Raw genomic sequence first — 57671 nt, forward strand, 5'->3', positions numbered from 1 at the left:
ACGCATGCCTCAGCCTCTTCACCTTCCCAGCAATCCTGGAGTGGTCCCTGAAGATTCTTAACGTCTGTTGTAAGCTGATCAAGATCAGTTGCGCCAGCTGAAAGTGTTGAAAGGTATCCCTCAACTTCGCTGACATTCATACCCTTTTGTGCCATTTTTCTTTTCCTCCGTTTTGTTTTTATTTGGTGATATGCTAATAAGCCCTATTGCTCAGTCACATATCGAATTTATGATAAAGACGTTTCGTCCTGTATCAACTACCACAAGTTACCGTGACGAACGATCACGGCTCTACTTTAATAACAGATAAGGTAAAATAAATGTTGCAAAAAAATATTCAAATAATTGATAAAACTATAAATTGGAAAACTTTTAGGAAATCCGATAGCTTAAAGGCTATCTTAAGAAAAAGATACTCCCCAGTCTTTTTCTCCCCACGAAAAATATTTTAACATATTTGAAATAAAAGTAAATGAAATATTCTGAAATTTCAGCAAAATCTTGCACACAAACAAATAACGTCATTTCAAATATTACATTATGCAATATATCAAATGACGTTATTTCGTATTCGTGTTTAATTCAGTCAATTTAGTGATATACATGAATAGCCACTAAATCTGCATTCGACCATATTTATCACTAATTCGCTCTTCAAACATCTCAATAAAACAATATAACCGGCGTTCCGATTTCCACGATTTCCCACAGCTCAGACACCTGATCCATAGGACAGTTAATACAACCATGGGATCCATCAGACTTATAGATCTCATCACCAAACTTACTACGCCAGGTAGCATCGTGTATTCCCACACCCTTATGAACACCAAGCCAATAATTAACATAAGAGACGTAGTCTACGCCTCTTAAGTAAGTGTGATATCTTTTGTTGTAAACAGAATAAAGACCAGCAGGAGTTCCCCTGGATCTGTTGACGTTACCAGTTACCACAGGCATGTTCATACGAAGCTCGCCGTTCTCGTAATAATAAAGCATCTGCTCTCCCATATCTACAGCGATATAGGTATTTCCTAGTTCAGTGCCTGCATCTACCACAAGACAATCCTCAGAAAAAGTAATCTCTCTCGTATCTACCCGAGCATAGGATTCCTCAATAAAAGCAGTCTTAAGATTCTCAAACTCTGTATTTATGTCGATGATAGAGCCATTGCCCTTACCATTTTCATTTATCACAATTTCTGAAGCCACACCATCCTGATATCTCTTAAGAGTCCAGGCTGTATCATAGGTTTCAGAAAGTTCCAACAGGAAGTCATACATCTTGCTCTCGCTGATAATGAGATTACCATAGGAGTCTGTCACAAAGCCCTGATAGGAGGAAAGTTCCTCTTCCTTAGGAAGATAAGATTCCTGGTGCCTTATAATAAACAGACCGTTCCCAGGATTTCCCTTGCTGGATTTGGATTTTTTTTCAGAAAGAGCTTCCTCAAGATCCTCTTCCTTTACAAACCACTTACTTACAACAGCTGCATCAACCGGAATCTCCTCATCTGCAATAACATAGACAATCTGACAGTTCTGAAGCTTATCAATCTTGTCATAAAAGGACACTAGCTCTTTTTCCGAATCTGTAAGCTCTATACTCTGATAGCAAGTGGTGATCTCAGAGATATCGCAGACTTCAGAAAGCTCTGAAACCTGATCGCACACTACAGATACGATATTGTCCTTGTTAGGAACCTTATCCTTGGGATTAACCAGCACGTAGCCATTCTCAGTGGAATCAATATAAACCTTAAGATCTGAACTGACCTTAAAGATATCCCATCCAGAGACAGCCTCCACCAGCTTATCTCTGTCATATTTGATTGTAGGCTTACATTCATATCTGAGATTCCTAATAAGATTGTATCCCCAGGCAAAAGAATTAGTGTTACCAAGGTACTCTGTAAGAGAGTCGGTATAGTCTGCCTGAAGATCAATTTCAGATGCGTCTATAAAAAGCTCAGCCCCAGTGGCATCCTTAACGGTAATGCCACTGTAACTAAAGTCTTTAGAAAGTTCGGTATTAACCTCTGAAACGCTTTTACCTGTGGCATATACGCCGTTAATCCAGGTAAAGCATGGAAATCCTTCCGTGTAATAGAGTCCCAGAAGGACATAGATAAAAGCCAGAATCACTACTACTGCCATCAGAAAGGTGATGACATTTTTGCGTCCACTTTTCATAAATTATTAACCCCAAACAATGCTCACAAATTACTTCTTTTTCATATCACTTGCATCAAAGGCTTCGCTAATTGATGCTCCAGCTGGAACCATTGGGAATACCTTGTCGTCTTCCTCAATGATGCAATCCAAAAGAACTGGCTTATTAGCCTTGATAGCCTTCTTAAGAGCAGGTGCAACCTCTGATTTCTTAGTAACTCTGATAGCCTCACAGCCAAGAGCCTCAGCCACCTTGCAATAATCTACATTGTCGCCAAATACTGTCTGTGAATAATGCTTATCATAGAAAAGAGTTTGCCACTGTCTTACCATTCCAAGAACGTTATTATTGATAACTATCTCAATAACAGGAATGTTGTATCTGGATGCTGTAGCAAGTTCGTTCATGTTCATTCTAAAGCAACCATCTCCTGCTATATTAACACATATTTTGTCCGGATTGCCAACTTTAGCTCCGATGCAGGCTCCAAGACCGTATCCCATGGTGCCAAGACCGCCTGATGTAAGGAAAGTTCTAGGCTTTCTGAATTTGTAATACTGAGCAGTCCACATCTGATGCTGACCAACATCTGTAGAGATGATAGCATCGCCCTTTGTAAGCTTATCAAGTTCCTCAATGATATATGGGCATGTGAGCTTGTCTGACTCATAGCTAAGAGGATATTTCTTTTTATAATCAGCGATCTTATCAAGCCACTCCTTATGCTCAAGCTTATCCATCTGGTCAAGTCTTGAATTAAGGATAGAAAGAACTTCCTTAAGATCACCAACAATTGCGTGATTAACTCTGATATTCTTATTGATCTCTGCAGCATCAACGTCGATCTGAAGAATCTTAGCCTTGCTTGCAAAGGTCTTGGCATTTCCTGTAACACGATCAGAGAATCTGGCACCAAGCGCAATAAGAAGATCGCACTCACTGACGCCAAAGTTAGAAGCCTTTGTTCCGTGCATACCGATCATGCCTGTATAGAGCTTATTAGTACCATCGAAGGCACCCTTACCCATAAGAGTATCGCAAACAGGCGCATCAATCTTCTTAGCAAACTCAAGAAGCTCCTTGTCTGCTCCAGAAATTACAGCACCTCCGCCAACATATATAAATGGTCTCTTGGCATTCTTAATAAGCTTAAGCGCAGTACTGATCTCCTCGTCCTTGAAATGACCTGAAGGCTCCTCCATACTGATAACTGCAGCTCTGTAATCACAGGTCTTAGCTGTAACGTCCTTGGTAATATCAACAAGAACAGGTCCTGGTCTTCCGGTTCTGGCAATCTTGAAAGCCTTACGAATAGTATCAGCCAGGTCCTTAACATCCTTAACGATGTAACCATGCTTAGTGATAGGCATAGTAATACCAGCGATATCAACCTCCTGGAAGGTATCCTTACCAAGAAGAGGCAGATTAACGTTACAGGTAATTGCTACCATAGGAACTGAATCCATGTAGGCTGTAGCGATTCCAGTTACAAGATTAGTAGAACCAGGACCACTTGTAGCAAAGCAAACGCCTACCTTACCTGTACTTCTTGCATATCCGTCAGCCGCATGGGCAGCGCCCTGCTCATGGCTTGTAAGAATGTGAAGGAAGTTATCTCCCTGTTTGTATAGTTCATCATAGATATTCAGGATTGTTCCGCCCGGATATCCAAATATAGTATCTACTCCCTGTTCTTTAAGACACTCAAGAACGATCTGTGCACCAGTTAACTGCATTTCATATACTCCTCTTATACCAATATATTCCCGACCCAAACATTACATGTTTATCTGTTAAAAGAGCTATCTCTTATCTGCGTGGAATCTCAAGAACAGCGCCTCTGTTACCACTTGTAACAAGCTCTCTGTATCTTGCAAGGTAGCCATCAGTGATCTTAGGCTCTCTTGGCTGCCATTTCTCTCTTCTCTTGGCAAGCTCTTCATCAGAAACCTTAACATTAAGAGAATTGTTAGGAATATCGATGCTGATGATATCGCCCTCTTCAATAAGAGCGATAGGTCCGCCAACAGCTGCCTCTGGAGAAACATGACCGATAGAAGCTCCTCTACTTGCTCCTGAGAATCTACCATCAGTGATAAGAGCAACGCTTGATCCAAGTCCTCTACCAGCAATAGCTGATGTAGGATTAAGCATCTCTCTCATTCCAGGGCCGCCCTTAGGTCCCTCATATCTGATAACTACAACATCACCTGCAACGATCTTTCCACCAAGAATAGCTGCAATAGCATCCTCTTCGCAGTCAAATACTCTTGCTGGTCCCTCATGAGTCATCATCTCAGGAACTACAGCTGACTTCTTAACGATACCTGTATCTGGAGCGATATTGCCCTTAAGAACAGCAATTCCGCCAGACTGCATATATGGATTCTCGATAGGTCTGATAACCTCTGGATTAAGGTTAGTTACGCCTTCGAGATTCTCTTTAATTGTCTTACCTGTAACAGTAATAAGATCTGTATTGAGTAAGTTCTTTTTAACAAGCTCAGACATAACAGCCAGAACACCGCCTGCCTCATTAAGATCCTCCATGTAGGTAGGGCCTGCTGGTGCAAGGTGGCAAAGGTTAGGAGTTCTAGCAGATACTTCATTGGCAATCTCCATGCTAAGCTCAACGCCTGCCTCGTGGGCAATTGCAGGAAGGTGAAGCATTGTATTAGTTGAGCATCCAAGAGCCATGTCCATGGCAAGAGCATTCATAAATGCCTCCTTAGTCATGATATCTCTTGGTCTGATATTCTTCTTAATAAGGTCCATAACTGCATATCCAGCCTTCTTAGCAAGACGGATTCTAGCAGAATAAACAGCTGGGATTGTACCATTTCCAGGAAGTCCCATACCGATAGACTCTGTAAGACAGTTCATGGAGTTAGCTGTGTACATACCTGAACATGATCCACAGGTAGGACAAGCCTTCTCTTCGTACTCGCAGAGTTTTTCATTGGTCATAGTGCCTGCAGAAACTGATCCAACAGCCTCGAACATAGAAGAAAGAGACGTTTTATGACCATCTACTCTACCAGCCATCATAGGACCGCCAGAAACAAATACTGTAGGAATATTAACTCTTGCAGCTGCCATAAGAAGTCCAGGAACGTTCTTATCACAGTTAGGAATGCAGACCATACCATCAAAGGCATGAGCCTTAGCAAGACACTCAGTACTGTCAGCAATAAGATCTCTTGTAACAAGAGAATACTTCATTCCAACGTGTCCCATGGCAATACCGTCACATACAGCAATTGCTGGAACAACAACTGGCATACCACCAGCCTCTGCCACAGCAAGCTTTACAGCCTCAGTGATCTTATCAAGGTTCATATGACCAGGTACAATCTCATTGTATGAACTAACAATACCAATAAGTGGTTTTCTTCTCTCTTCTTCTGTAAAACCAAGAGCATTAAACAGACTCCTGTGTGGTGCCTGCTGAAGTCCTTCCATAACTCTGTCGCTAATCATCGCCATAATATCTCCTCCTAATTCTTAATAATCTTATTATCAATCAAATTCTTATTTAGTATAAAGAATCAATCTGTCTGTCTCGTATTGAGCATGCATAGAATCTATATATTCCCAGTCAATGGTTTCGTAGGTCTGATAGAACTTCCAGAAGTCCCCACCAGAATAGCCTGGTTCAAACAGATTCTTATCAATAATAACGCAGTCTGCGTCTGTGACATCGGTCTTGGTGCAATCTATTCCCCATCCAAACTTAAGAAGGTACTGCTGATCACAGTCGATAACTGCAATATTCTTCCTGTTAGGAATATCCGCCACAAGCATGGTGTTGAAGATGTCATTTTCTCTTTCTCCAAGCTGGCAGCTAAAGGATGGGTCAAAAAATCTTACGAAGAACAAAATACCAATAATGATAACCGGTATAAAAAGACCTATCCATGAAATAGACTTCTCTTTATGAACAATGGTCTCATGCTCCCTGTGAGAAGCCACGGCCTTTAGGTTAACTCCATCAGTTTCCTTGCTGTTATAAATTCTTATAAGAACATTGATGGACTTCTCCAGAATTCCGCAAATAGCAAGGGATATGGTAACGCAGCCATAACCAAATACTCTAAGATATGGAAGCTTGTGCTGGTAAATAAGCATCAGCTGTGTAAGAACCACATTACTTACAATCAAAAGGTTAATAACCGTAATACTGTATTCAAAGTGTCTGAAGAACCCTGTAATAAGCACCACCAGTGAAACACATATAAAGAATGCAAGTACATATGGCACACCTGGTAACATATAGTTCAAAAGGTTAATACACCAGTTGAAGTAATTAGCCTTAAACTCAGCAGGATCAAGACTCTGAATATATGGCTGATTAAGCATATAGTCGATTCCAGTCTGTACACACTGTACAGGGCCTCTTACAAGGGCTGTTCCATGGGAAAGACCATAGAAAGCAGATGTTTCATCCTTAATAAGAAGGTTGGATCCAATAGCCAGCCATATAATAGTATACAAAAATGTTGTTGCAAGAGCTGCCAGAACACCAGTAATAATAAGTGTCTTCAGGGTTCTGAAGTACATATTATCGCTAATCTTCTTGTAGACCTTCCTGATTCTGAGGCCATTTATAAAAAGATATAACGCAGCTGCAAAAGATGTGGGAACAACCCAGTAAACACTACTTGGAACTGTATATAAGCCAAGAACCAGTGAAATACCAAACATTACAAAGTATCTGGTCTTGGTCTCGCCTGCATTACACATGATACCTATGATGTAGATTGCTATAAGATAACATGTTGTAGCCAGGGTATATCCTCTTCCCTGAACGCTGTACTCGTTAACCACCTGCATACTAGCATAAAGAGCTGTCGCAGCCAGTGGAACGTAATGAGAAAAGTAACGTCTGCTTATTCTATAGATAAGAATCAGATTACTTACAGCACAGACAAAGGATACTCCTCTAAGTCCGATATATGAATTGCCAAAGTAATTAAGGACTCCTGATAAAACCGAGTATCCTACATGGTTATTAGGAAGTGGCCAATGAATTGCTGAATAGAAAGGTCCCTTACTAATAAATGTATAGTAGGTGTAAAGCTCATCATACTGAGGAGTAATAGCAAACATTCTCCATAGATAATAGGCTGCCATACCAATGATAAACAGCGTAATACCCATGGTCTCAGGTTCATGAGGTAAAAAGTCATATATTTTTTTCTCAGTTTTTACAATTGATGATTCGCTCAGCAAGTAAATCTCCCATTCTACTACAGCCTACAAGGGTGAAATCCTTCTCCTGTCCCTTGAGAACAAGGTCTGTAGTGCGATATCCTTCTTCTAATACTTTGCGGACAGCTTCCTCGATGGAGTCTGCCTCTTTATCAAGATCAAATGTGTATCTAAGCATCATAGCCGCTGAAAGAACTGTAGCTATAGGATTAGCAATGTCCTGACCTGCAATATCTGGTGCACTTCCGTGGCTTGGCTCATAGAGGCCAAACTTAGTATCGTTAAGGGAAGCACTTGGAAGCATTCCGATGGATCCTGTGATCATGCTGGCTTCATCAGATAAGATATCACCAAACATGTTCTCTGTAAGAACTACGTCAAACTGAGAAGGATCCTTTACAAGCTGCATAGCGCAGTTATCAACCAGCATATGCTCTAAAGAAACTTCCGGATAATCCTTTTTAACCTCCTCAACAACCTTTCTCCAAAGTCTTGAGGAATCAAGAACGTTAGCCTTATCTACGCTTATAACGCTCTTACGTCTCTTCATGGCTACATCGAAGGCTTTAATAGCAATTCTGCGGATCTCACTCTCCTTGTACTCAAGAGTATCTACCGCAACCATCTCGCCATTTCTCTCTTCAGTGCTACGCTTTCCAAAATAAAGGCCACCAGTAAGCTCTCTCATGATGAGCATATCAAAGCCTTTCTCACTGGTAGATTCCTTTAAAGGACATGCATCCTTAAGTTCTGGATAAAGGTAAGCTGGACGCAGATTAGCAAATAAATTAAGAGACTTACGAAGTTTAAGTAGTCCTGCCTCTGGTCTTAAAGATGGCTCAAGCTTGTACCAGGGAGAAGTTGATGTATTGCCGCCAATAGAACCCATAAGCACAGCATCAGCGCTCTTACAATCTTCAATAGCTTCATCAGTAAGTGGAACTCCAGTGGCGTCAATAGAACAGCCACCCATTAAGACATCCTTGTACTCAATCTCATGTCCAAATTCGCTACATACCTTATCAAGGACCTTCCTTGCCTCGGCAACGATCTCTGGACCAATTCCATCCCCAGGAATACAGGTTACTTTCATTTTCATAACGTCTCTCCTCTGTCCTCATTTTTGGAAAAAAGCCCGATTGGGCGCACCCCAACCAGGCTTCAAAGATCATAATAAATTATTTCTTATCCTTTTTGCTCTTCTTGTCATCAGAAGAATTAGTAGCTATCGCGTCCTCAGGCTTCTCAACCTCAGCGATGGCGTCCTTATACATGGCGATACGACAGTTCTTGCTACCAAACTCAACAATTACCATCTCGTCACTTATATCGATAACCACACCAACAAAACCGCTTGTAGTTCTTACGCTGTCACCAACTGCAAGAGCGGAAATTGTTCTAGCCTTACGCTGCTGTTCCTTACGCTGTGGATGGAAAATCAAAAAATAAAATAATGCAATGATTACAGCATATAACGCGAAAGGCGCAATCATGCTAAGTGGTGAAGATGCAACTTCTTCAGTTAAAATTACTCCCATAACTTCCTCCAAAAATAAAAATATAATACATCAATAAATGATACTAAAGAAGCGGATATAATGCAAGTATACAAAATTAACCTTTTCGCCAATTTCTGGCAATGTTATATCCGTCACTAACTGCGTTTCCGTCATATTCCTGCATACCGGAAAGCTTAGCCTTCTTGTATTCCTGGAATCTTCCCTGTTCAATGGCCTCTCTGATCTCTTCCATCATATGATTATAGAAATAGAGATTATGAAGAACGCAAAGTCTCATACCAAGCATCTCTCCTGCCTTAAGAAGGTGTCTGATGTAAGACTTGGTGTATCTGCGGCAGGCTGGGCACTGGCATCCTTCTTCAATAGGTGTATCATCCAGTTCATATCTGGCATTAAGAAGATTGATATGTCCCTTATTAGTATAGAGATGACCGTGACGACCATTTCTACTTGGATATACGCAGTCAAAGAAGTCAACGCCTCTTTCAACAGCTTCAAGGATATTGGCCGGTGTTCCAACACCCATAAGATAAGTAGGCTTATCCTCTGGAAGGTAAGGAACTACAGTTTCAAGAACATGATACATCTCTTCATGGCTCTCACCTACGGCAAGACCGCCAACAGCATAGCCATCAAGACCCATATCAGAAATTCTCTTAGCATGCTCTATACGAATATCATCAAAGATAGCTCCCTGGTTGATTCCAAAAAGAAGCTGATTAGGATTAACGGTATACTCAAGGCCGTTAAGTCTTTTCATCTCATCCTGACATCTCTTAAGCCATCTGGTAGTTCTGTCCACAGACATCTGAACATACTCATGCTCAGCCTTAGCTGATGGGCACTCGTCGAAGGCCATTGCAATTGTGGAACCAAGATGAGACTGAATTCTCATACTCTGCTCAGGTCCCATAAAGAGCTTATGTCCATCAATATGTGAATGGAAGTAAACACCCTCTTCCTTGATCCTACGGGTCTTAGCAAGGGAAAAGACCTGGAATCCGCCTGAATCTGTAAGAATAGGCTTATTACAGGACATAAACTTGTGAAGTCCGCCCATTCTGTAAACCACGTCATCACCTGGTCTTAAATGCAAATGATAAGTATTAGAAAGAACAACCTGAGTTCCAATGCCCTCAAGGTCCTCTGTGGATACACCACCCTTAATAGCCGCCACTGTGGCAACATTCATAAATACAGGTGTCTGAATAACACCGTGAACAGTTGTAAATTCTGCTCTTTTGGCACTGCCATCTTTTTTGATAATCTTGTACATACTAACCTCAATCATAACTACTGCCCAGACTTAAAACTAAGCCTGGGCAGGAATAATACTATGTTCTTATAGACAGTTTAGTCTACATATCTGCTCCAAAACTCTTCAAGGCAGAGATTATTGTCTACCATAACTGTCGCTGCGTCAACCCCAACATATCTAAAGTGCCAAGGCTCATACTCGATACTGGTAATATCCTCTTTTCCAGCAGGATATCTAAGAATAAATCCATATTTATAACTGTTCTCAGCAAGCCACTTGCCTGCCTTGGTATCTGCAAAGCCCTCATCCAGTGAGGAATATCCATCACAGATAATATCAATGGCAAGTCCGATCTGATGCTCTGAAGAGCCAGGAACTGTTACAGCCTGTGAAGCCAGGTTGTAAGCATCCATGTAGCTCATTCCAGCGTTCATATACTTATCTACCTTAGTTTCAAACAACATCGTCTGTCTGTCGATATCTCTGTAAGGTGAGCAAATGATAAGGCTTACTCCATCAGCGCTGGCAGCTTTCATCATATCAAGAAGAGGCTGGATAATACGCTCATCACATCTCATTGATCCGCTGATGGTTCCAAGATGGAATTCGTAATCATCAGGAATTGGATGCTGCTTATTAACAAGAATCAGCTTCCAATCATCTCTTGAGAAAGTAAGCTCCTCATTTTCATTATTATAGGATTGATTCTCACCAGAAAGATCCACTTCTTCAGCATTAGCCAGGATGTCATTAAGAGATGCCTGCTTATCTGGATCAGCTGCCTCAGCCTCTGATACGTCCGGATTAACGCTTTCCTGAGCTTCCTCAAGGACCTTAGAATCAACATCTGAGGCCTGTGCAAGCTCTGCATCTGACTCAGCTACTTCTGTTCCTGAAAGACTGACAGAAGACTCTCCTGAAGCACCTTCAATACTCATTTCTGAGTCAAAGCTTATGTTTAGTGAAGTTGATGGATAGGAAAAGCTACTACTGGACACAAAGAAAAGCAAGATACACGCAAGACACGTAAACCTCTTGTTGTTTCTGTAGAAGTAAAAAAGAATGTTATAAGTAAAAATCGCAGTGATCGCATAAAAGAGCCCCACAAAAGAAAGCCTCTTATGTTTCCTATTAAATCGTTTAGCTCTGGAGATTACCTTTTCCTTGTAGGTAACCTTCTTTTGCATATTGCTAGCATTCATATCGGAAATCCCCTCTATTTCGGATATTTAGCTCTTAAATATAAAAACTACAATATACATTATATAACTTTTTCACAGAATTTTCACTATTTTTTAGATATTATTACTTGAAAACCATGGAGAAATGCGCCTCTTTTTATCGAAAATGCCGATGGTTAGCGTAATTACGACACTTTCTATTTTCAGTAAAATTTTAAAGAATTTATCATAATTTCTCTTTTTAGATAGCATTTTTGAAAAGCTTCTTGTATCATGGAATTTAACATGATTTGTTATTCATAACCCAATAATCTTGGGATTTATATCACTTGTGAAAAGAACTATCACAGAAAAGAGGGACTATGTCAGGATCAGTAATTGGTAAGAACATCACAGTATCAACCTGGGGAGAATCTCATGGAGAAGCACTTGGTGCAGTTATAGACGGATTTCCAGCAGGCATGGACATTACAGAGGCTGATATCCAGAAGTTTCTCGACCGTAGAAAGCCAGGAACCAGCGCAGTAACTACAGCTCGTAGTGAAGATGACGCAGTTACTATCCTATCCGGTATTTTCGAAGGTAAGACCACTGGGACTCCTATTTCCATGATAGTTAAGAATACGTCTCAGAGATCCTCCGATTACAGCGAGATTGCAAGCTACTATCGTCCAGGCCACGCTGACTACGGCTTTGATGAAAAGTACGGCTTTAGAGATTACAGAGGAGGCGGCAGATCTTCAGGCCGTGAGACCATTGGCCGCGTAATGGCTGGTGCTCTTTGCAGTAAGCTCCTTTCCCAGATGGGAATTAAGGTTATGGCCTATACAAAGTCCATCGGAGACGTTGAGATTGATGACAAGAACTTCGACGAGTCCCTTATAACCAAGACTCCTACTGCTATGCCAGATGCGGAGGCTGATAAAAAAGCTACAGACCTTATCCTTAAGTGCAAAGAAAACCAGGATTCTGTTGGCGGCGTTATAGAATGCATAATTACTGGTGTTCCAGTGGGAATTGGTGAGCCGGTATTTGATAAACTGGATGCCTGCCTTTCCAAGGCTGTTATGAGCATCGGCGCAGTAAAAGCCATTGAAGTTGGCGATGGTACTGCTGTTTCCAAGTACTACGGCTCTGAGAATAACGATGAATTTGAGATTGTTAATGAAAAGGTAACTACGAAGACAAACCACTCCGGTGGAATCCTTGGCGGAATGAGCGATGGAAGCACTATTGTTCTTCGTGCCTATATCAAGCCTACGCCAAGCATTGCTCAGACTCAGTCCACCATCAATAAGTCTGGCGAAAACATCGACATCAACATCAAGGGGCGCCACGATCCAGTGGTTGTACCACGTGCTGTTGTTGTCGTAGAGTCCATGTGTGCCCATACTCTTCTCGACCTTATGCTCTCCAATATGTCAAGCCGCGCTGAATATGTGACTAAGTTCTACAGTAAGCATTAAGAATTGGCTATCCGGAAGCCCCGGTTTCTTTCATCTACAGAATATGTAATCTCACATAATGTCAGCCAACTTCAAAGCAAGTACTGTACAGTTCTTAATAATTACAAAAGCTTCAAAAGCATAAATAACTGATGCTCCTGCAATAACTACCCTGACTATTGTTGTAGAAAACCTCAGGCGCCAGTTAAAGGAAATGGATGCAATTAAACCTAGCGCAACTATAACAACAGTCGCCCACAGGTAAGGAATTGCATTAGCTGAAGCAAGAACCGAAATTTTAAAGTATGGATCAAAGTAAAATCCAAGCCAGTAAAATGCCAATGCAAAAGCAAAAAAGCTAAGTGTACTTAACACGTAGGATTTTACCAAACTACAACCATCATTAGTATGAGAAAGCTTAACTTCTGCTATTCTCTCGCCTACATTCTCAGGTAAGGCTTTATTAGAAAGCCATTTGCTTAACTCATCAGATGAAATAAATGTATTATCATACTTAATCTCAATAGCACTGTATTCTGCTAAATATTTCTCAGCAAGCTCAAAGGATCCGTTGTGGATAGCAACAACAAAAAGAATAAGATCATAGCTCTTTTGCAAATAGCGATCCAATCCAGCAACCCCGGTAATATGCTTTAACGCATTGTTACAAGCGTCAAAATCCCCTTTACATGCCTCATAATGGGCAATAAATAAAGCAGACTTATTCTTTACAGGTTTCTTTTTAGAAAAATTGTGGAATGTGTACAGATTATAATCAAATTTTTCTTTATCAGAAAGACTTCTTTTTGATGGAGAAATCAATGCATTTACTAAAGAAACATAAAATACAATTACCAATACATAACCTATGTAATAGCAAAGCATTGAAGCAAGAGGCTTGGTATATAATACACAAAACATTGTAGCAATACCAGCCAGTATAACAAAAGCAATATATCCATTAAAAAATAACAGCTTATGCTTTTTAAAAAGAGAAATCATCCGGGTATCTATTTGATACCCAGATGATTTTAAACCTTCTTCGGTAAAAATATCAAAAGTCATTTAAGCCTCCAGTTTATGGAAAACAATACAGTTAGGTCTAGAGATTGGAAGCTCTGGTCCGTTCATGACCATTGTGCCCTTATCCATATCAACTGTAAAGAATGTAAGTGAGTCTGATTCATGGTTAAGTGAAACAAGGTGCTTGTTATCAGGGAAAAGAGATGCATCCTTAGGATACTCTCCTGCTACAGGAAGCTGAATCTTCTTAGTAAGAAGGCCTGTCTCCTTATCAACCTTGTAAACGATAGCATTGTTCTCACCAGCTGTTGAGCTTACAAGGAAGTTACTATCCTCTGAGAATGTGAGTGCGCTGCAAGCTACACCGATTGAATCTGCTTCCTCTGAGTTGGATACTGACTGAATCTTGTTGAATTCAGGCTCTCCGTCAACCTCAACGAACTCGTAAACATCGATTGTGCACTTCTGCTCAAGGCAAACATAAAGGAATCTGCCATCCTTAGAGAACTGCATGTGTCTTGGTGAAGATTCCTGGTCACAGTGAATAACGCTGTCTTCCTTGATCTTACCAGTCTCCATATCGAAGTTATATACATTGATTCTGTCCATGCCAAGATCTGCAGCAAGAACATACTTATTATCTTTAGAAATCTTAATACACTGAACGTGTGGAACGTGGTTACGACCAGCTGCAGTTCCAAGGCCCTTGTGGTATCTCTCATCAGTGATCTCACCGATGCTGCCATCCTTGTTAAGTCTAAGAACTGTAACCTTACCATCGTGATAACCTGCTGTAATAAGGTATTTATCTTCGTGATCCATATTAACGTAGCATCCACGCATACCGTTAATAGAAGCTTCATTTAAGAATTCAAGTCCGCCATCAGGAAGAATGCGATATGCCTCAACACCTGAATCTGTAATTGAATAAAGAGTCTTATCGCTATGGGAAATAGCAATATAAGAGGAGTTGGTAATCTCAACCTTCTGCTTCTCAGTAAGTCTTCCCTTCTTTAAGTCTACATCATAAATTCTGATTCCGTACTTTGTGCCAAGTCCTGAAGTGTAGCTAGACACATAGGCTACGTACTTATCTTTTCCAGCCATTACCGCTTTGCCTCCTGGTTTGTTAAAAAAATATGCATCTTTACAAGTCCCATTTTATCACAATAATCAGATGTGTAAAAAGTTTTTTTGCTTATTTTCCATTGTTTGCAATTTTCCGTGATAAAATTGATTATTATAATTGACACTTTATGAAACTCATATAAAATAAAGAAGATTGTATAAAATATTTCTTATGAAATGCGAGGAGAAACGGGTTAAAATGGGCAGAGACTTAATTACACTTGAGCACATTACTAAGTCCTACGATGGACAGACTATTCTGGATGATCTTAATCTTTCAATTTACGAGAATTCTTTTGTTACTCTCCTTGGTCCCAGTGGCTGTGGTAAGACTACTACTCTTCGAATTATCGGCGGTTTTGAAAAGCCTGATACTGGAAGAGTTATTTTTGATGGAAAAGATATCACAGATCTGGCACCAAACAAAAGGCAGCTTAATACTGTATTTCAGAAGTATGCTCTTTTTACCCATATGAATATATATGAAAACATCGCTTTCGGTCTCAAAATCAAGAACAAGTCCGACAGCTATATCAAGGATAAGATAAAGTACGCTCTTAAGCTTGTTAACCTTGAGGGCTATGAGAATCGTATGCCTGACTCTCTTTCCGGTGGTCAGCAACAGCGAATCGCTATTGCAAGAGCTATCGTTAACGAGCCTAAGGTTCTTCTTTTGGACGAGCCTCTTGGAGCTCTTGACCTTAAGATGCGTCAGGACATGCAGTACGAGCTTAAAAGGCTTAAGGAAGAGCTTGGAATCACCTTCATCTATGTAACACACGATCAGGAAGAAGCTCTTACCATGTCAGATCATATCGTAGTTATGAACCAGGGCTATATACAGCAGGAAGGTTCTCCTGAGACTATCTACAACGAGCCTGAGAACGCCTTCGTTGCAGACTTTATCGGCGACAGTAACATCATCCGCTCTACTATGATAAGAGATGAGCTGGTTGAGATTCTTGGAGCCAAGTTTGCCTGCGTAGATAAGGGCTTTGGCGAGAATAAGCCTGTTGACGTTGTTATAAGACCTGAGGATGTTGAGCTTGTGGCTCCTTCTGAGGGCACAATTGAAGGTGTTGTTACAGATCTTACCTTCAAGGGCGTTCACTATGAGATGGACGTTGAGGCAAATGGCTATGAATGGCTTGTTCATTCTACTAAGCTCTCTGAGGTAGGTTCTAAGGTCGGTATCAAGGTAGATCCATTTAACATTCAGATCATGAATGTCCCAGTATCTGAGGATGAGGAGGCCATAAGTGAAACTGTTTAAAAACCGCCAAAGTGCTGCCCTCATGGCTTTACCTTACATACTTTGGGCAGTTGTTTTTATCGTTGTTCCTCTTTGCATGGTGATCTTCTATGGAATAACTGATGACAATGGCTCTTTTACCATGTCAAACATCGCGACTATAGCAGAGTCTGGCTACTTCAAGGCTCTTGTTAAGTCTGTGCTCCTTGCAGTTATCAGCACCATAATATGCTTTCTTTTAGCATATCCTCTTGGAATGATCTTATCTTCCATGAAGCTCAAAAGAAATACCTACATAGTTACACTGTTCATCCTGCCTATGTGGATGAATTTCCTGCTTAGAACTCTTACCTGGATGACACTGTTAGAGGGTAAAGGCGTTATCAATACTGTCCTGTCCTTCTTTGGACTTCCAGGAATCAATATCATCAATACTTCAAGCGCCATCGTACTTGGTATGGTTTACAACTTCCTGCCTTTTATGATCCTGCCTATTTATAATTCACTGTCCAAGATTGATGATAACGTAATAAACGCCGCAAGAGACCTTGGCGCAGGCACAGTTCAGACCTTCCTTAAGATTACTCTTCCGCTTTCAGCTCCTGGTATTCTTAGTGGTATTACTATGGTCTTTATCCCTGCTCTTACAACCTTCGCCATTTCTACAATGCTTGGCGGATCCAAAATCCTTCTTATCGGTAATATTATTGAGCAGCAGTTTACTCAGGCCTATAACTGGCACCTTGGAAGTGGTCTTTCAATCGTGCTTATGATATTTATCTTTATCAACATGATCATTGAATCCATGGCTGATAAGAAGGGAGGACAGGGCTGATATGAAGAACATATTTAAAAAGATCTACCTTGGAATCCTTTTACTGTTCATGTACGCACCAATTATTACTTTGATCGTTCTCTCTTTTAACTCAAGTAAATCAAGAGCTAAATGGGGAGGCTTCACTCTCAACTGGTACGTAAGACTATTTTCAGATGAAGCTGTTGCAAGCGCACTTATCAACACCTTTTCAATCGCAGTGCTGGCAACAATCTTCTCAACGATTATTGGAACTATTACCTGTATCGCCATGATAGGACTTAGTCCTAAGCTCAGGTCAATGATCATGGGCGTTACCAATATTCCTATGATCAACGCTGATATCGTAACCGGTATCTCACTTATGCTTTTATTTAAGTTTTTGCACATTGGATCAGGCTTTTCTACTATCCTTTTGGCACACATCACCTTCGACATTCCATTTGTAATGCTCAGCGTAATGCCAAGGATCAAGAACCTGAATTTCTATGTATATGAAGCTGCCTTAGATCTTGGAGCATCACCATTTTATGCCTTCCGTAAGACCATGCTTCCTGACATCGTTCCAGGAATCGTGTCAGGTGCGCTGATGGCCTTTACCATGTCTCTGGACGACTTCATCATCACATACTTTACAAAGGGTTCAGGCTTTGAAACCCTCTCAACTCTCATCTACAATGAAGTTAAAAGAGGAATCCAGCCTGAAATCTACGCACTTTCTGCTATAATATTTGTGGTTGTTCTGACACTTCTTATGATCGTGTACAGAGTACCTAATAATAAGACCAAGGAGAAATAAGAGGATTATGAAAAAGAGATTTCTATCTGTAGCTCTTGCTATGGGGCTTGTAGCATCTGCTGTAACAGCTTGTTCTGGTGGCAATTCAAACGCCGGCTCAAATGGTAAGCTCTATGTTTATAACTGGGGCGAATACATTGACGAAGACGTTATTAAGCAGTTTGAAGAAGAGACAGGCATCGACGTTGTCTATGACATGTTTGAGACCAATGAGATCATGTATGCTAAGCTTGCCAACGACACATCAGCTTACGATGTTGTGTGCCCTTCTGATTATATGATCCAGAAGCTTATAGAAAACGACATGGTTCAGCCTCTTAACTTTGATAATATCCCAAATGCCAAGGCCAATATTGGTGAGCAGTACTGGGAAAAGAGCCAGGACTTTGATCCAGGCAACCTTTATGCTGTTCCATATTGCTGGGGAACTGTAGGTATCCTCTACAACAAGACCATGGTTGATGACGTGGTAGATAGCTGGGATATCCTTTGGAATGAGAAATACTCAGGACAGATCCTTATGCAGGATTCCGTAAGAGACGCTTATATGATATCTCTTTTACGCAATGGTTATTCAATGAATACAACAGATCCAGCTGAGGTTTCTAAGGCTACAGAGGATCTCATTGCTCAGAAGCCATTAGTTCAGGCCTATGTTATTGACCAGGTTCGTGACAAGATGATCGGTGAAGAGGCTGCTATCGGAGTTATCTATTCCGGAGAAGCTATCTATACAGCCCGTGAGAACCCAGATCTTGTATATGTGGTTCCTAAGGAAGGTACTAATATCTGGATTGATTCCTGGGTAATCACAAAGGGATCTAAGAACGTTGAGAACGCTGAGAAGTGGATCGACTTTATGTGCCGTGGTGATATTGCTCTTAAGAACTTTGAGTACATCACCTACTCTACTCCTAACACGGAGGCTCAGGCTAATATCGAGGATGAGGACATCAAGAATTCAAAGGTAGCTTTCCCAGACCTTGATTCCTTCCCTTCAGAAGCCTACAAGTATCTTGGAGCTGACGGCGATAAGCTTTACTCAGAAGAATGGATGAAAGTTAAATCAGCAAATTAAAGATATAGCCAGGAGTATAAAGCTCCTGGCTATTTTAATGCAAAAAGAACCAGCGACCTTAATCGCTGGCTCTATTATTATCTAAGAAATTCTTCTACCTGTCCCTCAATGATCTTCATAAGCCTCTGTCTTGCTTCTACAGCAGCCCATGCAATATGAGGTGTGATTATAAGCTTATTGCTATCCTTGATCCTTCTAAGAGGATTCTCTGGGGACATTGGCTCGACATCAAGAACATCAAGTCCGGCAGCAGCTATCTCGCCATTTTCAAGGGCATCTGCCAGGTCAGACTCAACAATGATAGGTCCTCTTCCCACATTGATAAGAATCGCACTCTTCTTCATCTTCTTAAGAGCCGCAGCATCTATGAGATGAAGGGTGTTATCATCAAGTGGAGCGTGGATTGAGATAACATCACTGTTTGCAAGAAGCTCATCAAAGGAAACCTCTTTATAGGTGTTATCATGGTTCTTACCACTTGTAGAATAGTATGAAACATTAGCTCCAAAGCACTCTGCAATCTGGGCTACTCTCTTACCGATGGCTCCAAGACCGATGATACCCCAGTTCTTACCCTGAATTTCATTAAAATGCTCCTCAAAATGAGTAAAGAGCCTGTCTCCTACATACTTCTCGCTCTTAACGTATTCATCGTAATAAGCAAGATGCTCATACAGATAGAACAAAAGAGAAAATGTATGCTGAGCAACTGCTTCAGTTGAATAGCCTGCCACATTGCGCCATGCTATATTTCTCTGGTCCAGATAATCCTTATCAAGGTTATTGGTTCCTGTAGCTGTCACACATACCAGTTTAAGATTCTTAGCCTGTCCAATTGTCTTTTCATTGATTGGAACCTTGTTAAGAATGATTATGTCTGCATCTTCAACTCTCGCTGGTACTTCGTCAACGCTTGAGTAGTCGTAGATGACCACCTCTCCGAATCTGTCAAATCCTGACAGATCAATGTCTTCCCCGATGGATTTTCTGTCCAAAAAAACTATTTTCATGGCCAATTCTTATACACTCCGTTCACGCAGACGCCGGCATAACCGTTTGCTATCATTACTTGTTTATCAGATTCTGATATTACCGGAGTAGCATTAGCAGATCCGCTTATCACGTCAAAGTAATTGCTACCGTTATTAACTATTCCTTTAATTCCAAGGGATGCCATATTGCCATTCCCAAGGCTCAGTGAAAATGAAGCCATTGCTGTTCCGTTCTGATTGTAGAGCATAGCAACATTTCCGTTTTTACTAAGGCTTCCAGTCTTGCCACCAGCTATTGGTGCCTGGATGCTTGGATAAGAAGTCTGGATGTTCTGTACATAAACTTCTATACAATCGTGAACATCTTCAGTATGAACTCTCTCATCAAGTACATAGAAATGGAAAAAGACATTTTTAACAGTCTCATCTGCTCCTATATGGATAACGATATTCTCTGTACCGCCCTTATAGGTGCACTCTACATAAGTTCCGCTACTGGTATGATCACCAACATAATAGGTGTAGTCATACACTGATCTAAACCAAACCTCTCTAGTAGTACCTGCATTCATGGAGATAACAGTATCTCCAAAGTCGAAGTACTCAGGTCTGTCGCTGTAAGCGTAAGATGTCTGCGCAAAGATTGTAGCAGCAAGTATAAGTGAAAGTGTAAATCCCAAAAAGCATTTAAAAAATTTACTCATAGAATTAACCTCCATATTAATTCATTCCATTAGCAATTAAATTATAATTGGAGGTTAACGGAATTGCACATAAAATAACGCTAAACATCATAAATAATATATAACCAGAATTACCTGATAACGTTCATATCAACGTTACCATTTATGCCTGGAACCTGGCCTTTGGAAGAATACTGCCACATATCATACTTGGTGGCTGAATATGTTGGAAGGTCCACATACTGGGCAAGCCAGATATTGTATCCTGTAAGGGATGAGGTACTTATCATTCCCTCAAACCACTTTTTGTTTGAGTAAATTCCGCAGGAATAACCTGATCCTGATATGGTTGAAAGAAATGCATGGATAGTGGCAGTTCTTTCATCTACAGAAATACCATCGCCTCTTCCATTACTCTTCTCAACGTCCATATAAACCGGGCACTGAAGAGAATATCCATCAATAAGACTAAGAACCATGGAAGCCTCTTCTACAGCCTCAGATTCATTAACAGCCTGTGAAAAGAAATATACTCCCACATCAAGGCCTGCGTTTCTGGCGCCATTTATGTTGGTTTCAAACATTGGATCAATAATGAGGGCGCCAGAGCTTGATCCTCTATAGCCACATCTGATAATTACAAATTCAACACCGGAGTTTTTAACTGCATTCCAGTCAATGGATCCGTTGTGCTTGGATACATCAATACCTTTTCTGCCTGCATGGGCAGCCATATACTCTGGAGTTGTAGTTACATCAACAGCTGGCGTTGTATCACCGCCGTTATTGCCATTATCACCACCTGCGGCGTTATTCTCTTCCTCTATCTGAGCAAGGAGATCCTCTGCCTCCTGGGAAATATCCTCATCATAGGACTCTTCCGCACTGGTTGCAGCACTGGAGGAACTACTCTTATCATCAGAAAGCGAGGTTTCATCCTCATCGTAAACCTTGGTATCCTCGTTGGCTACATTAACTTCAGCCTCAGTCTTGATCTCATCACTTACGTCTACCTTGGTATACTGGATGGCATCATTAACTGTAATCGTTGAAGTCTGCTGCGCTGAATATGAGGTATTGTCCTGGGTTGAAGGCACCAAAGATACAGTGTAATCACCCTTTGCAAGGCCTGAAATATAGATGATTCCATCCTTGTCCACGTCGCTCATGGTATTGTCCTGACCACCAGAAGAAATAACCACAGAAAGTTCTACACCAGAAATAAGCTTACCGGTATTAGCATCAGAAAGCTTTATTTTTAGGTCATTCTGAATTGACCTGAGGGAAATACTTACTACTACTGATTCTGTTGGAACACTGCCTGCACTACTTGAATCTGAGTTTCCCTCATCAAAGGCAGAACCATCTATCAGCCCCATATTAAGAGCATCAAGGGCTGATACTGACTCAAATACATTGCTGTCATAGGCAAGCTCTTCACTACTGTCTCCAGCCTTTAACAAAAGCCAGATGACAAGGAAAAGAGCCACCGTCACTATGACAGAAAGCAGGCTAATTACTAGCTTTTTTGTCATTTTAATATTCAATCCTAAATCTGTTACCTAACGCTGAAACTCGTGCATCAGCCCCCATAATAACCGGAAGCATAGGATCAATATGTCCAATATCAGCGTCCATAATAACTGGAACGCCTAGTTCTTTTAACGGATCTGTTACTGCGTTGATTCTGTCAACACCCATGAAGTTCTGATGATATGCCAGCTCTGGTCGTCCAATAACAAAGCCCTTTGCGCTGTCAAACCAGCCAGCCTCCTTAAGGCACCACATACTTCTTCTGATAGCCATAGGATTGAGCTCGCAGCATTCAATAACCCAGACCACATCCTTATTCTGAGCATTGAACTCCTTCATGTTATCAAACCTTGTTCCTGCGATATTAACCAGAATATCAAGGCATCCGCCAAGTAATACTCCGTTAAATGCAACCTCCTGATCCTCAGAAGCCTTTACCAGCACTCCATTTGAAGGGGTAAAAGAGCTAAGAACCTTAGGAGTGTCATATCTGTATTTCTTTTCAAAGCTGTAATTGGTATAATCAGTGACCTTAACATCATTAACAGGATCAACAAACTGATCATAGCCTTCAAAAGAGCTCTTGGTACCTTCTAAGATAGCAAAGGCATCCTCTTCAGGAGTCTCCCAGATCTTGGAAAAGTTAGAAATACATGGACCATAAATCCCCTGCACACCTGTAATAGTTACTAGAGGAAAGACAAAATTGGTATTGTCAGAATATCCCATGAACCACTTAGGCTTATAGGCCTTAAGTTCTTCAAAATCGATATTAGAGACCGTCTCACACATAAGCTCTCCGCCGCCAGCAGAAATAATAGCCTGGCAGTCGCTGTTCTTATAGAACTTCACAAGCTCTTTTGCACAAACCTTAGGATCTGTACTGATTCCAAGGCCATCACCCTTTCTTGCTGTTTCGCCCTCAAGAATCTTGTAGCCTCTGTCCTTTATCTTGCCAAGGGAAACATCAAACATAAGACTGTAGGGCTCAGTTGAAGCTCCAAAGGATGGTGCTGTAATGCCTATTGTGTCGCCTTTTTTAATGTATTCTGGTCTCTTTATCATTTAGTCATCCTCATCCTGTCAAATAACATATTTACGCCAAATTACTTCTTAATGTCAGCAAGCTTAGAATAACTCTTTCTATAATGTCTGTTCATCTTGATAGACTCAAACAATGAAAGATAGTGACCCTCTCCATGTCTCATAACGGCAATATGGGCGATACATCCCTTATCAAGAACATCTGCCACTGCCAGTGCGTCATCCTCAGTAGAGCCAAGGCAGTATGCACCATCATTAAGCGCAAATACCGCATTTACATGCTTCTTGATATTATGGAAATTCTGTCCGTCCTTGCCATATTCATTGCTTGGAACCTTAACACTATAGCCAATGAGCTGAGCAAAATCGTCAAGAAGAGGTCTCATATGATTAGCTCTTCTTGAAACTGTCATAACAGCCGCTGACTTATTGTGAACGATATACTTAACATCAGGGCGCTTCTTGTAGATCTCTTTGTGAATGTTCTTAACGCGCTCTGGAGTATCAGGTATATCATATACAATCTCATCACCCTCTAAATGAGAGTTAAAACCTACTATTACACCATGGTGCATATCGGTCTTACAAACATCAATAAGGAAATTGTTGCAAGCAACCTCCATCTTCTCAGCCTCGTAGAAAGCCTCGTTAGAGTTACCTCCAAGGCAGATTGTTCCATGGTTAGCCATGATAAATCCATTTATCTCAGGGAACTTCTTAACTGTCATCTCCACATTCTCTGCAAGCTTCTGTGTACCTGGAAGTGCGTATGGTGCCACAGGGATCACAACATCCTCATCATCCTCAAAGTAGGTAAGGACCTTCTTAAGTCCAAGTGTACCTGCGCAGGAAGCATACACCTGATGTGTATGAATGATAAACTGTGTTTCCTTCCTTGCCTTATAACATACAGCATGAACTGCCTTCTCACTTGATGGAGTAACATCGCCTTCATGACTTAAGTCACTGATTTTAACCAGAACGATCATCTCTGGTGTGAGATCCTCATACTTAATACCACTTGGTGTAATAAGAAAGTGATCGTCATCTACTCTGCAGCTGATATTGCCCCAGGTTCTAACAAGCAGACCTATATCGTGGAGCTGCCTTGATATCTCAATTATATGCTCCCTGGCTGTCTGCATTTCTTCATTTGTCATCATTGCCAAAAACCCCCAAAACCTTAACTTCTTATCTGACCATCCCCAATGATCTGATATTTATAACTTGTAAGCTCCTTAAGTCCCATAGGGCCTCTTGCGTGGAGCTTCTGTGTGCTTATGCCAATCTCAGCACCAAAGCCAAATTCAAAGCCATCTGTAAATCTAGTAGATGCATTGACGTAAACACAGGCCGCATCAACAAGATTAAGGAAAAGAGCTGCTGACTCCTTATCCTCTGTTATGATAGCTTCTGAGTGACCAGTATTATATCTGTTAATATGGTCGATTGCCTCTGAAACGCTTGATACAGTCTTAACTGAAATAATATAGTCAAGGAACTCTTTACCAAAGTCCTCTTCTGTTACCTCTTTAGAATCCTCAATGTATGAGCGGCTGGCCTCATCAGCTCTGACCTCAACGCCGTGCTCATTCATAGCCTTACTAAACTTTGGAAGGAACTCTTTACTAATGTCCTTGTGAACAACCAGTGATTCTGCAGCATTGCAAACACCGATACGCTGAGTCTTAGCATTGATGATAATGTTAATAGCCTTATCTATGTCAGCATCCTTATCTACATAGATATGGCAGTTACCAGTTCCTGTCTCAATAACAGGAATAGTGGCGTTCTCAACAACGCTCCTAATTAGACCTGCACTTCCTCTTGGAATCAGCACGTCAACATATTCATTCATCTTCATAAACTGGGTAACAACACTTCTGTCAGTGTCTGTGATAAGAAGAACCGCATCCGGATTAACACCAGATTCAGACAATCCTTCTCTAATGATCTCAGAAATAGCAACGTTACTATTAATTGCATCGCTACCGCCCTTAAGGATTACCGCATTACCTGATTTGAAAGTAAGGGCGAAAGCATCGGCGGTAACATTAGGCCTGGATTCATAGATAATACCTATTACTCCCAGAGGAACTCTAACCTTCTTGATCTTAAGTCCATTAGGACGTTCAAAGTGCTCAATCTCAGTCCCAATCGGATCCTCAAGACCTACCACTTCTCTTATTCCATCTGCCATGGCCTTAATACGCTTATCATCAAGACGAAGCCTATCCAGCATCCCCTGATGCATGCCATTTTGCTGACCATTCTTATAGTCAAGGTCATTGGCAGCAATAATTCTCTCAGCCTCAGTCTCCAATTTGTCAGCAACGCATAAAAGAGCTTTATTCTTGTCATCAGAAGAAAGCTTTTGAATGTCAAATTTAACGCTTTTAGCTCTTTTGCAAATTTCAAGAAGTTCCATAATCTTACCCCCAAGCAAAAATATGTAACAATGTCAATATTATAGCTTTAAAGGTCCTGTAATGCAATTAAATACAGTAAATATCACTCTTTGTTCATACTTCTTGGCGAGATTCCGTAATATTTTTTGAACACATTTGAGAAATAGCTAACATCACTATAGCCCACCTATATAAAATCAGATATGTAATAATTCAACAAATCATTAGTTATAAAAAGCTTCAAATTCTTTAGCATTGTCTTTTATATAATCTATAATGTCGTCTGTATTCAGCTTGTCGACATTATCACATATCCATTCTGTAACATCGGTCTTGTAACCAAGGTATTCAAAATCTCTGTAAGTATCGCCATATGAATCATAGACTCTTTCATTTCCTTTGAATACGAATGGTACTGTTTCGCCGTTGCAGACTGCGGTAACGATGAGGTCGGAAAGGCCGTCACCATCTAAGTCGCAAAAGGCAACTTCTTTTACGTCTGTAACAGATGGATATACATTATCTTCTGTAGAAATAGTTCTGTATTCTCCAGAACAATAGTCGTTCATAAGCTGAACGCTTGGCTTTTCATCACCTCTATTATATCTTGCAGAGCAAAGAATGGTTTCATCTGAATACTTGTTATTTACGATAAGGACCTTAACTGCATCCTTTTCCCAGAGCTGTCTGCAGGATACAAACTGATATGGGTTATTGGCATCGCCTGTTTCTAAAAGTGTAACTCTCTTATTGTAGCGGTTGGAGCTATAGCTGACCTCTACCTGAATGGTATTATCTTTTCTAACGCCCTTTTCGCATGTAATTTCATTTTCGTAGATAAAAGGATCACCACAGTTAAGATACACATCGTATGGCTCATAATAGAAATAGTGGCCAAGAATTTCATGAACATCAATGTCTGTCATTCCAGTCTTAGCTTCTACGAAAGCTCTAAAATTATCGCCGGTTGTATAATATAAACCTTCATAATAACCGTCGTACCCAATAAGGGAGCCCATGCCTTTTGATTCACGTTCTACATTTAAGGCGTCAATAGCTTCCTGAGGGCAGTCATCGCTATAGCCAAGGCCTGCCATTTCATTATTAAGCACACCTCCCCATTTAATGTCCTGAACAGTTTTAAATGGATCGTCTACAAATCCGTAGTTCTCTACCTGGCTGAAGAATTCACGAAGATTTTCAAGTTCGTCCGAAGTAAGCTCTTCCCCCTCCATAAGCTCTGGTGATTCCCATTCGCCAGGATTTGCATTGCATACATAGACATTATCAACATCTTCTGTATTATTTTCTTTTTCAGCCTCTTTGGTATCTTCATCATCTGATGAATCTGAAGTGGCGGCTTCATCTTCGCTTTCTTCAGAAGTCTCTTCGCTGGACTCTTCTGAAGTCTCTTCTGTAGCATCATCCTTAAGCTGCCACTGAATTCCACAGCCTGAAACAAGCATGGTTACGGCCATAGCACCAGCTAATGATTTAATTACTTTGTTCTTCATAATCTATTTTCCCTTCTTGCACCTTATGATCTGGTCCATGTATACAATACTGAGGATGTCTTATGGACGTTAATCAATAATCATAATAAGAATCAAACTCTTCAACATTATCCTTAATAAAATCGATTACGTTCTCTACTGTCATTTCATCGATATTATCGCTAAGCCACTTTGAAACCTTCGATTTTCCAATACCAAAAAGTGGTTCTTTGGACCATTCACTCTTATAGCCTTTATTTACAACTGTTAACGTTCCTTTTCCGTTTGAAAGGACTGTGATCATATCATCAAAACCATCTTCATCAACATCACAAAAACCTACATCTATAACTTCGTCGTAATTAGTCAGACTTAAATCCTCTGAATTAGCATAGTGAGGGGAAACAGTCATAGAGACTATGTAATCATTAATTACCCAGCAATCCATACCAGTTCTAGACATCTTAAATGCGCAGGTTACTGTTTCGCCAGTGTCATAATTCTTTGCCTTAACTACATCTTCAGCGTTTTCTTCCCAAAGCTCACGACAGGAAACAAACTGATAAGGAGCAGATGAATCTCCTGTTGCTTTAAGGGTTACACGAATACTATTATCATTGAAAATATAGGATTGTCCATACATTATAAGCTGAATCATATCTCCATTTTTAACGCCCTCGTAGCATACTGCTTCAGCATAATTACAATCACTTACAATATGGAACGACATATCATATTCTTCAAGATAGGTATAACCCATTTTTGAAACATCGTAGTCTTTGATGCCTGTTCTTTTCTCAATAAGGTTTCTTATATCTTCACCTTTAATTGCAACAATATCGCCATCAATTTCATCTTCAAACTTAGCCACATAAGCATCATACGCTTCCTGAGGGTAATCAGAAGTCTCTAGATCTGCACCATTATAGAATACTTCTCTAAAGTTAATATCCTCTGGTGTCTTGTATGCTGAATAAACAAAACCGTAGGTATCCTCCTGGCTAAGGAATTCCTCAAACTCAGCAAGCTCAGCCTCAGTAAGAGCTTCACCCTCCATAAGCTCAGAAGACTCCCACTCACCAGGAACTGCAGCCTCTGTATCCTCTTCTTCCTCTTCTTCCTCTTCGGAGGAGTCCTCTGCGTCAGCTTCTTCCTCTGAATCCTCAGAGTCTGCCTCATCTGCTTCATCATCAGAAGCTTCAACACTTGCTTCTTCTGTAGCCTCTTCCTCTGTATCCTTCATACTCCACTGAATTCCACAGCCTGATAAAATCATTGATGCTGCCATAGAACCAGCAATAGCCTGTATAATCTTCTTTTTCATAATAACTCCTCTTTATCAATATTTATTTTGTAGCAAGTTCAACAGAAAATGCTTCTACTTTTTCGATTGGCTCTGACATTCCCTCTGAGAAAACAAAGGTTATCAGGTACTTAGCTCCCTCATCGCTCTCAACAAGTGCAAGCTGCTCATCAGTTAATGAAACATAAACAAAATGTGAATAAGCAAGATCTTCTGCTGTTCCACTATATTCAAAAGCATAGTAACCATCATCAGTTACATAATCCGGAACAAAATAAGCATAGAATTGATGCTCCTGTCCATCAGCCTCTGCAAAATTCTCTGCCTTAGTCAAAGAAATAATGCTGTATCCATCGAAGCAGCTATATACATTCTTAACAAGCTCAACAGTAAGAACATAATTAAGCTCCATCTCAGCACTTTGATATGTGAAATTAGCTGTTACTGTGATAAAGTCCTGCTTTCCTTCATAGGTATAATCAGTAAGCTCTCCCCATCCAAAACCACTTGAAGCTTCGCTAGTGTCTACTGTGTCATTATCCTTTAAAGAATCAAAGGAATACTCCATACCAGTAAGTGAATAGTTGACATATTCAACCTGCTCCTTTGTTAAAAGACCGTCCTCATCTTCAGCAAGGTAGTCAAAAGTAAACCAGGAATTCTTAAGATAGCTATGAATAAATGACTCTTCCCAGTAATCCTTATAAACCTCAGTTTCTGCATGGAACTCATCCTTCATAAGAGCCAGCTCTTCAATGGCAGCCTTAAGATTATCTCCCATCACAAACTCATCTGGATACTCGTACTTCTCTATTCCAAGCTCCTCAAAATCCAGGAAAGCCTCATCATCTGAATCCTCAGTTGATTCCTCGCTAGATGCATCTTCTTCTGAGTCATCTTCAACAACATACATGCATCCACCCATGTTTTCTTCTTCACCAGACTCCTCACTAGCTGCATCATCCTTCATACTCCACTGAACCCCGCAACCAGATATAAGTATTGAAGCCGCCATAGCACCAGCTAAAACCTGCGCTAATTTCTTTTTCATAAAATCCATCCTCCCATTGCTGTAAATACATACTTTCTAGCTCTTTTTATTTACTATGAGTCAAAATGAATTCTAAAAATCCGATTCATTCTATTCTCAATGGCCTCATATATTATACAGATATTCGCTCTAAAATGTTGCACATAAACTAAAAAATAAGTCAAAGAGAACCGTCCCCATTGACTCAAAAGAGAACCGTCCCCATTGACTCATTCCTTAGACTCATTCCTTAGACTTATTCTTAGCAAGATTGTACTTGATAGGCTCTCTTATAAAGAGAACAAATATTGTATAGAAGATGTAAAAAGAGCTCAAGTGGAAATTCTTAAAGCCCATAGATCTTACAAATTCATATACAAAAAAAGACACAATAAAGATATTAAATAGTGCCCAGGCTATTGCAGCTTTATGTCCCTTTTCTTCTTTTCCCCTTTCTGGAATAAAGAAATAGTATGCTAAAGAACTAATGGCAAATTCAACAATCGACAATACCAAAAAGAACTTGTAGCTTTCTTTTGCATATGATACCGGGAACCTTATCTGAAACAGGAAATTGCAGGCAAAGTCAAAAAGAAATACCATTGAAAGGGCTTCAAAGGTGTTTCTGCAAGCTCTTAGATCTTTTCCATTATCAATCTCCTTATCAAGGGCAAAGGTCATAAATCCGCACAACAGAAATCTCAGGGCCACAATAGAATATAAAAGGTAATTATGTAGCCCCTTTCTGTATGGGATGAAGAATTCAAGAAGAACAAGAATTGTCATTATGAATCCATAGATGACCATTTTAGTATTGATGGTATTTATTTTATTTGTATTGTTTTCTTTAACTAGTTTCATATTATGCCTCGATTCATTCAAGTAGTATTAGTTCATTGGTTCAAGCTTAGAATTGAGCATACCCATTTCACTGCCCTTTTCCCAGCGATAACAGGTCTCGCCGTCTACATCAACATCTTCTATAATGTCGTATTCAGGGTCAAGGATAAAGGCTCCTGTAGAATCAATGAGTCCGCAATAGCCACGTTCATTGTAATAAACGACTATTGCATATCCGTTATCATCAAAGTTATAGGCTCTTTCAAATATAGGTGGAACAACTTCTTCACCCTCGGAGTTCATATATCCAAACAAAAGATCATTATCCTCAATAACGGCATATAATATAAGCCCATTATCAGGAGTATATTCCAAAAAATCGTCAAGCCAATATGCACCATGTGTCTCGTGATAATTTCTAAGGAATGTAGTTTCATTGTATCTGATATAAGGGAGATAATATCCATCCCTAAAGGCATCCAGAGCATATTTTCTTGGATTATCACCATTGTAGTAATCCCTAAATAATGACTGACATTCTATTACTACATTTCCGTGTGTATCAACAAAATGTCCCTCATAGTCCCAGGCATAGCCTTCATCAGTAAACCAGAGTTTATCATTAAAGATTGCCTCAGTCTGAACCCCAGTCTCTGTATCAATTAGTCCGTACTTCTCAACATAGAAAGGAGTCCATTTGGGCCAGTGGTTATGAACCTCATATTGCTGCGTTGTAGGAGCATATTCACTAATTTTCAAAAGCGTTCTATTAGTATAATCCAGCTCTGACAAAGGCCTTGTGATAATTGCAAATGCCACAACCACAGCAATCACTATCAGATATCGCACTATCCTTTTTGTTATTCGTTTCTTCTTGTCTTCCATTCGTTCTGTCTCTCCTTGTGTTGTCATTAACTTTAATGTCTATGTTTAACACCTTGGTTAGGTAAAAGAACTATCTCTCTATCATGCTCTGGAGCAATGGCTGGAAATATAGTATTTAACAGGTTCTCTAACCAATAATAAAATAACAAAAACCCATAACCAGTTTTCATAATGGATGCTATAATCGTGTGCTAATAACTTCATCACCAGCATGATAAAAACAACTATTATTCCAACATTAAGCAATTCCCATATACCTTTACTCAAAGAGAATCCCTGATCATCACTTCTCTCAGGAAACATCTTGAGATATCCAAATGAGCTAAGTACAAACTCCAGAATTGTTATTATAGCAAAAAACAGATAAATAGTAGTAAGCATTTCTGTAGTCTGATGTCCGTTGTAATATGTAAGGAAAATCAGATTAAAAATCAGATCTATAGCAAAGACATAGGATAAAAATCGAAAGCTCTTTTTACAGGCCTTATAGTCATGTCCCTTTCTAGCTTCATTTCCAAAGGCGAAAGTCATGTAGATACACAGGATTAATCTGGCAATTGTGATGCCATAATAGGCGATATTACCTGCTACTCCAGTCATTCCTCTTAAGAATACTTCCAAAAGAACTGACACTGACATTATCAGTCCGTATATGATCATTTTAGTGTTTATAGTAATACCTTTTGTTTTCATTATTCCCCAATAACCTCAAGCTTAGAATTCAAGTATTTAATTCCATTATCAAGTCTGTAGCAAAGCTCTCCGTCAATTACTATAGTAGATATATCTAAATAATCAGGATCGACTACGTAATCTCCCTTTTCATTGATAATTCCATAGTTACCATGATCAAAGACAATGGCATAGCCATTGCCATCAAAATCTTTAACGCTATCAAAAACAGGCTCTATTGCAACATTGCCATCTCTGTCTACGAATCCAGCCGTGATGTTCACAATGCCGTCTGAAAAGACTTTCATCACCTTAAATCTGGCAAGACCGTTATCAGCGAATTCACCAATCACGGGATTGTTCATTGTTTCTATATAATTATCAGTATATGTACGACCAAAGCTTGCTCTATCATTTATTTGATGCATAGAATAATCATCAAGAGCCAAAAATGTATTTATTGCTAATCTCCTGGGACTTCCTGAGTAATACTCATTCAAAACAAATGAACAATCAACAGCCACATCACCCATCTCATCAATAAGATGTCCTTCATAATCCCAGGCAAGGCCATCATCCCCAAATACAAGCCAGTCCTTATAGATTGCCTTAGTTAAGGTCTCATTATTATGATTGATCAGCCCAACTCTCTCTTCGTAGAATGGACTCCACTTGGGCCAGTAATTGTGTACTCTGTATTCTTCATAACCATCAGGACACTTCCACCAGTCCTCATTGGCTGTGGTCACGTCTGAGTAATCCAGCCTTGAAAGAAGAATCGAGATGATCACTACAGCAATTAGTATCACTGTGAGAGTTAATCTAATGATTTTATATAGTTTTTTATTATCATTCTTTTGATTATTTAGTCCATCTAACATGTTATTTATTCCTTCTTAAACTCTATATATCAAAGACTGACTCCAGATTTTAGCGATAACCACCTTATCTCCGCCTTTAATATCAGGCTTAATGTTACTGACATAAATGATTATTTCTTCACCTTCATCTGTTGTACATTGACACTCATATATTCTCAGCTTCCAGGTCACTATTTCAATGTTATGACAGGTTCCATGAATCAATTCATAATTACCTTTCTCAAACCTACCTAAGGATATTATCTTCACAAGTTTGTAGATAATAACTGGGATAGCTAATATCGGAATTTTTATTAGTTGTAAAAATTCTGCTGTATTCCCTTTGGAAAGGAAATAAAATCCAAATACAACTATTATCGCAATGATCGAAAATATAATAATAGTTGTTAAATGAAGGGATCGAAGTTCTATACAATCACATTTAATTTTCTTTTTAATGTTGCTTAACTCTATATTATCCTTGTCACATCTATTATCCATTGTTTATAATCTCATCTGCTCTATTCATATGATGAATAAAGACCCTCCTCCTTCTGTATAAACAGATAAAAACTCAGAAAAGTTGCACTAGGATCTTGATTGTGCAATATTTTCCTCTTTTTATTCCAACAAAAGAAAAAGTCTGCAAATATTTGCAGACTTCATTGCTAAAAACTATATATATTAAACAATCAGTTATTATCTAACACGCAAGAATCAGTGATTATCGCATCAACAGGCACATCATATTCAGAAACGCTTATCTCATCTACTATCTGCTCATCAAAGGCTAGCGCAAGTTTCTTAAGCTTTGGAAAGCGTTCAAAATATCTGTCGTAATATCCGCCCTTGTAACCAATCCTGTTACACTTCTTATCAAAGGCAACTCCTGGAACTATGCATAAAGTGCTTTCCTGAACCTCCCCAGAATAGATGCTGCTATTCTCATCAATTCTTGGTTCTCGAATTCCGAAGTATCCTTCGTATAAATCAGACAAGCTTTGAATCTTTACAAATTCCATGATGCCATTTTGCTTATCAGTACATATAGGGCAAAAGACATTTTTCCCCTTGCCAAGTGCATCAATAATAATGTCATCAGTGGTAACTTCACTACGCATAGATGCATAGATAAGAATACTTTGAGCTTCTACGTATTCAGTATGAAGGAAAAGCTTATCAGCTATAATCTTGCTTTTCAGGGCAATATCAGAACTGGATAAACCATCTCTCTTTTTCATGATTTCTTTTCTTAAAGCATCTTTATCCATAGTATCTAGTCCGCAGGCAACATAATCTACCGTTTCAAATATTAGCTACAACCATCTCAGCAATCTTCATTCCGTCCATGGCAGCAGACATGATGCCTCCTGCATATCCAGCACCTTCTCCGCAAGGATAGATGCCCTTTATGTTTACTGACTGGCCATTCTCATCTCTATTGATCCTTACTGGAGATGAAGTTCTTGATTCAACGCCAGAAACCAGAGCTCCGTCGCAGTTATAGCCCTTAATGGTTCTTCCAAACTTCTCCATTCCCTCCACAAAGGCCTGATTAAGGTCATCGGAAAGAATAGTGTGAACATCAGCAAAGGTGTAATCACCTCTCATGGAAGGCTCATTCTTTTTGTAAGTATCATCAAACTCAGAATTATCGCCAGTTACACTTCTCTTAAAGTCGCCGTAGTACTCAACTGGAATCTTGCCCTTTCCAAGGTTATAAGCCTTTTCTTCAAGACGTCTTTGGAATTCAACACCGGATAATACGTCATCGCTACCAAAGTCCTTAGGATCCACGGTAATAATGATAGCTGAGTTGGCGTTCTTGCCGGCTCTGTCACTGTAGCTCATACCATTAACAGCAAGTCTTCCTTCCTCGGAAGATGCATTAACAACATATCCTCCTGGGCACATGCAAAAAGAGTACACGCCTCTTCCTGACTCTGTGGTGGCAGTAAGCTTGTAAGGAGCAGCAGATAGCTCTTTTGGATTCTCAATTCCGTACTGAGACAGGTTAATAAGGCTCTGTGGATGCTCAACTCTAAAGCCCACAGCAAAAGGCTTAGGCGACATATCAACACGTCTGTCCTTAAGCATGTAGAAAGTATCTCTGGCACTGTGTCCAATTGAAAGAATTATGTTAGAGCAGGCGATTGTCTCGCCGCCGTTAACTACAACCGCTTTTACCGCATTATTGTCATCCAGAAGAACATCTGTGACACAGGCTTCGAATCTAACTTCTCCGCCCCACTTAATGATCTGCTGTCTCATGTTCCTTACAACGTTACGAAGGATATCTGTTCCAATATGAGGCTTTGCATCGTACATGATGTCAATAGGAGCGCCATTTTCAACAAAGATTTCAAGGGCTTTTCTGCCTCTTCCATCCTTATCTTTAACCATGGTATTAAGCTTGCCATCAGAGAAAGTGCCGGCACCACCTTCACCAAACTGAACGTTGCATCTTGTATCAAGTTCGCCAGTCTTCCAGAAATGCTCTACGATTTCAGTTCTTTTATCTACATCGCAGCCACGCTCAAGTACTAGAGGCTTAAATCCGTTCTGTACAAGCATGTAGCCAGCAAAAAGTCCGGCTGGACCAGCACCTACAATAACGATTCTGTCCTTATCAGAAGAATTGACATCCTCTGCCTTTTTAGTAAGGGTCTCTTTATCAAGACCAATCTGTTTTACAAAATCGTACTTAACCTTCTTGGTAACTGAAGCATTCTTATCACGACATTTCTTTAAAACTGCTTCATCCTTAAGGCCTTTGAGGAATACATCCACCATGTAGATATGATAAATCTCAGGCTTCTTACGGGCATCGATTGAATGCCTCATAATTTCAAGCTTATCAATATTGTCTGTATTAACGCGCAAAAGCTTCGCAGTCTTTTTTAGAAGGAGGCTGCGAAGCTCATCATTATCCATATGTCTTTCTTCATCGTGAAGAATCTTAATCTGGTTAATTCTTATCATGCCAAATATCCATTTCATTTAGATCTTAGAATAATGCAGATAAATGCAAGCATTATCCCACATTAAAGTGAAGCCACTGTTCCAGCAATAGAGCCACTTGTAAATGCCCACTGAAGGTTGTAACCACCACACCTTCCATCAACGTCCACAAGTTCGCCCACCACAAAGATTCCATCGTGAACCTTAGTAGTCATATCATCTCTGATATCTCCAAGGCTTACACCACCTGATGTTACCTGGGCTTTCTCATAACCAAAGCTTTCTTTGAGCTTAATCTTATACTCTCTATAGTTAGAAAGAATACTATCTACCATGCTCTCTGAGATGTTCTTCATCTTCATGGTTCTGCCCATCTTGGTGCGTCTGATGACCATCTCGTTAACATTGCTGTTGTGGTAGCCATTAAGGAACTCAAGAAGGGTTCTATCATCCCTGAATCTCATCATCTCTTTAACCAGGGATGAATAGTCCTCGTCATCATAATCAGGGAAGAAATTTATGCTGGCGTAAATAGGCTTACCCTCTGAAAGGAATTTCTCAACCTTACCACTGGCCTGCATTACAGGGATTCCTGATATTCCATCCTTAGTAAGCTGAAGCTCACCATATTCTGTAGCAATAGCCTCATTACCAAGTAAAAATGAGATCTCAGCAGTACATCTAACGCCATTCTCAGGGAGAATCTCATCATCGTCGCACTTAAAGCCAACAAGGGCTGGATGAGTCTCCTTAATAGTCATACCAAGCTGCTGACACATGTAGTAGCCATCGCCGGTAGACATGGTACTCTTAGCCCCAGCATAGGAACCAACAGCAATAATAACTCTATCAGCAATAAAAGAAGCCACATTGGTAACAACCTTGTACTTCTTAACTCCGTCTTCCTCTACTATTTCTACTCTTTTACCCTGCTGACCAAAGATCACCTCTACGCCAAGCCTTTTAAGCTCATTCTTAAAGGCATCAACAACAGTTGCTGCCTGGCCTGATACAGGATAAAGATATCCGTCTTCACTTTTAATTACGATTCCAAGGGATTTGAAAAAATTAATTACATCGAGAACGCCGTATACAGAAAGCCACTGCTTCATTCTCTTCTCTGCAGAAGCATTATACATCTTCTCATTCATATCAAGATTTGAAAGGTTACACCTTCCATTTCCTGTCATAGACAGCTTTTTTCCAAGCTGATCATTCTTTTCAATTATGGTTACATCCGCACCATTTCTGGCTGCATAGATAGCGGCACACATCCCTGAAGCTCCGCCACCAAGCACAATAATCTTCTTACTCAAAACTATTCCTCATAAAAATCTTCGTGAACTACATTCTTGGCAAGGCCTTTAAACAGCTTACCCATTGGTACCTTATCAAGCTCATAGCTCTTTATTCCCTTAAGAGCTACAAGGGCGCTCATATAGCATACAAAGAATACCGCAGCGCCAAGAAGCAGTGTAAGCACATCGCCAATGACGTCCACCAGTACGCTGTTGATAAAGAAGACGATCAATCCCGCAGCCACAGCACATACAACCGGAAGGGCAAAGGTCCTAACCAGTTCCTGCCTGTAGGAAAGCATCTTGGATATCATAAACATACTGATAAGATCAAACAATATTAAAGAACCTAAAAGTGCTAAAAGGACACCCATGGTTCCAAGTTTAAATACAATTAAAAATACCACTAAAAGTCCAATATGGCAAACTAAACCTACCGAAACATTGATAATGATAACCAGGGACTTTCCCATGTGGTTAAGGAGCCATGCAAAGAATACAGCCAGTGTGCTCAGCACAAATACAATACCTCCTACACGAAGAAGGCCGTCAACATAGGCGCTGCTCCTTCCAAACAATGAAACCTCCAGTGTATCAGCCATTACAAAGACAAATACACCCACAGGTATGGTAAGTCTTGAGCTAAAGTACACAAGCTTTTTGAATCTGTCCCTTGCTCCCTCGAACTCATCTCTTTCAATCCTGGCCATTACTCTGTTCCAGGTCTTAATGAAAGGTATACAGCACAGAACTGTTAAAAGAGCTATAGCTGTCAGTATACGTCCTGAAAAGGCGCCATATTCCTTAATGAGATCTGCCTCTGTTCCAGCCTTATTGGATGTGACCATATACACAATCTCATCTACAAGGCACACAAAGGATGGCATGAGATACAGATAGGCGATAGTTCTTAAGCCTGTAAGTACGTCATTCTTATTATCCAGGTATCTTGGTGCTCCATTCTTAATTGTGTCGTTAATCTCGCCCTTTCTAAAGTAGTAGCAAACAAGAATCTGAATAAATCCAACTACTGATCCAATCAAAAGACCTGCCACAATACCGATGGAACCATAAACTGAGCTAAAATCATCAACATGGAACAGGTTATTGACCTTAAGTCCATAATTATAAAGGACAATTGAAATAATAAGTCCTGAAACTACTGTTGTAATGGCAATTGTAAGATCTGCGATCATGATGGGCCTTGTATAGCCGATGCCCTGAAGATAACCTCTTATAACGCCCTGGCTACAGAGAAATACCAATGAAACAGCAACAATGATATAAAGGAAATATCCTCTTGTATTAGCAAATATATTCTTGGTAAAAGAAAATGCTCCAAAGGCCACGATCAGCGCCAGCGCAATACCTACTACAGAAAAGATCCTAAGGGACTTTTTCATATTGCTGTCAGCATTTATAAACTGTGATCTGCGGGCACGAAGTCTAACCATTGCCCACACAGCCTTCTGAACAGAAAGCACAAAAAACGAATAAAAAACATAATATGTAAAGAGGGGCCCAATTCCAAAGCCAAGGGCCTTATCTCCGCAAATTCTGACTATCAGTATATTAAAAACAAGAATCAGAACCAAAGACCAATAAACAGCACCAGTCAGAATATCCGGTCTGATTCGCTTCTCCTCAGTATAGGTCTTCATACAATCTCCCAACAAATACTTATCTGGTAAAATCTATGGAACTACTTAATCCCTTGTAATTCCAAGGTCATCAAGAACTTCTCTCTGCTTAGCTTCCATGACCTTAGCCTCATCATCTGTCATGTGATCGTAGCCACAAAGATGAAGCATGCTGTGAGCCACAAGGAAGGCGAATTCTCTTTTCTCACTATGTCCGTATTCCAAAGCCTGAGATCTGACTCTATTCTCGTTAATAACGATTTCCCCAAACATAATGCTCTCGTTATCCGGGTTATAGACATCAATCTTCTGCTCCTCAATCACTGAAAAGTCTCCGGGAGTATCATATTCGATCATAGGAAATGAAAGCACATCTGTTGGCTTATCCATGTCCCTGAACTCCTTGTTGATCTCCTGGATTCCGTCATCGTCAGTAATTGTAAGGTTGATCTCAGCCTCACCATCAAAGCCTTCAGTCTCAAGAACCTTCTTGGCAACTGTAACGGCGATATCCTCTATATCAAAATCAAATTTAGCTTCTACTTCGTTCTCAACGTAAAAAATCATAGTAGAGCTTCTCCTTCTTTAAGATTTTCTTCATCTGATCAAGCTCATAGAACGTGACGTTGTAGCCCTTAAGCTCTCCGTCCTTGTCCTTCTTATCAAATATAGAATCAATTAACTTATCATAATCTATCTTAACATCTTTATTCTCTTTTATGATATGCATAATGGAAGCAATTGTAGTTTCACAAAGCTGAACTGTAAGAGCCTCCTTAGATCTGGGAACACCCTTCTTAGGCTCAATGTATTCATGAAGATATTCAATGGCCTCAACAGGGAAATTATTCTCAGTATAGTAGTGCTCAAGCTCAGACCACTTGGTCTCATTCTCAAGAACACCGATTCTGTGGTAATATGCGCAGGTCTTAACTGCCCTTGCGTTAAAGTTAAGGCCCATAGCTATACGCTCAGACAAATAGGCTGTGTGGATAGCCCTGTAGTACTCATCCTTACTCTTTTCCTTAAGCTGCACCAGAAGTGGGAACTCAGGGTCGTTGATGTCCATATACATATCATTGGATTTCCTGATGACGTAGACGCCGAACATATTAAGGAATATCAAAAGAATTATGAGGTTCAGCATAAGGTTCAGTAAAGGAAGAACCAAAAGATTAAAGGACAATGTCCTATTCTGGAACAATACATTAAAGGCCACAAGTAAAACCGCCTGCATCATTAGGGAAATAGCCAGTGGTGCGCTGATGGCGGTACTTTCCTTAAGGTCTCTGAACATTGCAAGAGCAACAGCTCCAGCAAGTATATACATGAAGAATTCACTGAATTCTCCCTTATCTTCAAGCATAACAGACAGTGTCACAAATCCAATTCCTGACACCATTCCGATCTCGTTATTAGAGAAAAGAGCTAATATTACAAAGACAGCCATGTAAGGCCAAAGCTGATTAGAAATCAGCACAAATACAATAGATAAAACAAGGGCTGATAAGTAAACGATCACAAACCTTAGCTTGTGGTCATAGTTATCATAGGAAAAGCCCTCTTTTCCCCTTGTGTAGGCATCAAATACCATAAACACATCAGTTCCTGCTATGATAAGTGACGCTATCGTATTTCTGAGTATGGCTTCATAGCTCTTTCCCATAAGAAAAGAAAAAGCAAAAATAAGAATTCCTGTTCCCAGGAACAAACCAGCATATATAAGTTTATATCTTACAGCTAATTTATTCTCGCTTTCCATGATTTATTTTCTCTCCATCTTCCTGATTGACTTGGTCTTACGCTTATTAGCATCCTTCTTTTCAAAGTCTTCATAGGCTTTAACGATCTTCTGAACCAGAGGGTGTCTCACAACATCGCTGCTGGTCAAAGTGCAGAATGCAATATCATCAATGCCCTTAAGAACCTTAGATGCAACATCAAGGCCAGAAACAGTATCAGGAGAAAGGTCCTTCTGAGTAGCATCACCTGTGATGATAACCTTGGATCCAAAACCAATACGTGTAAGGAACATCTTCATCTGAGCAGGTGTTGTATTCTGGGCTTCATCCAGGATAATAAAGGCATTATCTAAGGTTCTACCTCTCATGTAAGCAAGAGGCGCCACCTCAATGAGGCCCTTCTCCATATTCTTGATGAAGTTCTCTGTACCCATGATCTGATAAAGAGCATCATAGAGAGGTCTAAGATATGGATCAACTTTACTCTGAAGATCTCCAGGCAGAAATCCAAGCTTCTCTCCAGCTTCGATGGCAGGACGAGTTAAAATGATCCTGCTTACTTCATCCCTTTGGAATGCAGTAATAGCCATTGCCATGGCCAGATAGGTCTTACCTGTTCCGGCTGGTCCAAGGCCAAATACGATCATCTTATTTCTGATGGCATCGATATATTTCTTTTGTCCCAGTGTCTTGGGTTTGATTGGTTTGCCAGAAATTGTGTGGCAGATAACATCTCTGTCTATATCAACCAGGATGTTGTCATTGTCCTTGTATTCAGGAGTCTTGACCTTATCCTCCTTAAGAGAAATGGCGTAGTCAACGCTCTGCTCCTCAATACTTGAACCTCTTCTGGAAAGCTGAACCAGCTCTCTGATGATACCAGAAGCCTTCTGAGCCCCTTCCTTATCTCCTATGATATGAAGCTCTCCGTTACGATCGATGATCTCAACATGGAGACTATTCTCGATCTTACGGATATAGCTGTCATTCTCCCCAAAAATGTTGCGCTCGTCATCGGCTGACAGCGCAAGCCTAAGCTCTGTTATTTCACTCATTAACTATAATTCCCCTTATTTATAGCTTAACTGACGGATTTATGTCAGTTCAATACCTGATCATTTATGATATGGCTCATTGGCCAGAATCTTGTAGGCTCTGTAGACCTGCTCAAGAAGTATAACTCTCATCATCTGATGAGGGAAAGTCATATCAGAAAAGCTGATATGAGCAGAAGCCCTATCCAGAACCTCCTTGGAAAGTCCAAGGGATCCCCCGATCACGAACTGGATATGGCTCACACCTCTGATGCCCTGATTGTTAATGAACTCAGAAAAGCTCTCAGAGGTATGCTTCTTGCCTTTAATGGCAAGGGCGCAGACAAGTCCATTAGGATCAAGAGCCTTTAAAATCTTATCTCCCTCTTTTTTCTTGATCTGCTCCTCTATAGCCTCCGGCGCATTATCGGGAGTCTTCTCATCAGGGACCTCGATGATATTGAGCTTGCAATACCTTGATAGTCTCTTGGAATACTCCGCGATGGCGTCGTTCCAATATTTCTCTTTAATCTTACCTACACAAATAATACTAATTGTCGTCATATTTTATAAAAAGAACTGTCTAATCAATTTAATTGATAGTTATCACTTCACAAGGCTTCCGCCTGTAATGATACCGCTGACACCGTTGTTCTTGGTTCCAGCTTCTGTCATGTAATAAAGGTGACTCTCATCAAGTCTTTCATAAAGAACTGGAATCTTACCCTTGGCATCCTTGTAGGTGTTGGCAACCTGTGCCCATTCACCCTCTCTGCACCAGCCATACCACTCTGTAGTATCATTCTGATTATCAACAGTGATAATGTACATATCTCCGTTATATTTGCCGTTTACGAACTCACCAATGGCGTTCTGAAGATAGAAGTCATCGCCATTCATGTATTCAGGATTATAATCATAATGCTCCTGTCCCTGTCCATTTGGAAGGTCGTTGGCAAATGCGCCGCTATACATATGCTCTGTTACTACGTAGGTGCTGTAATCTGGGTAATATGAAATCCATGTTCCCTGACCACTTCTTACACCATCTGCCCAGTCACCGTAGTAGTACTGGTCGTTGGCATATACAGCAAGGCCCTTTCCAGAAGGCTTACCATTTGAGTCTGTTCCGCCATAATAGTAGAAATTGTTAGTGCCCTGAAGTTTGTAGGACATAGCTTCAAATCTGTCCAGATGAGCAAGGTCTCTTACTGCATCAAGGTTACCTGCCTCAAAATATCCATACATTTCTACAAGCTGACTGTTAATGTCGATGGCAAGCCCCTTATAAATATTCTTAAGGACAGCTGTATTGGTGCTATAGAAGCTGTTACCGGAAACACTGTTCTTAGCAGGATCAAGATATTCTGCTCCGCCTGGAACATCACTGGTTGCTGCAGCTGCGCTGTCATCTGCTGATGAAGCTGATGAGCTGGCTACGTTAGAAGCTGTATCTACGCTTAAATTAGATGATGCCGCCTCTGCAGTATCACTTGCATACTGGCTGATGCTATCGTTAAGTCTGTCATCATCACTTGTATTCTTCTTGCCGGAAAGTGCCAGAAACAGCACAAGTATAAGTAAAATGACTGCCACAACTCCAGCGGTTATGGCTACTTTGATCTTTTCTTCTTTTTCCATAATAATCTCCAATCACATAATCCCTATTATTTTACCATAGTAGAGCCTTTTTTAATACTACTCCATAAATCTTAAGATTTACCATCGAAATTTCTTAAGATTTTCTGTAGATGAAAAAAGCCAGTATTTATGCGGCTCAAAAAGAATCCCCAGTACAATTTAGCTCTTTTTCCAAATTGTACTGGGGTTATTCATCTAAATAATCATCTGAAAATGAATCAGATTACTTGTTTGAAAGGTACTCGTCAATTCCCTTTGCAGCAGCCTTACCAGCTCCCATAGCAAGGATAACTGTTGCAGCTCCTGTTACAGCGTCTCCGCCGGCAAATACGCCTTCCTTAGATGTCTGACCAGTAGCCTCTTCTGCAACGATACACTTTCTTCTGTTGATCTCAAGACCCTTTGTTGTGCTTGAGATAAGAGGGTTAGGTGATGTACCAAGGGACATGATAACAGCATCGCACTCGATATCAAACTCAGAACCTGGAACCTCTACAGGGCTTCTACGTCCTGACTCATCAGGCTCGCCAAGTTCCATTCTGATACAGGTAATGCCTGTTACCCAGCCATTCTCGTCAGCGTGGATCTCAACAGGGTTGGTAAGAAGGTCAAAGATGATTCCCTCTTCCTTAGCGTGTCCAACCTCTTCCTTACGTGCAGGAAGCTCTTCCTCACCACGACGATATACAACGTGAACCTCTGCGCCAAGTCTTAAAGCTGTTCTTGCAGCATCCATAGCAACGTTACCGCCACCAACTACAACACACTTCTTAGGTCTCATGATAGGTGTTCTTGAATTCTCATCAAAGGCCTTCATAAGATTGCTTCTTGTAAGGAACTCGTTAGCTGAGAATACACCCATTGCCTGCTCACCAGGAATGTTCATGAATCTTGGAAGTCCGGCACCTGAGCCAACAAATACAGCCTCAAAACCTTCCTTAGCCATAAGATCATCTATTGTAACGCTCTTACCGATAACAACGTCTGTCTCAAGTTTAACGCCAAGGGACTTAACGTTCTCGATTTCCTTCTTAACAACTGCATCCTTAGGAAGACGAAACTCTGGGATACCATATACAAGTACTCCGCCTGCCTCATGAAGAGCTTCGAAGATTGTAACATCATAGCCCATCTTAGCAAGGTCTCCAGCACATGTAAGACCTGAGGGACCTGAACCGATTACAGCAACCTTCTTGTTCTTCTTCTCAGTAGCTCCAGCTGGTTTAATGCCCATTTCTCTTGCTGTATCTGCTACATATCTCTCAAGCTTACCAATAGAAACAGGATCACCCTTGATGCCTCTTACACACTGGCCTTCACACTGGCTCTCCTGTGGGCAAACACGTCCGCAAACTGCTGGAAGCGCGCTGGACTTACTGATTGTCTGATAAGCGCCCTCAACGTCGCCTTCTTTAACCTGCTGAATGAATGCAGGAATATCGATTGATACAGGACATCCCTGAACACACTTAGGGTTCTTACAGTTAAGACATCTGGTAGCTTCGTTTTCTGCTTCTTCTTTGTTATATCCAAGGCATACTTCCTTAAAGTTGGTAGCACGCTCTTTAGCATCCTGTTCACGAACAGGAACTCTTACAAATCCATCCATTCTTTTATCTCCTCTAATATTATCAGCTTAATTCCTGATTAGTTGCAGTTACCACATCCGCCGTGGTGTGTGTCACCTTCCTGAGCCTTAAGAAGAAGTCTTCCTTCCTCTGTCTTGTAAAGCTTCATTCTGTTCATAGCCTGATCAAAGTCAACCTTGTGTCCGTCAAACTCAGGTCCATCAACACATGCAAACTTTACTTCTCCGCCTACTGTAAGACGACAAGCTCCACACATACCTGTTCCATCAACCATAATAGGGTTCATGCTGACAATTGTAGGAATTCCAAGCTCCTGTGTAAGCTTACATACGAATTTCATCATGATCATAGGTCCGATTGCTACGCAGTGATCATACTTATTGCCCTCATCCCAAAGATCCTGTAAAGCCTTGGTAACCATACCGCTTCTGCCATAGGATCCATCATCTGTTGTGATATGAAGGTTACATACCTTCTTAAATCTATCCTCAAGAATTACAAGGTCCTTAGTCTTGGCACCGATAATAACGTCGCAGTCAACGCCCTGTTCCTTAAGCCATTTAGCCTGAGGATATACAGGAGCTGTACCAACACCACCTGCAATGAAGACGATCTTCTTTTTCTTAAGATCTTCAATGCTCTCTTCGCAAAGATCTGATGGCTTTCCAAGAGGTCCAACCACGTCTGCAAGCTCATCGCCAGCCTTTAATTTGCCAAGCTTAAAGGTCTCTGCGCCAATTGCCTGAACTACGATCTCAACTGTTCCCTTCTCTCTATCATAATCGCAGATTGTAAGAGGAATACGCTCTCCCTCTTCATCCACACGGATAATTAAAAATTGTCCTGGTAAACACGCACTTGCCACACGAGGAGCTTCTACAATCATCTGAAAGATGTTATTTGCAAGCTCGTTGGCTTCTAGAATCTTGAACATAGTCATCCTCCTACAAATTTTCTTCAAAAAACCTTTAATGAAAATAATAAATTATAAAACACCAAATTTCAATTTAAATTTTAAGAAATTAAAGCGTTAAATCGCAAAATCGTTCATCTGTTGGAAATAGTGATAAGTGTATACTGTCCACTGGAATCGTATCCAAGCCTGTTAACGCTGCCGTCATGGGTATTTACAGCATACATAAGTCCTGTATTAGTCCTTGTACCATCATTCCTGACATGCTGTTCGATGATAACGTAGTATTCACCGGCACCAGCAATCTCAATATCAGAGTTGTAGATGTATTCATAATGACCATCCACGCCTCTTACCTTGCCACTGGTATCAAGAAGGATATCCAGTCTCACAAGGGTATTAACAAGGTTATTAACGGCCTGCTCAGTAGTTACAAGCCTTGTATAAACAAGATGATATTCTCTTTCTACAATCTCACTGCAGTTACCTTCGCTGTCGTAAGCAATGAACTTAAAGGTCGATGTTCCAACAGGCATGGTAATTGGTGAAATGTACTGCTTGGACTCCATATCAGGGTCAGATCCATCTGTTGTATAGAAGATCGTACATCCAGCATCGCACACAGCAACAATCATGGTGTTCTGGTTGTACTCTCCGCTGGCTTCCATGATCTCAGGAGCTGAAGGCATTCCCTTCTCAATAACGAAGGTCCTCTCCACAACTGTGCTTGGAATACTATAATCTCCGATACATACAGCCTTTATAGTATATTCTCCCTCTGTATCAAGCACAATCTCATTCTCATACAGAATACTTGAATCACTTGGAGAATCCTCATTAACTGTGTAATAGATACTGTAATTCTTACCTGATGGATCACTGATACTTACTGATATTCCAGCATCATAGGTGCCAGATTCCAAAGAAAATATCGGTGATGAAGGAACATACTTATTATGAAGCCCTTGAACTGTCACATTATCCGAGCCATCAAAAAGAGCTGTTATCTTGTCATATTCGCCGTTTTGCTCATAAATAGAAACGATACTCTCATAGGCGTTAAGAATATCATCTTCACTGGCAGAGCTTGAGGATGCAATAGATAAAAGCGTATCAATTGCAGAAGCCTCATCATTGTTCTCCAGATAATAATCAGCAAGTCTAAATGCAATGTCCGAATTAGATGGATGAGCTTTGTAGCCTTCTACAAGATACTCAATAGCTTCGTCCATATTGCCTGCCTTGCGCTCCTTCTGAGCCAGATTCATGTAATAGGACGCATTCTTGGTAAATAGGCTATTATATGCAATAACAAATAAGATAATCAGTACAAGTACACCACAAAAAGCCATAATGAGAGGCTTTCTCTCAAATATGGCTTTGATCATCTTTTCTATCTTTTCTTTGCGTTCTCTTTTGATTCGCTCTTCTTTGTTAAGCTCATCCGCAAGCCCTAGAAGAGTTTCATCAATCTGATTCTGTACTTCTGGCTCAAATTCCGGCACAAAGTTAATCTCTGTACCACACTTGTCGCAATACATGTGCCCTTCTGGAATCTCGAGCCCACAATTTGGACATTTCATCTTATCACCGTTTTCATTCGCGCATTAGAGCTGCTTCATAGCAGTTATTCATAAGCATAGCGATGGTCATAGGACCAACTCCTCCAGGAACTGGAGTAATGGCCTTAACCTTGGATACGACGTTCTCATAGTCAACATCGCCGCAAAGCTTACCATCATCCATGCGGTTGATACCAACGTCAATGATAACCGCTCCCTCTTTTACCTGATGAGCCTTGATCATCTTAGGTCTTCCTACAGCAGCGATGATAACATCACTTTCAAGAAGCACCTGGTCAAGGTCCGCAGTCTTGGAGTGAGCCACTGTTACAGTAGCGTTCTCTCTAAGAAGCAAAAGAGCCATTGGCTTACCTACAATGTTGGATCTGCCCACCACAGTGCATCTCTTACCTGTAAGATCCAGGTCAGGTACACCTCTTTTAAGAAGCTGAATAACTCCAGCTGGAGTACAGGATACAAATCCTCTTTCTCCAATGCAAAGAGCTCCAACGTTCATAGGATGGAAACCATCTACATCCTTGGATGGATCAATTCTGTCAATGACAGTCTTCTCATCTATATGCTTAGGTAAAGGCATCTGCACAAGAATTCCATCAACATCAGCTCTTTTATTGAGCTCATCTATAAGCTCAAGGAGCTTATCCTGAGTAGTATCCTCAGGAAGCTCATAGGAAAGTGAGTTAAAGCCAACGTACTCACAGGCCTTCTTCTTGTTGCGTACATATACCTTAGATGCAGGATCCTCTCCTACAATTATAACAGCAAGAGTTACCTCTTTTCCTTTTTCTTTTAAAAGAGCTGTCTTTTCCCTGATCTCATCCTTGATCTGCTGAGAAATAGCCTTACCATCTATTATTACTGCACTCATTTAATTCTCCAAACTAATTTAATAATTATATCGTGATATACGGATTGGTCCGCTTTAACTCTAATGATCAGAAGAGACCTGTGATCTTGCCGTTCTCATCCACATCAATATCATAAGCTGCTGGATGCTTAGGAAGTCCAGGCATTGTCATGATTGATCCTGTAAGAGCAACTACAAAGCCGGCACCAGCTGATACGTATACTTCTCTAACTGAAAGTGTATAGCCTGTTGGTCTTCCAAGAAGTGTAGGATCATCAGAAAGTGAATACTGAGTCTTAGCCATACATACAGGGAGCTTACCAAAGCCCATTTCCTCGATCTTAGCAAGCTGCTTAGCTGCTGATGGAGCAAAGTTAACACCATCTGCACCGTAGATCTTAGTAGCTACTGCCTCGATCTTATCCTTAAGTGGCATATCATCAGGATAGATTGGAGCATAGTGGCTCTCTTTATTCTCAAGGGTATTGATAACAGCCTTAGCAAGAGCCTCTCCACCTTCTCCGCCTTTAGCCCAAACTTCTGAAAGGGCGAAGTCGCAGTTTCTCTCTTCGCAGAACTGTCTTACATACTCTGTCTCTGCCTCAGTATCTGTAAGGAAGGCATTGAGAGTAACAACTACTGGAACACCATACTGCTGAATGTTCTCGATGTGCTTCTCAAGGTTAACGATACCCTTCTTAAGAGCCTCAAGATTCTCTTCTCCAAGATTCTTCTTGTCTACACCGCCATTGTACTTAAGAGCTCTGATAGTAGCCACAAGTACAACTGCATCTGGCTTAAGGCCAGCCATACGGCACTTGATATCAAGGAACTTCTCAGCTCCAAGGTCTGCACCAAAGCCTGCCTCTGTAACAGCGATATCTGCCATTCCAAGAGCTGTCTTAGTAGCACGAACTGAGTTACAACCATGAGCGATATTAGCAAATGGTCCACCATGTACAAATACAGGTGTGTGCTCAAGGGTCTGAACAAGGTTAGGCTTAATAGCATCCTTTAAAAGAGCTGCCATAGAGCCAACAGCGTGAAGGTCACCAGCTGTAACAGGCTCTCCATCTCTTGTGTAAGCTACGATAATTCTTGAAAGTCTGTCCTTAAGATCCTTCATATCATCTGCAAGGCAGAGAATAGCCATGATCTCAGAAGCAACTGTAATAACAAAGTGATCCTCTCTAGGAACACCGTCAGCCTTGGCTCCAAGACCTACAACGATGTTACGAAGAGCTCTGTCGTTCATATCTACAGCTCTTTTCCAAATGATCTGTCTTGTATCGATACCAAGCTCATTGCCCTGCTGAATATGATTATCAATAATAGCCGCAAGCAGGTTATTAGCAGCTGTGATAGCGTGGAAATCACCGGTAAAGTGAAGGTTAATATCTTCCATAGGAACAACCTGAGCGTATCCGCCGCCGGCAGCTCCACCCTTAATACCAAAGCAAGGTCCAAGGGAAGGCTCACGAAGTGCAATAACAGTCTTCTTACCAAGTCTGTTAAGGGCATCTCCAAGACCAATACTTGTTGTTGTCTTGCCTTCTCCGGCAGGTGTTGGGTTGATGGCAGTTACAAGAACAAGCTTGCCCTTATTCTTATTGTCTTCTGCCTTTTTAAGGAATTCTTCAGTCAGTTTAGCCTTATATTTGCCATAGAATTCGAGATCATCCTCTGCAATGTCCATTCTTGCAGCAACGTCTCTAATGTGAAGCATTTTTGCTTCCTGTGCGATTTCAATGTCACTCTTTACAGCCATTTCTACTCCTCTTCCGCGGCATCTCCCGCAACAAAACAATTAATTACTACAAACCCAGATTATTAACCAGCTCATCAAATTCCGGTTTAGTCATAAGAATTTTTCTTGGCTTAGTGCCCTCCTCATCTCCAACTACGCCTGCCTCGCAGAGCTGATCCATGATCCTGGCCGCTCTGTTAAAGCCAATCTTAAAGGCGCGCTGAAGCATACCTATAGATGCTTTATCTTTTTCTATGATGATGTTACCTGCATCAACGAAATATTCGTCTCTTGCAGAATCTGAGTCTCCCATTGAAGATCCTGAACCGGACTGAGTCTGAAGGTTCTTGATCTGTTCCTCAATTTCCTGGCTATAAGTTGATACAGTGCCCTGCTTACGAAGGAAATCAGTAACCTCCTGAACTTCCTTATCTGAAACAAAGGCGCCCTGTACTCTGGCGGGCTTGGTGTAGCCTTGTGGGTAAAAGAGCATATCTCCTTTACCAAGAAGCTTCTCAGCACCGGTAATATCAAGGATTGTTCTTGAATCAACACCACTGGATACCGCGAATGCTATTCTACTAGGCATATTGGCCTTAATAAGACCAGTAATAACGTCAACTGAAGGTCTCTGAGTAGCAATGATAAGATGAATACCTGCAGCACGGGCAAGCTGAGTAAGTCTGCAGATAGCATCCTCAACCTCAGAGGCTGATACCATCATAAGGTCCGCAAGCTCATCTACGATAACAACGATCTGAGGCATTACTGTCATATCGTCATCAGAAGAAGCCTCTGCCATCTTGTTATAGCCCTTAAGGTCACGTACTCCTGCGTCGGCAAACTTCTTATATCTGTTGGTCATCTCGGCAACAGCCCAGTTAAGAGCAGCTGCAGCCTTCTTAGGATCAGTAACTACAGGGATCATAAGATGTGGAATGCCGTTGTAAACACTAAGCTCTACAATCTTAGGATCGATCATGATCATCTGAACCTCTTCAGGCTTGGACTTATATATAAGGCTCATGATGATAGTATTGATGCAGACAGACTTACCAGATCCTGTAGCACCAGCAATAAGAAGGTGTGGCATCTTGGCAATATCTGTAACTACAGTCTTTCCTGCAATATCTTTACCTACTGCAAAGGCAAGCTTGGATGAGAAGTTCTTGTATTCGCTGGATTCAAGAAGGTCACGGAGCTTAACAGCTGTGTTCTCCTTATTAGGAACCTCAATACCTACAGCGGCCTTACCAGGAATAGGTGCCTCTATTCTGATATCGCTGGCGGCAAGGTTCATCTTAATATCATCAGAAAGATTAACGATCTTACTGACTCTGACTCCCGCCTCAGGCTGAAGCTCAAATCTTGTTACAGCAGGGCCCTGACTAATGTCCGTTACAGTGGCATTAACTCCAAAGGTTGCAAGAATATCCTGAAGTTTAAGGGCTGTCTCCTTGAGCTGCTTGGCAGAATCTGCATTCTTGTTCTTGGTACCCTTTTCCAAAAGACTGATAGGTGGGAATACATATTTCTTAGGTATCTGTCTTTTATGCTCTTCAATGCTCTTCTCAAGACCAGGACTTGTGGTGACAGGTCTGTTTGAAGAGGATAAAGAATCAAGTGTAGAGCTGGATGATGCATTCTGGCTAATCTGAGTAGCCTTGTTAGAGGATGGTCCAATATGATCCTGAGCATGAACTACATAATCACCATTCATGCCATTTCCAAGGTGCTCAGCGTGAACTGGCACATCTGGAAGGATATCCTCTTCATCTCTTGATGAATCCTTAGCCACAAGCTTATTCCAGGACTTGTTAAGCTCTTCAACGTTGTTACCGGTGGAAATCACTGGCTGCTCCTCACGAACAGGCTCAGAATAATCCTCTTCCTCCTCATCTTCAATGTCATCATTCATGCCATGAATCCTAGGAGAAGTCACGAATACTCTCTGACCATCAGGCTCAACGTCTGTCTCTATCTTCTTGTTAAGAACGATCTCGTGAATATCATCAGAAATATCCTCATCCGGGATAAATACGTTCTTGGCTTCATCCCCTGTGTGAATCTTGATCTGATGTGTATCATCGCTTTCCTCATCCTCCTTGGAAAGCTCCGTATCTATCATTACGCCGCTAACCTTCTTCTCCATTCGAAGGATCTTTTCATCCTCCTTCTGTTCCAGAAGAAGACGCTTCTCTTCCTCGATCTCAGCCCTTCTCTGTTCCATTTTCTCTCTATGTCTCTCGGCATAGTCTCTTAAATTGGCTGAATCCTCTCTTGTTCTCTCAATAATCTTCTTACCGCCCTTTTTAAGACCACCAACAAAAGAGTGCTCAGTAAATACTACAAGTGAGGCAATTCCTACAAGGAGGAGCAAAAGAGCTGTTCCTGCCAGGGAAAGATACTTGTAGCTAAGGTAAGCAAAGCTTCCTCCAAAGGCACCACCACCATTACGAGCAACCTTGCAGGCATTATAGATGTTAAACAGATTGTAAGCCTCCATTGTCTGGACTCTGCCTGCTAAAAGCTCTGCAATTATTCCAATGATAAGAAAGATGATAATACCGGATACAATCTTACGGATTGCTGCATTAGATGCAAAGTTGGCTATAGCTATAACCACAGAAAGAAGCGCCACGATAGGCGCAATATAGGCTGTAATGCCAAAAAGACCAAATAAAACCGAACTTAGGAAATTGCCGAATTTACCGCAAAGACCAAAATTGCAAAGAAAGAGAAACACAGTAACTGCGATTACTGCAATAACTATAATCTCGCTTCTAAGAGAATAATCAAATGTAGAATCATCTGGTCTTGGGCTGCGAGGAGCCTTGGACCTGGTCTGACTCTTCCCTTTTGATTTAGATGATGATCGTCCCCTACTTGATGCTGCCATTTATTTCCCCATAAACAAAACTATTATCTAAATTTCGTCTGAATGTAGTAAAATTCAATAACTATCCTATAAACAGACCCTAAACAGTATACCATTTTTAAGTGCTTTATGCTATACTAACAACTGATTTTAAAAGTAACGTGTTTATTTCAAAAGGAGACAATAATGGAATTTAAGCAGGAATTAGAGACTGGCTCTTTTAAAATTGTCAGTAATTCAGAATCAGCGCTTAAGATCAGAGAAGTTGCTGAGAAGTGCAGACTTGTTAAGTCTGACACTGGCGTAAAGGTAGAGCTTGCTTATACAGGCCCTCACGCCAGCAAATATATGCAGTATTTAGAGAAACACAAGGATGAGCTTACCAAGTACCTCCTCAACCCAGATGAGGCTACTTTATTCGAGTGGATGGAGACATCTCACCAGACTCCAACTTCTCTTAAGAAGCACGAGAAGGAAAAGCTTATCCTCTATGTTAACTTTGATCCAGATTCACGTATCATGTTAACAGGTATCGCAGATGAGAACATCACATTAAAGCTTGGTGCACCACTTATGGAGCTCAATATCGATGATCTTTCCCGCGACCAGTTCAAGCTCAGGATTTATGATATGCTTCTTCTTGCAGATGAGATTGCTGTACTTATGGGCAACGTTGATCTTCGCAAGATGGCTAATATCCAGATTGTTAAGACTTATCTTACAGAGATCTATGACAAGTTCCACGAGAATCCATAATCTCTAAATTGATATATTTCAAGCATAATAAAAGCAAGGGTTTAACTACCCTTGCTTTTTATATTTCATATTTCTTTTGCCACAAATAATGTGCCAACCTTCTTCTTATCAATGATGTCATAAAGCATCTCAGGATGCTTACCATTAGTGATCAGCACGTCAATTCCGTTCTTGGTTGCAAGTTCAGCAGCCTCAAGCTTGGTGATCATGCCGCCTGTTCCTCTGTTAGAGCCAGATCCGGATGCAACTCCCTTAAGCTCATCTGTGATCTCTTCTACCCTGCTGATAAGTTTGGCACTTGGATCACTACTTGGATTGCCATCATAGAGTCCATCGATATCTGAAAAGATAATAAGCTTGCAGGCATTGCAGAACACTGCAACAAGGGCTGAAAGCATATCATTATCTGAGAATAATTTCTTTTCTGATTCAATCTCTGCATGGCTGACAGAGTCGTTCTCATTAACAATAGGAATGATATGATTCTCTAAAAGAGCATCGAAGGTATTCTTAAGGTTCTCGCTTCTGACTTGATCTGTAAGATCATCATTATCAAGAAGGATCTGTCCCACCATTCTGTTGTACTCACCAAAGAACTTATCATACAGATGCATGAGCTCTGTCTGACCAACAGATGCGGCAGCCTGCTTCATCTTGATTTCTTTAGGCTTTTGAGCAAGTCTCATCTTGTTAGCACCAACGGCAATGGCTCCAGATGATACCAGCACCAGGTCATAGCCCATATTCTCAGCTCCTGCCAAAGCTCTGCAGAGGTGATCCATGGTCCTGATGTCGATGTTACCGTTCTCATCAGTTAATGTAGATGTTCCAACCTTAACAACAATCCTTTTCTTACTGACACTCATAATATTCTCCCCACGTTATAAACCTGTCTATGACAGTTCTTTTACCTCATAAAGGTCCGTTAATATGAATGATAGCCAAGTTTAAGACATAAATCAATCATAAAATGGCGTAATTCCAAGCTCAGTTATATCGTCGCAGTTAATGATGTATATGTCATCATTAACAATATAGTCTACCCACATAGAGAAATTGTAGTACATGACTGGATATTGCCCATCTATATTCTCAGGCCCTGCATCACTTAAAATAAGGCCTAAATATTCCGCAAACTCGTCCTCAGTACAAGGAAGCATTGTTGTCTCAATAAGGAAATAATGGCCTGACCCCTCACGGGTCTCAATGGCAACCTGTGCATGCCCTGGTGGAAGTATTATAAAGGTCTTAAAGCCGGCATTTTTAAACAGGCTGGCGATAACCAGGGTTGTCTCAATACAAAGACCACTCTTGCTTTCAAGGACCTCCTCCGGAAGAAGAATGTGCTGACTCTTTCCATCAATGGAAAAGCCGTCCATGTTATAACGAACGCCGCTATCTGATAGAGCCATCATTGCAGCAGTTGCGTAAAAATATCCATCAGTAATATCATCGAATACTTCTGGCGCCTCTGCAGAGAATGAATCCATATCACCGCCGGTGATCAGAGCCAGCTCTTCTTCCGCTGCCGCCTTAAGGTCATAGATTGCATCAGCTTCTGGTGTCATGAAGCAAAGAATATTGTCTTTGTTAATAAATCCAAATTCATTGTCTTCCCAGTTAAAATCATTCTTACTTGCAACATGCACTGGGAATGTCTGAACATCAATCAGTGTACCATCTGTTTCTGTAAGAGCAATGCTAATCTGCGCGTCTCTTGCTACATCGATATTAGAATCCATCAAGTCTGGTAGTGGCTTAATTGCATAAAGTCCAAGAGAATCAGAAACATGTAAGGTCTCTTTATACTTTTCTGTAAGACCGTTTATCTGGCACTCAACCACAACATCTTTTTCCCCGGATATGCATCCTATCTGAACGCGGACGAAATACCTGTAGGAATTATATAAAGATGGATATATGGTCGAAATTGTGTCGTACTCAAATTGTAAATCATTCTTGCCTACGTTCTTAAACTCATAGGCTGCGATATCGCTTGGATCAGTCATTTCAAAAACAACCTTGAACTCCTGATAAATAGCATAGGCTCTATCTCTTTGCTGAATGTAGAAGGAAACCTGATCCTCAATTGAATTATAGTAGTACTCCATACTGGAATTCATATCAGTCCAAATATGATTAAAACGGTTAATTGAGCCGTAGAAATCAAGGACATTATTATTGTTCCATGAATCCTTCATATAGGAGATACAGTTATCTGTTAGATCAAGGCTCTGTCCAAGCTGGTCATGCTCTAATCTAAAGAATGGAGGAATTACCTTAATGCCTTCATAAGCTTCTCTTAAATCAGTACTAAAGGTTTCAAGATAATTAAAATGATCATCGATAGTAAGCTCATCACTATCTTCTTCCTCTTTAGCCGCCGCCTCAACATTAGAAAGGCTTCTGACATAGGTGTTGGCATCTCTGCTGTTCCTGTAAGACATGTACATAAGGGTGTACATCTCTTCCGCCGCTTGCTGAACATTCTCTGGAAGGCCATCTATCTGATAGAACTTGGTGCGATATTCCTGTAATGCGTCTGTAGCCGCAGTAATGTCAGTCTCCACGCCGCCAATTGGGTAGTTATGAATATAATCTGCAGTCTCAACTACAAGGGCTTTTAGATTGCTCATTGCAACGCTTACCGCAGCATCATTGAGCTTTTTAGGGCTATCTGAAATGGGTAAGAGGTCATTTCTTTTTGCAAATCCCCAGCCTTTATAGCCGCCAAAGCCTATGGCTAAAACAAGCACCAAAACAAGAGCTGTCTTAAGCAGCCCGTGTTTCTTTTTACGCTTTTTCTTTATGTGGTTGTTATTTGATACTGTGGCATTTGTATATATGCCACCCTGAGAACTGGCAATAGCCTCAATATTACCTTCGCAGTGAGGGCATATAGAAGCTGTGTCATTTATCTCATTTCCACAATAAGGGCAAAACATTTCTAATACTTTTACTCCAAATTAATTATCAAAAGGTGTTATACCATAAATCTCTGCATCATTGCAATTTATGACATGACAATCTTGACCATAAACATACTCAACCCAGTCCATGGTGTCCAAATAACAAACTGGGTAATTTGTATCTATTCCTTGTGGTTTCTGCATATTAGCCAGGTAACCTGCATATTCCTCAAAATCCTCTCTGGTATTGGGAATCATGGTGGTTTCGATAAGCAAATACTGTCCTGAACCATCTTTAGTCTCTATAGCAACCTGAGCATGTCCGGGAGGAAGAATTATCATGGTACTAAACCCTGCATTCACAAATAAGCTTGCGATAACCAGGGACGTTTCAATACACAAACCACTCTTATTATTAAGAACATCTTCCGGAAGAAGAATATTCTGATTGCCACCATCGATTGAGAAGCCACTATTATTGTAACGAACTCCACTTTCAGAAAGAGCTATCATTGAAGCCGCAGCACAATAATAGGCATCCAGATATTCATTAAATACTACATTCTCATCAGATATAATTTCAGTCATCTGACCATCGGTAATCTCTGATAGGACCTTTTCCGATTTCTGTTTAAAAGACTCTATACTTGGCGAATTAGGAGTAAGGAAACAAAGAATATTATCCTTACTAATATAGCCAAATTCATCATCCTGCCAGTTAAAATCGTTCTTACTGGCTATATGTACAGGGAAGGTCTGGGCATCGATCAATGTACCATCAGCCTCTGAGATTGTGACATTCATCTGAGCTTCTCTTGCTGTTGTCAGTGAATAGCCCTCTTCAAGAGGCTCTGGCTTAATAGCAAAAACGCCAAGTGTTCCATCAATATGAACCGTCTCTTTATAATCCTTGGTAAGTCCTGGGATGCTACACTCTATACATATATCTTTTTCCCCTGAAATATTACCAAGTTCAAGGCAAAGAAAATATCTGTATGAGTTATAAAGCGATGGATAAATTGTTGAGATAGGCTCATATTTATACTTAACAGTATTGATGTTGGTGCTTGTAAATTCGTATGCAGCTATCTCGTATACATCAGTCATTTTGTAGACATCGCCTAGTTCATAAAAAATATCAAAGGCATCATCACGTTGCTCATCATAAAAATAGACAATATCAGTGATTATATCCATATAGTACTGCTGATATTTATCGCATTCCTGAAAGATATGGGTACCACAGGATATACCCGCAACCATATCCAAAATGCTCACTTCGTTATAGGCCTCTCTCATATGAGCAACGTCAGCGTTGTAATCGTTAAGGAAATCCCCATATAATTCATACTGAAATTCAAAGAAAAGCGGTACCGTATCAATCTTGTCATAAGCCTCAGTCATGGAAGCTGCAGCTTGCTCATAAATACTGATATATTTATCATATTCATCAGCACCGTCACCTTCATACTGAGTCATATCCAGGGTTGTTCCAAGCTCCATATAGT

Annotated in this window: 49 protein-coding genes (1 of these 49 running past the window's edge); 6 read left to right on the forward strand and 43 right to left on the reverse strand. The window is 40.6% G+C overall.

Features of this window, described 5'->3' with window-relative positions; all coding sequences use genetic code 11:
• Nucleotides 1-663: 663 nt before the first annotated feature.
• The 8 genes from T541_RS0110850 to T541_RS20730 all read right to left on the reverse strand — a co-directional run bounded on the left by T541_RS0110850 (nt 664) and on the right by T541_RS20730 (nt 11364).
• Nucleotides 664-2193: a L,D-transpeptidase gene (locus T541_RS0110850; RefSeq protein WP_026652759.1), complete on the reverse strand. Its 1530-nt coding sequence runs from the start codon at nt 2191-2193 to the stop codon at nt 664-666.
• A gap of 30 nt (nt 2194-2223) precedes the next feature.
• On the reverse strand, nt 2224-3909 hold the full coding sequence (gene ilvB, locus T541_RS0110855; RefSeq protein WP_026652760.1) for a biosynthetic-type acetolactate synthase large subunit: 1686 nt from the start codon (nt 3907-3909) through the stop codon (nt 2224-2226).
• Between the two features lie 73 nt (nt 3910-3982).
• On the reverse strand, nt 3983-5653 hold the full coding sequence (gene ilvD / locus T541_RS0110860; RefSeq protein ID WP_026652761.1) for a dihydroxy-acid dehydratase: 1671 nt from the start codon (nt 5651-5653) through the stop codon (nt 3983-3985).
• Between the two features lie 51 nt (nt 5654-5704).
• Nucleotides 5705-7405, reverse strand: coding sequence for a glycosyltransferase family 39 protein (locus T541_RS0110865; protein WP_026652762.1), 1701 nt, complete (start codon nt 7403-7405; stop codon nt 5705-5707).
• Nucleotides 7374-8483, reverse strand: coding sequence for a 3-isopropylmalate dehydrogenase (gene leuB, locus T541_RS0110870; RefSeq protein ID WP_026652763.1), 1110 nt, complete (start codon nt 8481-8483; stop codon nt 7374-7376). Before leuB ends, T541_RS0110865 begins: the two co-directional genes overlap by 32 nt.
• 79 nt (nt 8484-8562) lie before the next feature.
• Nucleotides 8563-8922, reverse strand: a complete 360-nt coding sequence (yajC, locus tag T541_RS19400) for a preprotein translocase subunit YajC (RefSeq protein WP_051538205.1) — start codon at nt 8920-8922, stop codon at nt 8563-8565.
• 76 nt (nt 8923-8998) lie between these two features.
• Nucleotides 8999-10180: a tRNA guanosine(34) transglycosylase Tgt gene (gene tgt, locus T541_RS0110880; protein WP_026652764.1), complete on the reverse strand. Its 1182-nt coding sequence runs from the start codon at nt 10178-10180 to the stop codon at nt 8999-9001.
• 77 nt (nt 10181-10257) lie between these two features.
• Nucleotides 10258-11364 (reverse strand): M15 family metallopeptidase, encoded by a 1107-nt coding sequence (locus T541_RS20730; protein ID WP_051538206.1) that lies wholly within the window; start codon nt 11362-11364, stop codon nt 10258-10260.
• A gap of 341 nt (nt 11365-11705) precedes the next feature.
• On the opposite strand from T541_RS20730, the gene aroC reads away from it, so the two are divergent.
• Nucleotides 11706-12809 carry a chorismate synthase gene (gene aroC, locus T541_RS0110890; RefSeq protein ID WP_026652765.1) on the forward strand — a complete coding sequence of 368 codons (1104 nt, stop codon included), beginning with the start codon at nt 11706-11708 and terminating at the stop codon, nt 12807-12809.
• A 51-nt stretch (nt 12810-12860) separates the two neighbouring features.
• On the opposite strand, the gene T541_RS0110895 is transcribed toward aroC, so the two are convergent.
• Together T541_RS0110895 and T541_RS0110900 are read right to left on the reverse strand one after the other, a co-directional pair.
• Nucleotides 12861-13853, reverse strand: a complete 993-nt coding sequence (locus tag T541_RS0110895) for a hypothetical protein (protein WP_026652766.1) — start codon at nt 13851-13853, stop codon at nt 12861-12863.
• A complete protein-coding gene (locus T541_RS0110900; RefSeq protein WP_026652767.1) occupies nt 13854-14918 on the reverse strand; it encodes a lactonase family protein in 1065 nt (354 codons plus the stop codon). It abuts the gene before it with no gap.
• A 220-nt stretch (nt 14919-15138) separates the two neighbouring features.
• Between T541_RS0110900 and T541_RS0110905 the strand changes: the two genes are divergently transcribed.
• Genes T541_RS0110905 through T541_RS22075 form a run of 4 tightly spaced genes read left to right on the forward strand, consistent with a single transcriptional unit; the run spans nt 15139 to nt 18882 of the window.
• Entirely contained in the window at nt 15139-16212 is a 1074-nt protein-coding gene (locus T541_RS0110905; RefSeq protein WP_026652768.1) for an ABC transporter ATP-binding protein, read from the forward strand.
• A 22-nt stretch (nt 16213-16234) separates the two neighbouring features.
• On the forward strand, nt 16235-17026 hold the full coding sequence (locus T541_RS0110910; protein WP_034466882.1) for an ABC transporter permease: 792 nt from the start codon (nt 16235-16237) through the stop codon (nt 17024-17026).
• Between the two features lies 1 nt (nt 17027).
• Nucleotides 17028-17804: an ABC transporter permease gene (locus T541_RS22070; protein WP_026652770.1), complete on the forward strand. Its 777-nt coding sequence runs from the start codon at nt 17028-17030 to the stop codon at nt 17802-17804.
• Between the two features lie 7 nt (nt 17805-17811).
• Complete coding sequence (locus T541_RS22075; protein ID WP_026652771.1) at nt 17812-18882, forward strand: ABC transporter substrate-binding protein; 1071 nt, start codon at nt 17812-17814, stop codon at nt 18880-18882.
• A gap of 77 nt (nt 18883-18959) precedes the next feature.
• On the opposite strand, the gene T541_RS0110925 is transcribed toward T541_RS22075, so the two are convergent.
• From T541_RS0110925 to T541_RS0111065, 30 genes are all read right to left on the reverse strand, one after another.
• A complete protein-coding gene (locus T541_RS0110925; RefSeq protein ID WP_026652772.1) occupies nt 18960-19892 on the reverse strand; it encodes a D-2-hydroxyacid dehydrogenase in 933 nt (310 codons plus the stop codon).
• Complete coding sequence (locus T541_RS0110930; protein ID WP_026652773.1) at nt 19889-20578, reverse strand: hypothetical protein; 690 nt, start codon at nt 20576-20578, stop codon at nt 19889-19891. Before T541_RS0110930 ends, T541_RS0110925 begins: the two co-directional genes overlap by 4 nt.
• A 110-nt stretch (nt 20579-20688) precedes the next feature.
• Nucleotides 20689-22092: a glycoside hydrolase family 25 protein gene (locus T541_RS20735; protein ID WP_051538207.1), complete on the reverse strand. Its 1404-nt coding sequence runs from the start codon at nt 22090-22092 to the stop codon at nt 20689-20691.
• A 1-nt stretch (nt 22093) separates the two neighbouring features.
• Entirely contained in the window at nt 22094-23155 is a 1062-nt protein-coding gene (locus T541_RS0110940; RefSeq protein ID WP_081779940.1) for a S66 family peptidase, read from the reverse strand.
• A 41-nt stretch (nt 23156-23196) separates the two neighbouring features.
• Nucleotides 23197-24297 carry a class II aldolase/adducin family protein gene (locus tag T541_RS0110945; protein WP_026652775.1) on the reverse strand — a complete coding sequence of 367 codons (1101 nt, stop codon included), beginning with the start codon at nt 24295-24297 and terminating at the stop codon, nt 23197-23199.
• 20 nt (nt 24298-24317) lie between these two features.
• The gene (locus T541_RS0110950; RefSeq protein WP_026652776.1) at nt 24318-25562 is read right to left on the reverse strand and encodes a glutamate-5-semialdehyde dehydrogenase; all 1245 of its coding nucleotides are present in this window, start codon (nt 25560-25562) and stop codon (nt 24318-24320) included.
• 83 nt (nt 25563-25645) lie between these two features.
• On the reverse strand, nt 25646-25729 hold the full coding sequence (locus T541_RS22205) for an AraC family transcriptional regulator (protein WP_081779941.1): 84 nt from the start codon (nt 25727-25729) through the stop codon (nt 25646-25648).
• A gap of 37 nt (nt 25730-25766) precedes the next feature.
• Nucleotides 25767-27056: a hypothetical protein gene (locus tag T541_RS0110955; RefSeq protein ID WP_026652777.1), complete on the reverse strand. Its 1290-nt coding sequence runs from the start codon at nt 27054-27056 to the stop codon at nt 25767-25769.
• A gap of 73 nt (nt 27057-27129) precedes the next feature.
• Nucleotides 27130-28359 (reverse strand): hypothetical protein, encoded by a 1230-nt coding sequence (locus tag T541_RS0110960; protein WP_026652778.1) that lies wholly within the window; start codon nt 28357-28359, stop codon nt 27130-27132.
• Nucleotides 28360-28381: 22 nt separating this feature from the next.
• Nucleotides 28382-29389 carry a hypothetical protein gene (locus tag T541_RS0110965; protein ID WP_026652779.1) on the reverse strand — a complete coding sequence of 336 codons (1008 nt, stop codon included), beginning with the start codon at nt 29387-29389 and terminating at the stop codon, nt 28382-28384.
• 222 nt (nt 29390-29611) lie between these two features.
• Entirely contained in the window at nt 29612-30229 is a 618-nt protein-coding gene (locus tag T541_RS0110970; RefSeq protein WP_026652780.1) for a hypothetical protein, read from the reverse strand.
• Between the two features lie 27 nt (nt 30230-30256).
• Nucleotides 30257-31093, reverse strand: coding sequence for a WG repeat-containing protein (locus tag T541_RS0110975; protein ID WP_026652781.1), 837 nt, complete (start codon nt 31091-31093; stop codon nt 30257-30259).
• 81 nt (nt 31094-31174) lie between these two features.
• Nucleotides 31175-31786, reverse strand: coding sequence for a hypothetical protein (locus T541_RS0110980; protein ID WP_026652782.1), 612 nt, complete (start codon nt 31784-31786; stop codon nt 31175-31177).
• Complete coding sequence (locus T541_RS0110985; protein ID WP_026652783.1) at nt 31786-32646, reverse strand: WG repeat-containing protein; 861 nt, start codon at nt 32644-32646, stop codon at nt 31786-31788. Before T541_RS0110985 ends, T541_RS0110980 begins: the two co-directional genes overlap by 1 nt.
• A 15-nt stretch (nt 32647-32661) precedes the next feature.
• A complete protein-coding gene (locus T541_RS0110990) occupies nt 32662-33126 on the reverse strand; it encodes a hypothetical protein (protein ID WP_026652784.1) in 465 nt (154 codons plus the stop codon).
• Nucleotides 33127-33317: 191 nt separating this feature from the next.
• Complete coding sequence (locus T541_RS0110995; protein ID WP_026652785.1) at nt 33318-33896, reverse strand: 5-formyltetrahydrofolate cyclo-ligase; 579 nt, start codon at nt 33894-33896, stop codon at nt 33318-33320.
• Between the two features lie 34 nt (nt 33897-33930).
• On the reverse strand, nt 33931-35607 hold the full coding sequence (locus tag T541_RS0111000; protein WP_026652786.1) for an NAD(P)/FAD-dependent oxidoreductase: 1677 nt from the start codon (nt 35605-35607) through the stop codon (nt 33931-33933).
• 62 nt (nt 35608-35669) lie between these two features.
• The gene (locus T541_RS0111005) at nt 35670-36902 is read right to left on the reverse strand and encodes an aminoacetone oxidase family FAD-binding enzyme (RefSeq protein WP_026652787.1); all 1233 of its coding nucleotides are present in this window, start codon (nt 36900-36902) and stop codon (nt 35670-35672) included.
• A 2-nt stretch (nt 36903-36904) separates the two neighbouring features.
• Entirely contained in the window at nt 36905-38545 is a 1641-nt protein-coding gene (locus T541_RS0111010) for an oligosaccharide flippase family protein (RefSeq protein ID WP_026652788.1), read from the reverse strand.
• A gap of 45 nt (nt 38546-38590) precedes the next feature.
• Complete coding sequence (ybeY, locus tag T541_RS0111015) at nt 38591-39091, reverse strand: rRNA maturation RNase YbeY (protein WP_026652789.1); 501 nt, start codon at nt 39089-39091, stop codon at nt 38591-38593.
• Complete coding sequence (locus T541_RS0111020; RefSeq protein WP_026652790.1) at nt 39075-40286, reverse strand: hypothetical protein; 1212 nt, start codon at nt 40284-40286, stop codon at nt 39075-39077. Before T541_RS0111020 ends, ybeY begins: the two co-directional genes overlap by 17 nt.
• 3 nt (nt 40287-40289) lie before the next feature.
• The gene (locus T541_RS0111025; RefSeq protein ID WP_026652791.1) at nt 40290-41321 is read right to left on the reverse strand and encodes a PhoH family protein; all 1032 of its coding nucleotides are present in this window, start codon (nt 41319-41321) and stop codon (nt 40290-40292) included.
• Nucleotides 41322-41381: 60 nt separating this feature from the next.
• Nucleotides 41382-41864, reverse strand: a complete 483-nt coding sequence (gene rlmH / locus T541_RS0111030; RefSeq protein WP_026652792.1) for a 23S rRNA (pseudouridine(1915)-N(3))-methyltransferase RlmH — start codon at nt 41862-41864, stop codon at nt 41382-41384.
• Nucleotides 41865-41906: 42 nt separating this feature from the next.
• Nucleotides 41907-42941 (reverse strand): hypothetical protein, encoded by a 1035-nt coding sequence (locus T541_RS0111035; RefSeq protein WP_026652793.1) that lies wholly within the window; start codon nt 42939-42941, stop codon nt 41907-41909.
• A gap of 223 nt (nt 42942-43164) precedes the next feature.
• Nucleotides 43165-44550 (reverse strand): NADPH-dependent glutamate synthase, encoded by a 1386-nt coding sequence (gene gltA / locus T541_RS0111040; protein WP_026652794.1) that lies wholly within the window; start codon nt 44548-44550, stop codon nt 43165-43167.
• Between the two features lie 38 nt (nt 44551-44588).
• Entirely contained in the window at nt 44589-45464 is an 876-nt protein-coding gene (locus T541_RS0111045; protein ID WP_026652795.1) for a sulfide/dihydroorotate dehydrogenase-like FAD/NAD-binding protein, read from the reverse strand.
• 113 nt (nt 45465-45577) lie between these two features.
• Nucleotides 45578-47026 carry an FN3 associated domain-containing protein gene (locus T541_RS0111050; RefSeq protein ID WP_081779943.1) on the reverse strand — a complete coding sequence of 483 codons (1449 nt, stop codon included), beginning with the start codon at nt 47024-47026 and terminating at the stop codon, nt 45578-45580.
• A 13-nt stretch (nt 47027-47039) separates the two neighbouring features.
• Complete coding sequence (folD, locus tag T541_RS0111055; protein WP_026652797.1) at nt 47040-47894, reverse strand: bifunctional methylenetetrahydrofolate dehydrogenase/methenyltetrahydrofolate cyclohydrolase FolD; 855 nt, start codon at nt 47892-47894, stop codon at nt 47040-47042.
• 67 nt (nt 47895-47961) lie between these two features.
• On the reverse strand, nt 47962-49641 hold the full coding sequence (locus T541_RS0111060; RefSeq protein WP_026652798.1) for a formate--tetrahydrofolate ligase: 1680 nt from the start codon (nt 49639-49641) through the stop codon (nt 47962-47964).
• Nucleotides 49642-49687: 46 nt separating this feature from the next.
• Nucleotides 49688-52519 carry a DNA translocase FtsK gene (locus tag T541_RS0111065; RefSeq protein ID WP_026652799.1) on the reverse strand — a complete coding sequence of 944 codons (2832 nt, stop codon included), beginning with the start codon at nt 52517-52519 and terminating at the stop codon, nt 49688-49690.
• Between the two features lie 165 nt (nt 52520-52684).
• On the opposite strand from T541_RS0111065, the gene T541_RS0111070 reads away from it, so the two are divergent.
• Nucleotides 52685-53254: a hypothetical protein gene (locus T541_RS0111070; protein WP_026652800.1), complete on the forward strand. Its 570-nt coding sequence runs from the start codon at nt 52685-52687 to the stop codon at nt 53252-53254.
• Between the two features lie 65 nt (nt 53255-53319).
• Here T541_RS0111070 and proB read toward each other — a convergent pair whose 3' ends face one another.
• The 3 genes from proB to T541_RS20740 all read right to left on the reverse strand — a co-directional run.
• Entirely contained in the window at nt 53320-54120 is an 801-nt protein-coding gene (gene proB / locus T541_RS0111075) for a glutamate 5-kinase (RefSeq protein WP_026652801.1), read from the reverse strand.
• Nucleotides 54121-54213: 93 nt separating this feature from the next.
• Nucleotides 54214-56199, reverse strand: a complete 1986-nt coding sequence (locus T541_RS0111080) for a zinc ribbon domain-containing protein (RefSeq protein ID WP_026652802.1) — start codon at nt 56197-56199, stop codon at nt 54214-54216.
• 21 nt (nt 56200-56220) lie between these two features.
• Nucleotides 56221-57671, reverse strand: the 3' portion of a protein-coding gene (locus tag T541_RS20740) for a zinc ribbon domain-containing protein (RefSeq protein WP_051538208.1). 541 nt of this gene lie beyond the right edge of the window; only the last 1451 of its 1992 coding nucleotides appear in the window; its start codon lies beyond the right edge, outside the window; the stop codon is at nt 56221-56223.

Origin of the sequence: Butyrivibrio proteoclasticus P6B7, assembly GCF_000622085.1 — a bacterium.
Taxonomy (GTDB): domain Bacteria; phylum Bacillota; class Clostridia; order Lachnospirales; family Lachnospiraceae; genus Butyrivibrio; species Butyrivibrio proteoclasticus_A.

Excerpts from the sequence above, each read along its gene's own strand:
- T541_RS0110850 (WP_026652759.1), bottom strand. The coding sequence starts at position 2,193 with ATGAAAAGTGGACGCAAAAATGTCATCACCTTTCTGATGGCAGTAGTA.
- ilvB (WP_026652760.1), bottom strand. The coding sequence starts at position 3,909 with ATGCAGTTAACTGGTGCACAGATCGTTCTTGAGTGTCTTAAAGAACAG.
- ilvD (WP_026652761.1), bottom strand. The coding sequence starts at position 5,653 with ATGATTAGCGACAGAGTTATGGAAGGACTTCAGCAGGCACCACACAGG.
- leuB (WP_026652763.1), bottom strand. The coding sequence starts at position 8,483 with ATGAAAATGAAAGTAACCTGTATTCCTGGGGATGGAATTGGTCCAGAG.
- yajC (WP_051538205.1), bottom strand. The coding sequence starts at position 8,922 with ATGGGAGTAATTTTAACTGAAGAAGTTGCATCTTCACCACTTAGCATG.
- tgt (WP_026652764.1), bottom strand. The coding sequence starts at position 10,180 with ATGTACAAGATTATCAAAAAAGATGGCAGTGCCAAAAGAGCAGAATTT.
- T541_RS20730 (WP_051538206.1), bottom strand. The coding sequence starts at position 11,364 with ATGAATGCTAGCAATATGCAAAAGAAGGTTACCTACAAGGAAAAGGTA.
- aroC (WP_026652765.1), top strand. The coding sequence starts at position 11,706 with ATGTCAGGATCAGTAATTGGTAAGAACATCACAGTATCAACCTGGGGA.
- T541_RS0110895 (WP_026652766.1), bottom strand. The coding sequence starts at position 13,853 with ATGACTTTTGATATTTTTACCGAAGAAGGTTTAAAATCATCTGGGTAT.
- T541_RS0110900 (WP_026652767.1), bottom strand. The coding sequence starts at position 14,918 with ATGGCTGGAAAAGATAAGTACGTAGCCTATGTGTCTAGCTACACTTCA.
- T541_RS0110905 (WP_026652768.1), top strand. The coding sequence starts at position 15,139 with ATGGGCAGAGACTTAATTACACTTGAGCACATTACTAAGTCCTACGAT.
- T541_RS0110910 (WP_034466882.1), top strand. The coding sequence starts at position 16,235 with ATGGCTTTACCTTACATACTTTGGGCAGTTGTTTTTATCGTTGTTCCT.
- T541_RS22070 (WP_026652770.1), top strand. The coding sequence starts at position 17,028 with ATGAAGAACATATTTAAAAAGATCTACCTTGGAATCCTTTTACTGTTC.
- T541_RS22075 (WP_026652771.1), top strand. The coding sequence starts at position 17,812 with ATGAAAAAGAGATTTCTATCTGTAGCTCTTGCTATGGGGCTTGTAGCA.
- T541_RS0110925 (WP_026652772.1), bottom strand. The coding sequence starts at position 19,892 with ATGAAAATAGTTTTTTTGGACAGAAAATCCATCGGGGAAGACATTGAT.
- T541_RS0110930 (WP_026652773.1), bottom strand. The coding sequence starts at position 20,578 with ATGAGTAAATTTTTTAAATGCTTTTTGGGATTTACACTTTCACTTATA.
- T541_RS20735 (WP_051538207.1), bottom strand. The coding sequence starts at position 22,092 with ATGACAAAAAAGCTAGTAATTAGCCTGCTTTCTGTCATAGTGACGGTG.
- T541_RS0110940 (WP_081779940.1), bottom strand. The coding sequence starts at position 23,155 with ATGATAAAGAGACCAGAATACATTAAAAAAGGCGACACAATAGGCATT.
- T541_RS0110945 (WP_026652775.1), bottom strand. The coding sequence starts at position 24,297 with ATGATGACAAATGAAGAAATGCAGACAGCCAGGGAGCATATAATTGAG.
- T541_RS0110950 (WP_026652776.1), bottom strand. The coding sequence starts at position 25,562 with ATGGAACTTCTTGAAATTTGCAAAAGAGCTAAAAGCGTTAAATTTGAC.
- T541_RS0110955 (WP_026652777.1), bottom strand. The coding sequence starts at position 27,056 with ATGAAGAACAAAGTAATTAAATCATTAGCTGGTGCTATGGCCGTAACC.
- T541_RS0110960 (WP_026652778.1), bottom strand. The coding sequence starts at position 28,359 with ATGAAAAAGAAGATTATACAGGCTATTGCTGGTTCTATGGCAGCATCA.
- T541_RS0110965 (WP_026652779.1), bottom strand. The coding sequence starts at position 29,389 with ATGAAAAAGAAATTAGCGCAGGTTTTAGCTGGTGCTATGGCGGCTTCA.
- T541_RS0110970 (WP_026652780.1), bottom strand. The coding sequence starts at position 30,229 with ATGAAACTAGTTAAAGAAAACAATACAAATAAAATAAATACCATCAAT.
- T541_RS0110975 (WP_026652781.1), bottom strand. The coding sequence starts at position 31,093 with ATGGAAGACAAGAAGAAACGAATAACAAAAAGGATAGTGCGATATCTG.
- T541_RS0110980 (WP_026652782.1), bottom strand. The coding sequence starts at position 31,786 with ATGAAAACAAAAGGTATTACTATAAACACTAAAATGATCATATACGGA.
- T541_RS0110985 (WP_026652783.1), bottom strand. The coding sequence starts at position 32,646 with ATGTTAGATGGACTAAATAATCAAAAGAATGATAATAAAAAACTATAT.
- T541_RS0110990 (WP_026652784.1), bottom strand. The coding sequence starts at position 33,126 with ATGGATAATAGATGTGACAAGGATAATATAGAGTTAAGCAACATTAAA.
- T541_RS0110995 (WP_026652785.1), bottom strand. The coding sequence starts at position 33,896 with ATGGATAAAGATGCTTTAAGAAAAGAAATCATGAAAAAGAGAGATGGT.
- T541_RS0111000 (WP_026652786.1), bottom strand. The coding sequence starts at position 35,607 with ATGATAAGAATTAACCAGATTAAGATTCTTCACGATGAAGAAAGACAT.
- T541_RS0111010 (WP_026652788.1), bottom strand. The coding sequence starts at position 38,545 with ATGAAGACCTATACTGAGGAGAAGCGAATCAGACCGGATATTCTGACT.
- ybeY (WP_026652789.1), bottom strand. The coding sequence starts at position 39,091 with ATGATTTTTTACGTTGAGAACGAAGTAGAAGCTAAATTTGATTTTGAT.
- T541_RS0111020 (WP_026652790.1), bottom strand. The coding sequence starts at position 40,286 with ATGGAAAGCGAGAATAAATTAGCTGTAAGATATAAACTTATATATGCT.
- T541_RS0111025 (WP_026652791.1), bottom strand. The coding sequence starts at position 41,321 with ATGAGTGAAATAACAGAGCTTAGGCTTGCGCTGTCAGCCGATGACGAG.
- rlmH (WP_026652792.1), bottom strand. The coding sequence starts at position 41,864 with ATGACGACAATTAGTATTATTTGTGTAGGTAAGATTAAAGAGAAATAT.
- T541_RS0111035 (WP_026652793.1), bottom strand. The coding sequence starts at position 42,941 with ATGGAAAAAGAAGAAAAGATCAAAGTAGCCATAACCGCTGGAGTTGTG.
- gltA (WP_026652794.1), bottom strand. The coding sequence starts at position 44,550 with ATGGATGGATTTGTAAGAGTTCCTGTTCGTGAACAGGATGCTAAAGAG.
- T541_RS0111045 (WP_026652795.1), bottom strand. The coding sequence starts at position 45,464 with ATGTTCAAGATTCTAGAAGCCAACGAGCTTGCAAATAACATCTTTCAG.
- T541_RS0111050 (WP_081779943.1), bottom strand. The coding sequence starts at position 47,026 with ATGAAATGTCCAAATTGTGGGCTCGAGATTCCAGAAGGGCACATGTAT.
- folD (WP_026652797.1), bottom strand. The coding sequence starts at position 47,894 with ATGAGTGCAGTAATAATAGATGGTAAGGCTATTTCTCAGCAGATCAAG.
- T541_RS0111060 (WP_026652798.1), bottom strand. The coding sequence starts at position 49,641 with ATGGCTGTAAAGAGTGACATTGAAATCGCACAGGAAGCAAAAATGCTT.
- T541_RS0111065 (WP_026652799.1), bottom strand. The coding sequence starts at position 52,519 with ATGGCAGCATCAAGTAGGGGACGATCATCATCTAAATCAAAAGGGAAG.
- T541_RS0111070 (WP_026652800.1), top strand. The coding sequence starts at position 52,685 with ATGGAATTTAAGCAGGAATTAGAGACTGGCTCTTTTAAAATTGTCAGT.
- proB (WP_026652801.1), bottom strand. The coding sequence starts at position 54,120 with ATGAGTGTCAGTAAGAAAAGGATTGTTGTTAAGGTTGGAACATCTACA.
- T541_RS0111080 (WP_026652802.1), bottom strand. The coding sequence starts at position 56,199 with ATGTTTTGCCCTTATTGTGGAAATGAGATAAATGACACAGCTTCTATA.